The sequence below is a fragment of the Pseudomonas sp. BF-RE-22 genome, from assembly GCF_019956155.1.
Lineage (GTDB): Bacteria > Pseudomonadota > Gammaproteobacteria > Pseudomonadales > Pseudomonadaceae > Aquipseudomonas > Aquipseudomonas migulae.
The window spans coordinates 57,487-100,827 of record NZ_JAHBDD010000012.1; the positions used below are offsets into that span (position 1 = coordinate 57,487).

Sequence of the window (43,341 nt, forward strand, 5' to 3'; positions counted from 1 at the left end):
CCAGTGCGGGGGCATCATTAATGCCGTCGCCGGCCATCGCCACGCGGTGTCCGGCTTGTTGCAGAGATGCCACCAGACGTTCTTTATCTTGCGGTTTGACCTCGCCGTGCACCTCCTCGATGCCCAACTGGCGAGCTACCGAGCGAGCAGTCGTAAGGCCGTCGCCAGTGGCCATGATGACCTTGACGCCATCCGCCTGCAGACGCTCGACGGCCAGCTTCGTGGTGGGTTTGATGGGGTCGGCAACAGCCAGCAAACCCGCAAGGGCGCCATTGACTGCCAGGTACATGATGCTCGTACCGTCACCGCGTAGCTTCTCGGCATGTGCTTGCAAGCTCTCTGTGGAAACGCCGGCCTCCTGCATCAACGCGGTATTGCCTAGCATCAGGCGGCGACCCTCGACCTGACCGCTTACACCAATACCTGAGGCTGACTCGAAGGTTTCAGGTGTCACCAGTTTTAGCCCTGCGGCACGAGCCTGCTCGACGATGGCGTGGGCCAATGGATGCTCACTGCCCTGATCGAGACTTGCGGCCAAGCGCAACACTTCATTCTGAGTAAATCCGTGTACGGCCTCGACGCTATGGAACGCTGGTCGACCTTCAGTGAGGGTGCCAGTTTTGTCGACTATCAAGATGTCTATCTTGCGCAGGTTTTCGATGGCGGCGGCATCGCGAAACAATACGCCGCTGCCAGCAGCCTTGCCGGTGGCAACCATGACTGACATCGGTGTCGCTAGGCCAAGGGCACAGGGACAGGCGATGATCATGACCGCGACAGCGTTGATTAGTCCGAACACCCAACTTGGCTCGGGCCCCCAAAGCCCCCAGCCGAGTAGAGTCAGCGCGGCGATAGCAATCACTACTATCACAAAGTAACTGGCAATCACGTCTGCCAGCCGTTGCATCGGCGCTTTTGAACGTTGTGCCTGCACAACCATCTGCACAATCTGTGCGAGCAGGGTCGCTGATCCTATCTTCTGCGCCTGCATCACCAGACTGCCGTGGATGTTGAGGGTGGCTCCGATCAGCGCGTCGCCGGCCCTCTTCATGATCGGTATTGGTTCGCCGGTGAGCATCGACTCATCTACAGCGCTTTCGCCTTGCAACACCTGACCGTCGACAGGCACTTTTTCGCCCGGTCGCACACGTAACGTGTCGCCGCTGTGTACGTGTGTCAGCGGGATGTCTTCTTCCGTGCCATCAGCATTGATCCGTCGGGCAGTTTTGGGTGCCAGTCCAAGCAACGACTTGATGGCAGCTGAGGTTTGCGAGCGAGCCTTGAGCTCAAGCATCTGGCCGAGAAGGGTCAGTGAAATGATCACAGCCGCCGCTTCGAAGTACACACCGATGCGGCCCTCCATCATGAAGTTGCTGGGGAATACATCGGGGGTCAGGGTGGCCACGACGCTGTAAAGGAAGGCCGCCGCCGTGCCGAGGCCGATTAGCGTCCACATGTTCGGACTTCGCTGAATCACCGAACGCACACCACGCACATAAAACGGCCAGCCAGCCCACAGCACGACGGGTGTAGCCAATCCCAGCTCGACCCAATTTTGCGTGGTGCCATGGAACAGCTCCAGAGCATGGCCACCCATAGCCAGCACGGTTACGATCACTGTCAGTGGCAATGTCCACCAGAAGCGCCGGGTGAAGTCCTTGAGTTCTAAGTTCTCTTCTTCCTCCAATTCGGGAATCACCGGCTCTAAGGTCATGCCGCACTTAGGGCAGACGCCGGGGCCGATCTGGCGAATTTCCGGATGCATGGGACATGTGTATTCAGCGGCGCCCGTTACCGGTTCTACTGTTCTCTGATGGACTGGTTCGATTTTCAGTTGAGATATTCGATAACGCTCGGGCTCGGCCCTGAAGGTCGTTTGGCATTTCTGGCTGCAGAACCGGTAGTTTTGCCCCTCATACTCCGTGCTGAACTGGCTGTCGTTACTGACGGTCATGCCACATACCGGATCATGGGTGCCGGTGGGTTGAGGTTCAGACTTCTGTATTAAGTCGTGCTCTTGACGAAGCTCAGGGGTGTGCATGAGCTAACTCCTGTTCGCATCCTTGGTTGAGGCTGAGGTGTCGTCGTGATGGCTGTGACCACCGTGGTGGTGCCCGAAAAAATGCATCAGCGGGCACAACAGCAAAATCATGTAAGGCAGTAAGCCCAGCATATGGCCGTAGTGTTCTCTTGCCAGATAGAACAGCACGATCACCAGCAGCATGCCCAGCGCTATGCCGGGTTTGCTCCTCCAAAATGTTGGAGAGGTGTTAGCGGAATGTGGTGAATTCATCATGGTTCTGTACTCCTGAGGGAGTGCTGTTTAGTGATACGTCGTAAAGGTGCAACGGGCGGCAGTTTTACCCTTGGCATATTGGCTAAAGTAAAACCGTCGCTGCATTGCCTACAGACTTGTGCGCGTCACTTGCTCATCGGCATGTTCATCATGCTCGATTGCTGATCCATCATTTTCATCATCATGTTCATCATTCCCATCTCCATGCCGTCTTTGTTGCCGTCCATGCCCATGCCCTTGCCATGACAGTTCTTATGCATCATGGCCATGCTGTCCTTCATCGTCTTCATGCTCTCCTGCATGGCGGCGTGTCGCTCGGCAGGGGTCTTGGCGGCGGCTGCCTTGTCGTGTGCAGCCTGCATTTTTTGCATTTGCTCGGTCATGACATTGTTTTGCATCGGCGTAGCTGCTTCGCTTGTCTTGGCGGGCGCGGTCTGCCCCTCCGGATGATGCTCATCGACTGCCGAGGCGATAAGTGGGCTGCTCACGAGCAGGGTGGCGAGGATAAATTTCAATGTGGCATGCATGGCAATCTCCAAAGGGTCAGGACAACTCAGGTAATACCGAGCCGCGCCAGGTTGGCGCAGTCAGACAGTGCGCCGAAGATCGGCGCGCAGAAGGTCGGTTTAATCGTTGAAACGGACGAAAATCAGGCGGGCAGGAGGTCTGGCCGGTACAGGGCGCAGTAATGCAAGAAAGGCAAAAGCGGAGGGATTGGCGGGATACAAAATTAGCAACGCTGGGATAAGGAGCAGAAACGTCCAACTGAACAGGTCAAATATTTGAAGATGGAGCGAAGGACTTACAGCTATTGCCGCATCGGCGCAGTGCTGAAGGCAACCGATGGCATGGGCGTCGTGGCTATCGTGATCTTGCGCGGTGATCAGCGAGACATGAGTTGTAGCCGGATTGTGGCTGGGCTGTGCCAGACATCCCTGGGTCGCTGCCAGACCAAACGCTAACACCCACAGCACGATGGCGAGGCGTATGAACGTTGGTTGACGATGGCGAAACCAGAACATGGAGAATCTCCGGTACTGATTAGCGGATTTTATTTTTTCAACATACGCCACATTGAAATGCCACGGTTGATCTACATCAATTTATGCAGCCGGCTGTCGGTTCTGTGGTGCGGTCAAATTTTATGACGCCCGTCGATCTTTCAGATGTTGAGTTTCTCCGTGTGCTGTCAAAAGTGTAATCACCGGCTAAGCGTGCTGACAGGTGCGTCCCCTCATCATCCTCATCGAGCTGACGCTCAAACTCTCTGGTTTCATCGAGAGTCAATTCCTTGAAGGAGATGCACTATGAAAGCAACCAACGTTGTGATTCTTACACTCAGTTTGGCTATATCGTCCCTGGCCTTTGCCGAAGGTGGCGGCGACCGTGCGGTTGAGCGCATGGAACGAGCTCGCGAGACGGCAATGACCACCACAAAACCCGTCCCACAATCGCAAGTGCAAGAGGATATTGCACAGGAAAAGCCCACGGCTGAAGAGCAGAAGCATCAATGCTGAGTCGCCCAGCTTACGGAAATGTAATCACCCCGTTTGCTGGCTTATGGCATCTTCCAATGTATCAAGCGCACTAGCTATCCAAAGCGTGAACCCTCGGGAACACGCTAACGTGCGTGCACCTGACATCCGACTGACGGGACATGAATCGGTATGCATTCCAAAACTTCTCGGCGCACCTTTGTGAAAGGTCTCACCGCAGGCGGGATTCTCGGTGGCTTAGGCCTCTGGCATACACCTATATGGGCGGCCCGTAGCTTGGGCGAGACTAATGTCCTGTCAGGTACAGAGTTCGACCTCTTTATCGGAGAAACACCGGTAAATATCACTGGGAATGCCCGGACTGCCATGACAATCAATGGCGGGATTCCGGGGCCTCAGCTGCGCTGGCGTGAGGGCGATACCGTGACCTTGCGGGTCAAGAACCGCCTTAAGGATATGACATCAATCCACTGGCACGGGATTATCCTCCCCGCGAATATGGACGGTGTGCCGGGCCTTAGCTTCCATGGGATCGAGCCTAACGGCACGTACGTCTATCAATTCAAGGTTAAGCAGAATGGAACGTATTGGTATCACAGTCACTCCGGCTTCCAAGAACAGGTAGGTGTATACGGCCCATTGGTAATCGACGCGAAAGAGCCCGAGCCATTTGAGTATGACCGTGACTACGTGGTGATGCTTACTGACTGGACGGATGAAGATCCTGCTTCGTTGATGAAAACATTGAAGAAGCAGTCTGACTACTACAACACCCACAAACGTACAGTCAGTGATTTCATACATGACGTAGCTGACAAAGGTTGGTCAGCTACCGTCGCTGACCGCAAGATGTGGGCAGAAATGAAGATGAATCCCACTGACATTGCAGACGTCAGTGGCGCGACATACACCTACTTGATGAACGGCCACGCGCCGAACTCCAACTGGACGGGCACCTTCAAACCTGGCGAAAAGCTTAGGTTGAGGTTCATCAATGGTTCGGCCATGAGCTACTTTGATGTCCGTATTCCGGGTTTGAAGATGACTGTCGTGGCTGCCGATGGCCAGTATGTTAAGCCCGTAAGCGTGGACGAGTTCAGGATCGCCACAGCTGAGACCTTCGATGTGATCGTCGAACCAACTCAGGACGCCTACACACTGTTTGCGCAGTCGATGGATCGGTCGGGGTACGCAAGAGGCACCTTGGCCGTCCGGTCTGGCTTGGCCGCTCCAGTACCTGAGCTAGACCCACGTCCTCTCGTCACCATGGCCGACATGGGTATGGCCGGTATGGATCATGGCGCGATGGCTGGTATGGGCGATATGGCTGGAATGGATCACAGCAAGATGGCCGGCATGGGGGACAGCTCAATGGAGGGCATGTCAGGCATGGACGGCGGTGCCATGAAAGGCATGAACCATGGCGCTACGCAAGACATGTCCGGCATGGACAGCATGGCTGGGATGGATCACAGCAAAATGTCCATGGGCGGCATGAGTGGTATGGGAGAAATGCAGTCGCACCCAGCCACAGAATCCAACAATCCTCTCGTCGACATGCAGGCAATGTCGACGTCGCCAAAGCTTGATGATCCTGGCATGGGCCTTCGCGAGAATGGTCGAAAGGTGCTGACGTATTCCGACCTAAAGAGCACGTTTGAGGATCCAGATGGCCGTGAGCCAAGTCGAACTATCGAACTGCACTTGACCGGGCATATGGAGAAATTTTCCTGGTCTTTCAATGGGGTGAAGTTTTCGGACGCCGAGCCTTTAAAACTGAAATACGGCGAGCGAGTCCGGATCGTTCTCGTCAACGACACCATGATGACTCATCCCATCCACTTGCATGGCATGTGGAGCGACCTTGAAGATGAAAACGGGCAATTCCTTGTCCGCAAACACACCATTGATATGCCGCCTGGATCAAAGCGCAGTTACCGAGTGACAGCCGATGCACTGGGACGCTGGGCCTATCACTGCCATCTCCTGTACCACATGGAAATGGGGATGTTCCGCGAAGTGCGTGTAGAGGAATAAGGAGTCGACTATGAGCAATTTTCTTTGCGGGACTCGCATGCACTCAGCTGTGTTTACGGTCGCTCTGACCGCTGGTTTTGTCTTCCCCGCAGCCGCTGAAACAAGCCAGGGTACCGAAGACGGGCAGATGCAGACTATGGATCACGGCCAGATGCAGGGTATGGATCACAGCCAGATGCAGGGTATGGATCACAGCAAAATGGAGGGTATGCAGCCCGCCAAGCAACAACCGCAGACCCAAAGCCGGACGCCGATACCGCAATTGACTGATGCCGACAGAGCCGCTGTCTATAAGTCCCCTGGTGGTCACGCGGTTCATGACACAGCCCTCAACTCATTTTTTATATTTGAGAAGTTGGAATGGCAGGATGCTGACGATGGAAGCGCACTGAATTGGGAAGCCCAAGGTTGGATAGGGGGAGATGTTGATCGTCTATGGTTGCGCTCCGAAGGCGAGCGTACCAATGGGAAGACTGAAGAAGCTGAGGTTCAAGCTTTATGGGGACACGCCATCAGCCCTTGGTGGGATCTAGTCGGCGGCGTTCGTCAAGACTTCAAACCAGGCGACCCTCAAACGTGGGCGGCTTTCGGTATCCAGGGCTTGGCGCTCTACAATTTCGAGGCCCAGGCTACTGCTTATTTGGGTGAAGGCGGCCAGACCGCAGCGCGGCTGGAAGGTGACTACGACATTCTCCTAACCAATAAGCTGATTTTGCAACCGACGGCAGAATTCAATTTCTATGGCAAAAACGATCCCAAACGTGGAGTTGGTTCAGGGCTGTCTGAGAGTGAAGTCGGTTTGCGGCTCCGATACGAAATCCGTCCAGAGTTCGCACCTTATGTAGGCGTGACTTGGAATCGGGCTTATGGAAAGACCGCTGACTATGCCAGCGAGGAAGGCGACGACAGTAACGAAGCACGCCTGGTGCTCGGCGTACGGGTGTGGTTCTAAACCACAGTTAGCGGCACCAAATAATTATATAACCTCATTACAACAGCTACGCGCTGTGAGGAGCCTTGCATGTCTGTATTTAAATCCTGTGTTGTGGCCGTCGCTCTTTCATCCAGCCTTCTGCTCAGTGCAGTTACCCAGGCTCACCCGAAACTGGTGTCTTCGACTCCGGCTGAAGGCGAGAGCGGCCCAGCTCCAGCAAAGATTGAGCTGCACTTTTCTGAAAACTTGGTTACCCAGTTTTCAGGAGCCAAGTTGATCATGACCGACATGCCTGGCATGTCACACTCGCCTATGGGTGTGAAAGCCAGCGTGGCCGGCAGTAACGATCCTAAAACCATGGTCTTGACCCCGGCCTCTCCTCTCACAGCTGGCACCTACAAAGTGGAATGGCGAGCGGTTTCCTCCGATACCCATCCGATTACCGGCAGCGTTACTTTCAAAGTGAAATAAGCATGAGCGACCCTTTGAATGTGGTACTGCGCCTCGCGCTTTACCTGGATCTTATGCTCCTGTTCGGTCTTGCCGTCTTTGGGCTATACAGCTTTCGGGGAAAAGAGCGTGTATCGGGGACGCTGTTGCATTTTGGGTCGCTACTACCTGGCACCGCTGTTATAGGTATGCTTTTGTCCATAGCAGCTTTTGTAGTTATGACAAAAAATATGAGCGGCGCATCCGACTGGGCGGAGCTGCGACCTCACATGGAAATGATGCTGTACGAGACTGAGGTCGGCTACAGCTGGGTGACACGCATGATCTCGCTAGCAGTGGTGATTTTTGCTGGAAGCCAGAACAGGCGATGGCCGACGGGCAGTCTCTGGGTCGCTACCATTGCGGGCAGCATTGCCTTAGCGACAATCCCATGGACAGGTCACGGGGCGATGGATGAAGGCGCCCTGCGATTCTGGCACTTTGCCGCTGATATTCTGCACCTACTTGCCGCTGGCGGATGGATCGGAGCTCTCGCGGCGTTTGGTCTGATGTTGAGTATTAGGGGGGCTAATTCGGAGCAATTGGTAAGAGTGCTATCGCGAGCGCTCAGGGGATTCGAAACAGCGGGCGCATTCATTGTTGGTACGATCATAGTTACTGGCGTCGCTAATTATCTCTTCATCGTCGGGCCGACAGTAATCGAAGTCGTAACCAGCACCTATGGCGCTCTCCTACTCGTGAAGATCCTACTTTTCGTGGGCATGATCGGGCTGGCTACCCTCAATCGTTTCTACCTGAGCCCTTCACTAGAGCGGTCTGTGGTGGCCGGTGATTTTTCTCTAGCAGCAACTGCTTTGAGAAAAAGTGTGGTGATCGAATCGACCTGTGCTGTCGTCATCGTTTGCTTGGTGGCTTGGCTAGGAACATTGAGCCCCTCAATCGAGATGGCTCAAGGGTGATCCAGGAGCTAGATCCGAGCGGCCCCAAGGGCGCTCAGATCTGAGCAACGACTATCGGCTGATGGGGTAGTCAGCGACCACTTCTTGCGCACCTGCCTTGGTGAGCCCCAGGACTTGGTAAGGTTGATGATTCTGGCCGTAGTCCATACCAGGAGAACCTGCGGGCATGCCTGGCACTGCAATTCCTGCGAGGTCTGAACGACCATTCAGCTTCTTGATTTCATCGGCTGGGACATGACCCTCTACGAATTTGCCGTCAATCACAGCCGTATGGCATGAAGCGAGTCCCTGTGGCACGCCCAGGTTCTGCTTGATAGCGCTCATGTTGGTTTCCACGTGGTCGACCACCTTGAATCCATTCGATTCGAGGTGCTTGACCCATTCCTTGCAGCACCCGCAGTTCGCGTCCCGATGTACATCGATTGTGAGTGGCTCAGCTGCCTGCACAACCCCACAAATCATCAATCCCATAGCAAGCGATAGCTTTCGTTTGAACATTCGATGCACCTCGTCACGTTTTAGTGTGTGGTTGCGCTCTATGCACTGGCCGTAGGCCAGGAGTCGTGCTTCCGCACTGGATGGAAGGCAGGTTAAGCGCAAAAAGCTCAGATTGCCGATTACGTTTTTGTAAGCTGCCGACTAGGAGCTATCCGTTTGCTGTTGGGGCAATTACATTTGCGTAAGCTTCCGCACAGTCGTCAGATTGGTAGCACACTAGAACACCGCAAAACCGGAGCCCCTGCATGAAAATCTTGGTTGCAGAAGACGAACCCAAAATTGGAATGTACCTACAGCAAGGCCTCTTGGAGGCCGGCTTCAGTGTCGACCGGGTTGTGACGGGAACAGAGGCGTTACACCAGGCGCTAAATGAGGCCTACGATCTTCTAATCCTGGACGTAATGATGCCGGGCCTGGATGGCTGGGAGATCATTCGATCTGTCCGCACAGCCGGGAACTCGGTTCCTGTGCTGTTTCTGACTGCCAGGGACGGAGTTGATGACCGAGTCAAAGGCTTGGAGTTAGGTGCGGACGATTATCTAGTCAAACCCTTCGCATTTTCTGAATTGCTTGCCCGCGTCAGAAGCTTGCTTCGCCGTGGCGCCGCCGTACCCAACCAGACATCTATTAAGATCGGGGATCTGGAGGTCGATCTTCTAAAGCGACGGGCCTCGCGCTCAGGTCGACGCATTGACCTTACCGCCAAGGAATTTTCGCTGCTAGAGCTGCTGATGCGCCGTCGGGGAGAAGTCTTGCCGAAATCACTGATCGCATCGCAGGTTTGGGACATGAACTTCGACAGTGACACTAACGTGATCGAAGTCGCGATTCGTCGGCTCCGGGCCAAAATCGATGACGATTTCGACACCAAGATGATTCAGACCGCGAGGGGAATGGGGTACATGCTAGATGCTCCGGATACTGAATGAAGCGCGCATCTCTTACCCTCCGTTTAAGCATGATGTTTGTCTGTGCCGTGGTCGCCGTGCTGGTAGTTGCAGGCTTTACTTTTGACGGATTCAGCCAACATCACTTCAAGGCCCTCGACCGTCAATCGATGACGGAAAAGCTCGAATCCATTCGGCAAATAATGGATGGCGAAGCTGGCTCTGCAGAACCTTCAGAAGTTGTGTTGCAACTGCAAGCTCTCCTAGGTGCTCACCAGGAACTCTCAGCCTCAATTATCGCGAAGGGAGGGAAGACGTTCTTCGCAACTTCAAATGCAGTTGGACATCCTCCTTCCTCCTCTGGTGATCCAAGGGAAGATATGTGGGAGTGGACAGCTGGAAGCCATATGTACAGAGGCATGAAAGCCCAAGTTCATTTGGCGAATGAAGCTGAGCCACTGACCGCGTGGTTGAGTCTAGACGTCACAAGCCATATGCATTTCGTTGAAACTCTGCGCTGGTGGTTGGTGATCGGGCTGGCAATTAGCGCCTTGGTCAGCGCAGGTTTAGGGTGGCTGGTGGCGCGGAGCGGGCTGAAGCCAGTTGCCCAAGTGACGCAAGTCGCGGCCTCGATGTCAGCCGGATCGCTGAAAGAGCGGATTCCCATGGACTCCGTGCCTCGCGAGCTAGAGCTCCTCGTCACTTCGTTCAACGCTATGCTTGCTCGCCTGGAAGAATCATTTGCTCGGTTGTCTAACTTTTCAGCCGATATCGCGCACGAGCTACGTACTCCTATCAGCAATCTGCGCACACACACCGAAGTCATCCTCACAAAGAAACGTGCACCAGAGGATTATGAAGAGAATCTTTATTCCAACCTGGAAGATCTGAACCGACTCTCCAGCATTATTGACGGCATGCTTTTCTTAGCAAAGTCGGACAACGGTCTGGTTCTACCTGCCAAAGAGAAAGTCGAGTTGCGTTCGGTCGTCGAAAAATTGTTCGAGTATTACCAGCTTCTGGCAGACGACACAGGGGTAAAGCTGCAGGTAGTCGGGCACGGCGCGGTGAATGGTGACAGGACGATGCTGGATCGGACGATCTCAAATTTGCTGTCCAATGCGCTCAGGTATACCCCACCTGACTGTACGATCTCCGTGAAAATCGAGCCCCTTGGCGACATGATCAGCTTTTCAGTGAAAAACCCCGGCGAGGAGATAGCGGTAGAGCATCTGCCCCGGCTGTTTGACCGTTTTTACCGAGTCGATCCCGCACGGAGAGAGAGCGCTACGAACCATGCGGGGTTAGGGCTGGCAATCGTCAAATCACTGGTTGACGCCCATGACGGCACCGTTGGATGTGACTCCAGAGAAGGTTATACGACCTTTATGATCAGCCTACCCGCGTGGCCTGCTGACCACGAGTGAAAGCAAAGAGATCGCCCGGCCCTGTCCACAAACATGGCAAGAACAAACGTGAGTACCACCGTCATTGTGAGTGTTCTGCTGAACATGGCGTTCGGGCTTCAACTCGTCTTATCGGGTTTTGATACGTTTGACCTATCCCCCCAGGGGGGATAGGATGCCGGCGTAATTCATTGAGGCCCGAGGCTCAAGCCATGAGTGAGCAAGAACACCAACATAGCCATCCGCACACCCACCAAAGTCACGAGGCGATCATCAAGCGCCTCAAGCGGGCTGATGGCCATTTACGCGGCATCATCACCATGATCGAAGAGGGTCGTGAATGCGTGGACATTGCTCAGCAGTTGCACGCTGTCGAAAAAGCGGTCTGCCAGGCGAAGCGCACGCTCATCCAGGATCACATCGATCACTGCCTTGAGGACACCGTTTCGGCGTTAGGTAATGGCGAGCGCGCACCGCTGGAAGCCTTCAAGCAAATCACCAAGTACCTCTAGGTCTGACATGCCCAACTTCGCTGAACTGCTGCAACAAGGCGGGGCTCACGCCTGGCTGTATTTCCCGAGCGCTATTTTGCTCGGTGCCTTGCATGGCCTAGAACCGGGCCATTCAAAAACCATGATGGCGGCCTTTATCGTGGCCATCCGTGGCTCGGTAAAACAGGCTGTTTTGTTGGGTTTGGCCGCGACGCTGTCGCACACCGCTGTGGTGTGGTTGGTCGCCATCGGTGGTATGTACCTGGGCAAAGGTCTGGACGCTCAAACCACTGAGCCGTACTTCCAGCTCGCGTCTTCTGCACTGATTATCGTAATTGCCCTGTGGATGCTGTGGCGTACCTGGCGCGGTGAGCAGATGTTCAAGTTCGAGCAAGTTGATCATCACCACCACGGCGAGCATGAGCATGGTCATCATGATGAGACCCATCGAATCGATACCGGCCACGGGCGCATCGAACTGTCTGTCTTTGAAGAGGGTATGCCACCGCACTGGCGCTTGAAGGCGTTGACCGGGCATATCTGGCCTGCTTCAGACGTTCGTCTCACTACTACCCGTCCAGACGGCAGCACTCAAACGTTTTCATTCGTCGAGCGCGAAGGCTTCCTGGAATCGAAGGTCAATATTCCAGAGCCTCATGAATTCAGTGCTCGCTTGAGTCTCGGGCATGCGGGTCACTCCCATGATTACGACTTGGAGTACCAGGAGCATGACCATGGGCACGCACATTCCGAACTGGAAGGCCTGGAGTTGTCGATTGATGGCTACCAGGATGCGCATGAACGTGCGCATGCCAACGATATCCGTAAGCGCTTCACCAACCGAGAGGTCACCACGGGCCAGATCGTCATGTTCGGTCTGACTGGCGGTCTGATTCCTTGTCCTGCCGCCATTACCGTCCTGTTGCTGTGTCTTCAGGTTAAAGAGGTCGCGCTGGGAGGCATGCTCGTCCTGTGCTTCAGCATTGGCTTGGCGATCACGTTGGTGACTGTGGGTGCTGCTGCGGCCATTGGTGCTAAACAGGCTTCAAACCGCTGGCCATGGCTGGGCACCGTTGCTCGTCGCGCACCTTACCTTTCCAGCGTGTTAATCATCAGTGTTGGCCTCTATGTAGGGTTCCATGGCTGGATGGGACTGACCGCCTAACGAGGCACTGAGTGCTAGATAGAGGTTGCCATCGCGACCCCACAAGTGACGACTACCGCTGTCACTAATGCAAAAAGCCCAGCCAAGTCCTGGACTGGGCTTAAGTTCAAGCAGCCTCTTCACATTTGTGGAGGCCAGTTAGCGCAACCCACTGGCTCTTCTCTCCACAACCCTGAAACTTAGGTGCACGGACGTTCCCTGGTCTTCGTGGTGGGTCAGGCTGGCTTCTCCTCCAAAACTTTCCATGATCTGCTTCACCATGATCAACCCTATACCCAGCTTACCTTGCTTGGTGGTGTAGAAGGTCTTGAAAGCCATCATTTCCTGTTGCCGTGATATTCCATCCCCGGTGTCAGCGATGATGAGATGCAACCATTGATGGGTGTCATCCACACCCGCCTGGATGGTTAGCTTTCCGCCGCCCGGCATTGCCTCGACGGCATTGGCAATGACGCTATTCAGAATTTGGGAAAGTAAAAGCGGATTACTAATGATCCGTGGGGTGGGCTCATTGTTGAACTCGACCTGGATTCTTGATTGAGCTAGTTGTGCGCTGTAGCTGGCCAGTGTCGCCTGTACCACAATCATCGGCTCTACCAGTTCTGCCTCTCCACGGATCGGTCGTAAGCACATCAGCAATTCGTGTACCCACTGCGCCATTCGATCCACTTGGCTAACAATATCTTCGATGTTCTTCGTCGCGGGTTGGCCGTCCATTTCGCTTGCCAATTCTGCGCTGGAGCGGATGCAGGCCAGCGGGTTACGCAAACTATGAGCGACCGCCGTGGACATCTCGACCAAGCCCACATAGGTCTTGTTGGCGACGAGCTGGGCTTCCTGTGACGCTAATTGAATCGATGCCCGTCGAACAAGCCAATACAGCCCGAAATAAAGCAGCAGGCCGCCCACGGCGGTAGACAGCCAAATTATCCAGTGGCCACGATTGAGCCGTTCGCTTAGATCGGCCGGTTCCTTGTAAATCTCCACCACCGCCAGCGTATTGCCCAGATCATCTACCAAGGGGATGTAGCTCTCTATAAAGAACATTTTGGGAGCGAGCAAGAACTGCTGTTCGGGCCGGCGTTCATCCGCATTGCTGTATTTGGTGGAAACTCGGTCTTTCGAGCTGAATGCCGCTTCAAGTGCCTTATCGTTTAGAAAACGTTGTCCGATCAGTTGCGGATTGGTCGACCACATCACCGTCCGAAGCGGCGAGTAGATGCTGATTAGGAGTGAGTCCGGGAGGTGCGAAAGGTGGTCGAGGAACTCAGAGCGGGCCCGGTGCCTGTTCAGCGCCATTTCTTCTGAGAGCATCCCATATTGGGTGGCGGCCAAAACGTCACCCATCCGCATCCCGTCCAACCCGTGGTGACGTAATTCACCTTTGGCAATGGTTTGGATAAATTGCGCTGACAACAGCGCGTCGCGCTCCAGGCTTTCGATGACCAGAAAGCGCGTCGACACAAAACCCAGCCCAATGGCTATGGCGCTGATCAGGATGAAGCTGATGATCGAAAACCAACGCAAGAGGTTGGGCGGTTTGGTCGGCGCAATTGAGTCGGCTGCTTCCCAAGGCTGACGTCTGAAAAAAACCGATAATGGCTGCATGGGAGTGTCCTGTTCGCACTGCTTAGCCAGTTGTATCCGCTTGAATCACTCAACGAATCGTAGAGGAAGACCTAGCATTCTCTATGCCAGCAACTCAGGGCTTAGCCAGGTTAGCAATCCAACCGATGTTCGACTGTTTCAATGCTTGAAACGGGGCAAATTGAATGTCTTGGCAATAACGTCAGCACGAAAGGTAAATGCGGGAAGTGGGGAAATACAGCCAATGTTGGGGCCATCACCCCCTACGAAAGGATATGTGAATAGTGAGTGACTATTTTGGATTGAGCGCTGCGTTGGGCAGTACCCACATGTGACTATGCGGCCGATCACGACATGCTATTGATGACCCAATCGATTCATCACCCAAGACGCTACGCTCGCAGACACGCTCCTTCAGGTAACGGCAATTACGACATGAAACGCATACTGGATCGTCTACGTTGCTGGGCTAGAACGCTAAAGCGGCAAACCATGGTGCTTTGGTTTTGTTATCAACATCCACAAACACCCTGGTTACCCAAATGGATTTCGGTTTTTGTTGTGGCGTATGCGTTGAGTCCTATCGACCTCATTCCCGATTTCATTCCTGTGTTGGGGTATTTGGACGACGTGATCATTCTGCCGCTTGGCATACTTCTCGCTATCCGGCTGATGCCTGCGCAGGTGCTAAAGGAGTGTCTGGTCAAAACGATCAAGTGGGAGGAAAGCCGTGAGAAGCGGCCAGTGAGCAGATTTGCTGCGGTGGTCATTGTATTAGTCTGGCTTATTGCTGCTGTGGGTGTTTGGTGGGCTTACGTTCTCTGAATTAAACCGTTTTTTTACTGGGTGGTTGAATCCACAACCGTCAATTGTCGGTGGTGAAGGTAGGCAATCGGCTCCGTGAACGCATTAAATTTTTACGCATTCTTTACGGTTGCTGCTTTCGTTCGCAACGATACTGGCCGCGATTTTATATCGACCATGTGCCCGAGCCTCCAACGGCTCTGGCAAAACGTATTGCCCAAGGATGGCATGCAGTTCCTTCCCGCCGTTTGAGAGAAACGCCCCTTGAGTAAAACAGTGACCAGTGCGAATGACGGCTCCGAAACCAAAACGTCAGGAGTGGCCTTGCTTGTTGCCGCTGTCGGAGTGGTTTATGGGGACATTGGCACCAGCCCCCTCTATACGCTCAAAGAAGTGTTTTCCGGTCACTACGGCGTTCAGTTAAATCACGACGGCGTACTGGGCATTCTGTCGTTGATCTTCTGGTCACTGATCTGGGTTGTCTCCATCAAGTACGTGCTGTTCATCCTGCGCGCCAACAATCAGGGTGAAGGCGGCATTATGGCGTTGACGGCTTTGGCCCGCCGCGCGGCGGCACCTTACCCCTACATGAGCAAAGTCCTGGTTCTGCTGGGACTGTTCGGTGCTGCATTGTTTTACGGGGACAGCATGATCACCCCAGCCATTTCGGTGCTGTCAGCGGTTGAAGGGCTTGAGTTGGCGTTTGACGGCATAGAGCACTGGGTTGTGCCACTGTCAGTGGTGGTGTTGGTAGCGTTGTTCCTGATCCAGAAACACGGCACAGCCCGGATCGGCATCCTGTTTGGCCCGGTCATGGTGTTGTGGTTTGTGGTGCTGGGGGCTCTAGGGATCTACGGTATTTTGCAGCAGCCCGAAGTGTTGCAAGCGCTCAATCCCGTTTGGGCGGTGCGTTTCTTCGTTGTTCATCCGGGCATTGGTGTGGCGATTCTGGGCGCTGTCGTCCTGTCACTGACCGGTGCTGAAGCCTTGTATGCCGACATGGGCCACTTTGGTCGCAAACCGATTTCACGTGCCTGGTTTATTCTCGTTTTGCCCGGTCTGGCACTCAATTATTTTGGCCAGGGCGCATTGATCCTGGGAAACCCGGAAGCGGTGCGCAATCCGTTCTATTTACTGGCACCTGACTGGGCGCTGTTGCCGATGGTGGCTCTGTCTACGCTGGCGACGATCATCGCGTCTCAAGCCGTAATCTCCGGCGCGTTCTCGCTGACTCGCCAGGCCATTCAGCTGGGTTACGTACCTCGCATGTTTATCCAGCACACCTCCAGCCAGGAGCAGGGGCAGATATACATTGGCACCGTCAACTGGGCGTTGATGGTGGGTGTTGTGCTGCTGGTGATCGGTTTCGAGTCATCTAGCGCCTTGGCTGCGGCTTATGGGGTTGCGGTGACGGGAACCATGCTGATCACCACCATTTTGTCCTCGGCGGTCGTCCTGCTCCTGTGGAAAACGCCGCGCTGGTTGGCCATCCCGATGTTGCTTGGCTTTCTGCTGGTGGACAGTCTGTATTTCGCAGCCAATGCGCCGAAGATTTTTCAGGGCGGTGCGTTCCCGGTGATTGCCGGTATCGGCCTGTTCATCTTGATGACAACCTGGAAGCGGGGACGCAAGATCATCGTCGAGCGGCTGGATGAAACCTCACTTCCTTTACCGATATTCATCAGCAGTCTTCGTACGCAACCACCCCATCGTGTGCAAGGTACGGCAGTGTTCCTGACAGCCAGGGCCGATGCTGTTCCCCATGCGCTGCTGCACAACCTGCTGCATAACCAGGTCTTGCATGAGCAGGTGGTGTTGTTGACTGTGGTCTCCGAAGACAGCCCGCGAGTGCCTGTCGACCGTCGATTCGAAGTTGAATCCTTTGGCGAAGGTTTCTTTCGGGTCAGTCTGCACTTTGGTTTTACCGAAGAGCCCGATGTCCCCCAAGCGTTGCGTGCCTGCCATTTGCCCGAACTTGATTTCAGTCCTATGCGCACGACCTATTTCCTGAGCCGTGAGACGGTTATCCCGACCAAGCGCATTGGTATGGCAAAGTGGCGCGAGTATTTGTTTGCGTTTTTGCTCAAGAACGCCAACAGCAACCTGAAGTACTTCAAGTTGCCATTGAACAGGGTCATCGAGTTGGGCACACAGGTCGAAATGTAGTGATGGATCAGCGGAGATCGCGTTAAGCGTTATGGGTATACGACACTCAGGTGATGACGCGCGAACGCGAACACATGCCTACGGGGCTGCCACGTAGTGCCAGTTCCGGCTCAACGGCTAGTTTTTTCGCGTAATACTGGCTTAATTCTTGATAGGCTTTATTGCTTGCTTTGGAGATTGACGATAGCTTTTTGTTGATCCGTGTCCAATTGTAAGAGCCATTTGCAGCGACTACACTCCAGCCCATGAAACGCTATCTGCGGTTTTGCATCATCTTCATGATCAGCTTGGCGCTTCCCCTCAGCGGGATGGCGGGCGTTCAGGCACCGACAGAACCGTGCCCTATGAAGACGATGGGCATGGCGATGATGGACGATATGGGGATGGACTGCTGCAACGACATGAAAAGCCCTTCCGAGCACGGCAAACCTTGTAAGCCGGGCCAGGAATGCAAGACGGGCGGCATGTTGCAAGTCTCGATCCTAAAGCCTCCTGTAACCGTATTCAGCCCCGTAGTGCTTTCATTTTTCAGCGATTCCCTACCTGTAAAGACCTCGTCCGGGGTTTGGCGACCGCCTCGCGTTTGATTCCTGTCCCACATTGAGCCTCATTCCGCATTAGCGGGATGGCATATCTGCGTGCATGTCTTATGAAGCGCGCAGTGGATCATCACAGGAATCGTGAACATGAACCCCAAGTGCTATTGCACAGGTTGGCTCCTCGTGGCCAGTCTGGCGGCAAGCGTACTGGCATTGCCGAGCTTCGCTGCCGCATTGACACTCGATGAAGCGTTGCGGCTGGCCGAAAACAATGCGCCGTCGCTGACCGCACAAGACGCGAAAATTCAGGCTGCCAGCAGTGCAGCCATCCCCGCTGGTGAATTACCCGATCCCAAGTTATTGGTGGGTGTGCAGAACTACCCCATTGGAGGCCCGGATCGCTGGAGCATCGACCGGGACTTCATGACCATGCAAATGGTCGGGGTCAGTCAGGACATGCCCAACAGCGACAAGCGCAAAGCCCGCATCGAGGTCGCCGATGCGGCCGTTGATCGCGCTGCTGCGGAGCGTAGAGTCGAACGTCTGAAGGTACGCCAGGCCACGGCATTGGCCTGGATAAGTAGCTACGCGGTTGAGCGCAAAGATGCGCTGTTCCAGGACTTCTACAAAGAAAACCGATTATTGACCGATACCGTCCGGGCCCAGATTGCCGGGGGCCGCGCTCAACCCGCCGATGCGGTGACGCCCAAGCAAGAAGCGGCTCAATTGGCGGAGCAGCAGGACGATTTGATTCGCCAGCGCGTACAGGCCCGAGCTGCCCTCAAACGCTGGATTGGCTCCACCGCCGATGACAAGCCTGTGGGCAGCTTGCCTGTATGGCCCGTCGATACCTCAAGCTACGCCCATAAACTGCAACACCATCCCGAGTTGGCAGCGTTTGCACCGATGACCCGCGAAGCGCAAGCCAAGGTTCGTGAAGCCGTGTCGGAGAAACAGTCAGACTGGAGCTGGGAACTGGATTACCAGCGCCGTGGCCGTGAGTTCGGCGATATGGTCAGCGTGCAATTTTCCTGGGATCTGCCGCTGTTTCCTGACTCTCGCCAAAACCCCAAAATCGCAGCCAAACAGGCGGAACTCAGTCAGCTTGAGGCCGAGCGCGAAGCCCTGTTACGCGAGCATACCCAGCAACTGGAAAACGAACTGGCTGACTATGAGCGCCTGAATCGTGCGGTACGCCGTAACCAGGAAAGCCTGTTGCCGCTGGCCAAGGAAAAGGTCGAACTCAGCATGGCCAGTTACCGTGCCGGCAAAGGCGATTTAAACGCTGTTGTTGCTGCTCGACGTGAACTCATCGAGGCCCGCCTCAAGCAGATCGACGTGGAAGAGCAGCGAGCGCTGACCAGTGCGCGTCTGTATTTTGCTTATGGGGAGGCCAGTCAATGAACCTTAAATGGAATGGGGCATTGATGGTTGGCATCTCGCTGGCATTCGGTATTGCCGGTGGTTACTGGTTCGCTCAACAGCGCATGAATGGGGTATCCAGTTCTGCCCAGGAGCAGAGCCTCGATTCACCTAACGAACGCAAGGCTCTGTATTGGTATGACCCCATGTACCCGCAGCAAAAGTTCGATAAGCCGGGTAAGTCCCCCTTCATGGACATGCAACTGATTCCTCAGTACGCCGGTGGCGCAGGGGATCGAGCGACCGTCAGTATCGATCCGAGTCTGACCCAGAATCTCGGTCTGCGTTTTGCAACAGTCACCCGTGGAATCTTTGACTCCAGCCTCGATGTGACGGGTGTCTTGGGATTCAACGAACGTGATGTCGCTGTGATTCAGGCACGCACCACAGGCTTTGTGGAGCGGGTATATGCCCACGCTCCCGGTGATGTGCTCAAAGCCAACGCGGCATTGGCGGATATCCTGGTGCCGGAATGGGCGGCTGCCCAGACAGAGTTTCTTGCATTGAAGCGCAGCGGGGATGCTGATTTGTTGGCTGCGGCCCGCCAGCGACTGCAGCTCACAGGGATGCCGGCAGCACTGATTACTCAGGTAGAGCGTGGCGGTAAGGTTCAGCCCTACCTGACTCTCACCAGCCCAATTGGTGGTGTGCTGCAAGAATTGAATGTACGTGCGGGTATGACTGTGGCTACTGGCGATACTCTGGCACGCGTCAATGGCTTGAGCAGTGTCTGGCTAGCCGTGGCCGTTCCAGAATCGGATGCCGGATCGATCACCGTGGGGCAGGCGGTCGAAGCGCGTCTGCCAGCCTTCCCAGGGACAATGCTCAGCGGCAAAGTCAGCGCGATTTTGCCCGAGACCAACCCGGACAGCCGTACTCTTCGCGTGCGGGTAGAACTCCCCAATCCCGACGGGCGCCTCAGACCGGGTTTGACGGCGCAGGTACGCCTGAATCGCTCGACCGGGCAAAGTGTGTTGTGGGTGCCGAGCGAGGCTGTCATTCGCACTGGCCGACGTGCCTTGGTGATGCTCGCCGAAGACGCGGGCCGCTACCGTCCAGTGGAAGTGCACCTCGGGCAGGAAAGCGATGGCAAGACGGCGATAGTGAAAGGTCTGGAAGAAGGCCAGAAGGTGGTTACGTCTGGCCAGTTCCTGCTCGACTCGGAGGCCAGTCTCAAGGGCATCGTTGCAAGCTCGGAGGAAGAGTCACCGCCCAGCGCAGCAACCTCCAGTTTTCATGAGGCGGATGGGCAGATCGTTGAGATCAACGACAAAGAAGTCACGCTCGCCCATGGCCCCTTCAAGACGCTGGGCATGCCTGGCATGACGATGACTTTCCCACTCGCCAACCCGGCCCTGATGCAGGGCCTCAAAACGGGTGACAAGGTTCGGGTCGCGGTGAGCCAGACTGACGATGGCTTGCGTGTTGAGCGCCTGGATAAATCGGGGGGCCAGCCATGATTGCTGCCCTCATTCGTTGGTCGGTGGCCAACCGATTCCTGGTACTACTGGCGACACTGTTCGTCACGGCTTGGGGCATTTGGTCGGTGCAGAGCACGCCCATCGATGCGCTGCCGGATCTCTCCGATGTGCAGGTGATCATCCGTACACCTTACGCAGGCCAGGCGCCGCAGATTGTCGAAAACCAGGTGACCTATCCGTTGGCGACCACCATGCTCTCGGTGCCAGGCGCAAAGACGGTGCGCGGTTATTCCTTCTTCGGTGACAGCTTCGTCTACGTGCTGTTCGAGGACGGTACTGACCTGTACTGGGCCCGCTCACGGGTGTTGGAGTATCTAAGTCAGATACAAAGTCGGTTGCCAGCCAGCGCCAAGCCAGCGTTGGGGCCGGATGCAACGGGAGTGGGTTGGATCTATCAGTACGCACTGGTAGATCGCAGTGGCGGACACGACCTGGCACAGCTTCGTGCACTTCAGGACTGGTTTCTAAAGTTCGAACTCAAGACCCTGCCGAACGTTGCGGAGGTGGCCACTGTGGGGGGTATGGTCAAGCAGTACCAGGTGCAGCTTGATCCGCTCAAACTGGCCAGCCTCGGTATCACTCAAGCTGAGGTAACCGAGGCTATCGGCAAGGCCAATCAGGAAACCGGTGGTGCCGTGCTGGAGATGGCAGAGACTGAGTTCATTGTACGGGCCTCAGGCTACCTAAAAACGCTTAATGACTTTCGTGCTATCCCGTTGAAGCTCGGTGCTGGAGGTGTACCGGTGAGTCTTGGCGATGTCGCCACGATCCAGTTGGGGCCGGAAATGCGGCGTGGCATTACTGAACTCGACGGCGAAGGCGAGACCGTCGGCGGCGTGGTGATTTTGCGCAGCGGCAAGAATGCTCGCGAGACCATTGCGGCGGTCAAGACGAAGCTCGACGAACTGAAAAGCAGTTTGCCGGCTGGAGTAGAAATCGTCACAACGTATGACCGCAGCAAACTGATCGACCGTGCTGTGGAAAATCTCAGTCACAAGCTCATCGAAGAGTTCATCGTTGTCGCATTGGTCTGTGGGATCTTCCTGTGGCACTTGCGCTCATCGCTGGTGGCGATCATCTCCCTGCCGGTGGGTGTGTTGATTGCCTTCATCGTAATGCGTTACCAAGGGATCAACGCCAACATCATGTCCTTGGGTGGGATTGCCATCGCCATCGGCGCCATGGTCGATGCCGCCGTGGTGATGATCGAGAACGCCCATAAAAAGATCGAGGCCTGGCATGCGGCCAATCCTGGGGAGGAACTGAAGGGAGAGCGTCATTGGCATGTGATGACTGAAGCGGCAGCGGAGGTAGGCCCAGCACTGTTCTTCTGTTTGTTAATCATCACCCTGTCGTTCATTCCAGTTTTTACCCTGGAAGCACAGGAAGGGCGATTGTTCGGCCCATTAGCTTTCACCAAGACCTACGCCATGGCCGCAGCGGCAGGATTGTCAGTGACCTTGGTGCCAGTGCTGATGGGCTACTGGATTCGGGGTCGAATCCCCACTGAGCAACATAACCCGCTAAACCGTTGGCTGATCCGGATCTACCAGCCCGCTCTGGACGCGGTCTTGCGTCGACCAAAGATCACGCTGCTGGTGGCGCTATTGGTTTTTGTCAGTGCGCTATGGCCAATGTCGCGCTTGGGCGGCGAGTTTCTCCCCCCGTTGGACGAGGGCGATCTGCTCTATATGCCTTCAGCCCTGCCGGGATTGTCGGCGCAGAAAGCGGCGCAATTGCTGCAACAAACCGACCGCCTGATTAAGACTGTTCCAGAGGTCGAACACGTCTTTGGTAAAGCAGGTCGCGCCGAAACCGCTACCGATCCGGCACCGCTGGAAATGTTCGAAACCACGATTCAATTCAAACCTCATCAGCAATGGCGCCCAGGCATGACCCAGGAAAAGTTGGTGGAAGAACTGGATCGAGTGGTACGAGTTCCTGGGTTAACCAATATCTGGATACCACCGATTCGAAACCGCATCGACATGCTGGCCACTGGGATCAAGAGTCCCATCGGAGTGAAAGTTGCTGGCACCAACCTGACGGAGATCGATGCCGCTACTCAGGCGGTCGAGCGGGTGGCCAAGGGTGTACCCGGTGTCAGTTCGGCTCTGGCCGAGCGACTGACCGGTGGCCGCTATATCGACGTGGATATCGACCGCAAGGCCGCCGCCCGCTACGGACTAAATATCGCTGATGTGCAGTCCATCGTTGCCGGCGCTATCGGCGGCGAAAACGTCGGGGAGACCATTGAAGGCCTCGCACGCTTTCCGATTAACGTGCGTTACCCACGTGAATGGCGTGACTCGGTCGGCAGCCTGGAGCGATTACCGATTTACACTCCGTTAGGCAGCCAGATCACCCTCGGCACTGTGGCGAAGGTCAAGGTCAGCGACGGGCCGCCAATGCTCAAGAGCGAGAACGCACGGCCTTCAGGCTGGGTGTATATCGATGTGCGTGGCCGGGACATTGCTTCTGTGGTCGCCGATCTACGCCAGGTCGTCAATGAACAGGTCAAGTTGCAGCCCGGCATGAGCCTGAGCTACTCAGGGCAGTTCGAATTTCTGGAACGGGCTAACGCACGCCTCAAACTGGTGGTGCCAGCCACGCTGTTGATCATCTTCGTGCTGCTCTACCTGACGTTTGCGCGCTTCGATGAGGCGTTGTTGATCATGGCCACGCTGCCATTCGCACTGACGGGCGGGGCATGGTTCCTCTATCTGTTGGGATTCAATCTGTCGGTCGCCACCGGAGTCGGCTTTATCGCCCTGGCCGGGGTGTCTGCCGAGTTCGGCGTAATCATGCTGCTTTACCTGAAGAACGCCTGGGCCGAGCGTGAAGACCTCGGCGACAACACTGAGCGCGGGCTGGTTGCGGCCATTCGCGAAGGCGCTGTGCAGCGCGTTCGACCCAAGGCCATGACCGTTGCCGTGATCATTGCCGGCCTTTTACCCATTTTGTTGGGCAGCGGTACTGGTAGCGAAGTGATGAGCCGCATCGCCGCGCCTATGGTCGGCGGCATGATCACGGCCCCCTTGCTTTCCCTGTTTGTCATTCCGGCAGCCTATCGCCTGATGCGTCGCCGGCACCTCATAGTTGAACCCATCAACCCTCAAGGAAAAGTCGTATGAAACTGACCATGATTGCAGTTGCAAGCACCGTATTTGCGCTTTCACTTTCTGTCCAAGCGGAGGATATGCCGGGCATGAAAATGGACGGTATGGAGGGCATGCAGATGGAACAAGATTCAAAACAGGCTCAAGTTGCCAATGCCGAGGGAACGATCAAGGCTATAGATACTACGAAGAATACGGTGACCATCTCCCACGGAGCGGTTCCAGCCGTACAGTGGCCTCCAATGACCATGGCCTTTTCAGTGACGGAAGATCAGCTGACAGGTCTGAAGGTCGGAGACCATGTATCGTTTTCCTTTAAGGTAAAGGATGGCAAAGCCGCAATCGTTTCCATTAAAAAATAAGGATGTAACGAGCAAGAATCGGGAGCGGTGGATCCAGCCAAGGGCAAATTCAGCTAGGCTTCGCGCATCGGTTACTCACGGACGATACCCATGCTAAATAACTCTGACGCCAACATAGCCACAGCGGACGCCCTCACACTGCTCCTGCACAATCAGCATGCCTTAGCTGCGGCCATAGAAGAAGTTACCAAGTGGCTTTCAGAGAATGGAGTGGGGAGTGTCGCCGACAACGCGGTTGCTGCCATGGAAACGCTGGACACAAATGCCCGTGGCATCACGGACGCCATCATGCGACTACGCCAGTTGTAGGCATCCTCACCCACTATGATGGAGGCACAAGAGCTCAGAGCCGGAGGCCAGCGATGGAGTGTACTTTCACCCTGAAATATCTATTACCAGCGGGCGACATGGATGTGGATGCGGTATTGGATCGCTTGGCGGAAGAAGGCTGCGATGATGCATTGGTCGGAGTCCGACAGCGAGGTCGCTTGGCGTTGGAATTCGTCCGTGAAGCCCCCTCTGCAAATCACGCAATTGAGAGCACCGTGGAGGATGTGCGTAGGGCCGTGCCTAACGCACGCCTGATCAATCCAGCCCTTACTTCGTGGACGATTGAAGTCGCTCATTTCTAAGCGCGTTAATGAGGCGCATCGCGCCTGTAACGCCCCAACTATCCGGTGCGAGATGATTCGGCTAGGCACGACCTCACTTAATGTCCCTTAAAAGGGACACTAACCTAGCTTTTGCCATTTAATGACCCATTTTGGGGTCATTAACGGATGTCTGTTTTGCGGTCAAAAAAATAGCGAAACAATCGAAAGCACCTGGGGTGATTGCCGCTAGCACTCCTTCATAAGGCCAAATCGTATCTTCGACTCAGGTGCAGGTCGCTCTCGGCATACAACGGGTGGGTATTAAAGCGGGATCAACTCTTGTGAATCCGACGACATACCATCTCTGCCGCCATGGGGGCTCAAAAAACCATGACTTACCAGCCCGCGTAATGAGTAACCAAGTAACCCCAGGCCGAGAGCGCCGACCCATTACTGCGGAGGATGTCCATTGCCTCGGCGGCAGGAATTTTCGTCGGACAGCCCCCCGTCAGATACGCCTTGTCTTTACCCTGGCTGTACAAGTGCATAATCGTTAAAACCATGACCTGTTGCAGCGGCGACATTGCGCGATAGCTTTTGCGCATTGCTTTCAAGGATTCGGGCATTGGCTCTTCTCCGCCAGCCCAATTGAAGCCGCGAGGCCGCAAGTTGTAATGCCTGCCTGGACTTCCATAGGGGCGTTCGACGTGCTCAAAACAACCATCAAGCAAGTAAGCCTCTACGATTCCCCACAGAGCTTGCCCAAAAATATGTCCGCGCTCTGATGCACAGGGGAGTGTAGGGATGGATGCTCCGCAAACCATCGCCAGCGCCGTAAGCTCACCACCGTCCATGCAAGGCACTTTATCGACCATATCAACCAACGCCCATCCTGGAAAACGGCCAGCAGCGAACGTGGGGTTAACTGCCGCGTAGGCAGCAAGGGCGACTGGTTGTAGTGAGTGGTGGATGTAGGCTTGGTTGGCAGTGTGAACATCCGTGAATGCCCATACACCTTCCGAAAGCTGATGGATGCCAATAGCAGACAAAAGGCCTTTGGCCTTATCTACGTAGTCGTCGTTCATGCCGTGCTCCTAGCCTCGCAGTGTGGTCGAACAATTACAAATTGTTCACATATGACGAAGCAGTTCTTCTACCTGTCGATGCTCGTCCGGGGATAAAAGCCCGACCGAATCAAATGCATCTTTTGAGCTGAACTCATATCGTCTATCGTCAGGGGAAACGCCGTTGTCGCAGTAATCCAGATCGCCACAGTCAATGAAGAATGTGATCTGCCAGCCATCGACCTCTATGGTCATCAATCCGCAGGTTGGCGTCATTCCACTGCAGAGCGCTGTACACGACGTAGTGGAGGTTATCGCCGAGCGATACAGGAGCGCTTTCAGGATGAAACACGGATAAAAAGGGCATGACTGCATCTCTCCTAGGTGGTACCTAGAATGAAGACCATGAGATAGGGTTGGTCAAGGAGACAAGGCAAATATATTTTTTCTTTCCCTTTTTAAATCAGTATCTTACGAGCATACCCTTAGCTGGAAAGGGCCTAGATCATCATGTAGACGGCGGCTTCGTTCAGACAGCCGATTGGAAATGGCCCCGGTTATCCTGCAAGCGGAGCGCGCAGACCCCAAGGGTCGTAAGGCATGAGGATGGAAGCCCGCAGGGCCGAGACCCGTCGATAGACGGGGCTTGGTTTACGACAGCCGTCCCCAAAGGGGCATGAACCGTAACGCCATCACTCCTATTTGGACTCATCTTTTCTGTACAGCAACCGACTATCGAAATGCTTTTCGAAAAGCCCCTCAAACGACTCAGGGTCACCATCCCAGTCCCCCTTCCAATGAAGACCAAGCAACGAGTCGAACCGAGCTACCCACTTTTTCTTACCCAGCCTGCTGGCAAGTGCGAGAGCTTCAGGCAGGACGTGGCTGAAGACATCACCTTCCCTTCCCACACCATGCACGTAAGCATCCTGATAGCATTTCATGGCTTCTTCTTCCTGTCCGGACAGAACTAGAAAGCGTCCACGAAGCCATTTCGTGATGTGGCATGTCTCCTCAGCAATGGGTTCCCACGTCTTTTCAAGACGGCCAAGCATGTCCTCAACGGCATCCGCATCTCTAGGTATAGCCGGGTCGTAGAGTGCTTCTCGAAGTGCTGAATACGGTCGATCTGGGCCGATATTTAGAGCTTTTCCCCGCTCCATTGATAGCTCTCGCTTGCGCCAGAAGAAAGCCTCTTCGATGGTTCCGGAACCCTCGGGAAGATTCAGGTGATTTAAGATCGACTCACGATACTTCAAGGGGGTACGGCCTAGGAGCCTGGAGGCCACCATCCACAGCTTGGGAGCGAACTGATCGCTGAGACCCAGCGCCTGCAGTATTTCTTCAGCTCTATCCAGATTAGGAACTGCCGAGCCTTTGAGCCATGCATCGAGAGTATCTCGGCAATTGTCGAGGTCGATTGCATTCACCTCTGCCCGAAACTCACAAATCTGGACGTAGTCCTGAACCCCCCTGGTGCAGAAAGCCTTAATGAGACAACCGAGCGGTGCTGGGTCAGACAACAATTTATCCAAAGATACGACTGGCAGAATGTGATGAGTCATCCTCAACACTAAGCTGCCGCCAAACGCGAAAATTGTCGGCCACAACAGGTACATCATTTCTCGCCGGTTGAGTAAGCCTGCATCGTGTCGGGGGATAAGGGACGCGTAATATTCGAGCCAGCGACGCCATGCTACAAAAATTGCGTTAGCAAACACCTCATCCCCAATGAAGACGGCCAATCGTTTTTCAAGCTTGCACAGAATGGTGGTTGGAATTTCAATCGGATCGAGACCAGGGCGCTTGCGCTCGTCCTTGAATGCCTTTAAATCATCGTAGAAGCCAGTGTTATCAGTTGAAAGAACAAGGCCGCTACGGGTGCCAACCTCGTAAACGATTTCGCCTATAGAGGGATAGGGTGAGACTGGAAGTTTCATACAATCACCTGACCCAAGGAGGAAATCCCCCTTGGGCACTGATCCTTCATTTTTTTGTTTTGTCTGCCGCACTCGCTGCTCGGGAAGCAAAGCTATTCGGAGGGATAATGCCGTCATTCTCTCGAGCCGTCGCGGAGTAGATGCGGGATTTGGCGTCTTGAGTCATAGGCTGCGATTTTGCGCCTGAAGCTTTCTTGGTCATGTCATTTTCCTTTAAGGTCGGATTGAACGCCTAAGCGTTGTGGTCGACTTTACGTAGGCTCCCGATTGCAGTCAGGGGGGCAAACTCGGAAAAAATCTGAAAACTGCATCACAACCTGCGAATTCCAAGACTGCGGTCGCCATTTCGGGCCCAAAGGCCCGGCTGAAAGATAGTCCATGTGCGATAGCATGAACGCAGTGTCATCGTTAGCTGCTCCATGTTGCCTCCCGGTATTATCTGCGACCGAAGCACACTTGACCTTATGCTGGACGCAGACATTGTCTTGACGAAGAGCGCCACGCTACTTCGGGCAGAAGGAATGCCTGAGTCGGAATGGCTATCGACCGCAGTGCGCCGATTTCGCGCAATTCTTGCAGGTCACGACGTACACGCGGACGACGATTGAATAGATAATTTCGGCGAAAGTACGCAGCCTATTTGATGCTGCTGTCCATTGAAGAGCACAACCCCGGTGCGGATTCCCTTGCAGGGATCTGTTCAGACCTAGGATTACCTAGAACCGGGGCTTTGCGCTTCATGAGCGCATTCGAGTGCTGGCGTAGTTCACAAGGCGGTAGTCGAGCACGATCCAATGCTGTCCAACCGTCGCTCCTTCGAGCCGACGGCTCGGCTCATTCCGCCAGCAAGACCGCAGATGGTCATCGCACGAATCGTTTGAGTGATCGTCGACTCGCTATCACTTGCTCTCGTATCTCGTCTGGATTTATCGACATGCCGCCGTCAGGTGTCACGCGGAGCGACTGCAGCTTATTGAGGGCAGCAATGAAGGCGCGATCTCTCGCTTGCTCTGAGCCAGATCTTTTGTCACGCCAAACGAATTCGATGCATCGCCATAAAAAAATCATACCGCTCTCCATTGCTGTCGAAACATGGAACGCATTTTCATTGGGGGGGGATATGGTGACTGATGCATCTCAGGGTTCTCCCTTAGCAAGGTCTCCCAGCTTGGAGAGACCTCTTATTTTCCAGCAAGCGACTACGGCTTTTCTTTGAGGCAAGCGGAGCGCGCAGACTTAAGGATGGAAGCCCGGCAGGGCCGGGACAACGGCGAGCATCGCCGGGCCTGGTTCACGACAGCCGGCCCGGTAGGGCACGCAAAAGACAGACCTAAATGCGAGCTCAGCATCCTAGATTTCAAACTGCATCTCTCCGAGGTTGTGGTGTGAAATGAAACCTACGGGGCTGCAGGGGTCAAGGAAGAAAGGTGGGTTTTCCGAGATTTCCGACGAAAAATCAGTATGTTATGAGCATACCCTTAAGCGGAGGCTACCTTTGTTAGGAGGGATCTGATCACTATAAAGGCCGTCTTCCCCCTGCGTGGCTAATGCTGCTGATAGGGAGTGACTCACGTTGCCAGGCAAGCGGAGCGCGCAGACCTGGAAGGTCGGAGGGCATGAGGATGGAAGCCCGCAGGGCCAAGACCTGTCGTAGACATGGCTTGGTTAACGACAGCCGTCCCTGCAAGGGCATGCCACCACTACCGCAGCGTTGATGATTACCGAAAGGTGCGATGATCAAATGATCGGGACACAACTCCCTGTGCGAAAAGATCATACGTTTTGCGCAACGCTACCTCGTCGCCAGAAGACAACCTCGGGTGCAGCATCTTGAGGTGCATCGTGTCGCGTGCCCTGTTAGTTAAGCTCAGGCCTGCAGATAGTGATCGTTGAGCTTAAGAAAGGCAGGGTGAAAGAGGGTGATTCAGCGATGCGGATGAGGATCGTTTCGCACCACATACCCGAGGTTGTAGGAGTTTCAGGTGGTAGTTCCGTAAGTCCGGATCTGAGGGGGGGCAGGTAAATGCCATCCCCACAGCGACCGATATTCGGATTTTTTTGATTTCCATTAGTGGAGACTTCGTCAGATGCGAGATTTATCTATGCGGGTGGACGAAACCATTTCAACCACGTTTCGTTCTTTCACCTTAGCCTTGAGCGTCTGATTCTCGTCCAGCAGTACCTCATTGATGGATGCGATGGTCGCGAGCTTGGCCCGAAGCTCCTCAATCTCATGACGGTAGCCCGCAGACTTCTGACGCTCGGCAATAAGATCTTGATGTTTGACATCTCGCATGGCACGACTGGATCGTCCCTGGAGCTCTCGTATAGCCTCTGCGATTGCTGGATAGTAATTATGGATGAGCGCCGTCGATACTCCGGCCTCACGAGCCACAGCGGCGATGGTCACCTTAGTTTCCCCGCTACGAGATCGACCATTTTGGATACAATAGATGGCTAGCTTCAGATCCTTCGCTCGATCCACGGCAGGCTTGTAATTGGCTGATTTGTCCTTGCTCTTCATGCGCTTAGAGCCTCTGGAGGCACGCCCAGCTGTACCAAAACCTCTCGGCAGCGGTTCAGGTCGCGCTCAACGCGTTGGCGACCTCCTTCACCAATGTCTTTGCAGTTCAGCAGTTCTTTAAGGTCATCGTAGAGTCGCTGGTAGATGGGCCCATGAGTACTCCCGATCACGGAGTGGTCGCAACCACTGCAACGGGTACGCTCAAGGGTGTTGCCGACACAACCGTCGTTGTCTGCCGTACACCAGGCATGGCCATTGCTGCGGATCGCTGTGCTCTCAGAGATGGACTTCAGCATGGAGGTACGATCTTTGAAGATCAGCAGGTTTTCCGGTTCTCGTTGCCAGCCCTTGATGGCGCGCCCGTAGCCTCCGGCCAAGGGTTCATCACCAATCCATCCGTCGACGATGCCGAGCTTGATGTCTTCCATCTCACCTTGAATTTCAACGTACAAATCAAGATCCAGATGTTGTCCCCAGCTTTCGTCCATGGCATATCCCAAGGTCATGTCCAGCGACCAGTGAGCATAATGCTCCTTGAGGTAGCGCAGGTCGCCAAAGCGGCTGTGGGCGGCGTAGTTAGCGAATTTGCGTCTGAATTGGTGGCTGGCGAGCTTCCATTTCAATCCGCAGTCCTTGGCAAATGCCTTTAAAAGGCCGTCCCAACCCGCGTTAGAAAGTGTACGAACTCGATTACCTTCTTTGGGGTATAAGCCTAGAAACACAGAGTTACGATGCGCACGGGCTTCAGTGATCTCTGGATCTTGCGCGTTTGTTAGACGTCGCTGAATGATTTCGTCGGAAATCATCGCTTGGTATGGCGTAGCCCAGCGCTCGATGACGCGGAGGGCCCGAACCCCTGCCTCTGGGATCATCCAGTCATGGATTCCTTCATCAGTCTTCTCCGATTTAGATCGCATCCAATGGTAAATCGTCGCGTCATCATCCTCGGTGCGCCGATGCGCCCCCGATTGCAGGTTAGCCAATTCGTGATTACGGCAACCCGAGGTGCTCGCCAGAACGATGTAGCAGGCTGTGCGTAGGTCTAATAGCGATTTGTTGAACTTCCTAAGGCCACCCTCCCAACCCACCTCACTCAAGTGCTGGTTTTTAGCTCGGATTACGTCGAATCTTTTCTGAAACCCTGCTTTCGAGGCGATATTATCCAAGTCATCGCGCAGATCTAGCAGTAGCTTACCTCGCTCCACCTGCTGATGAGCTTCCTCGAATAAAGTACAGAACACATCATCGGGAATCAGTGGTGTCTTCCCCCCATTGGGCGTACCGAGTATCCCCGCCATTGCTCTTGCAGAAGTCTCAGGCCAAGGATGCTGTGGAAACTTGTCATCGGTGTATTGACTCAACTCATACAACGCCTCTACAGCCTTGAATCGAGCGTGCAAGCCGTCTGCTGATAACGGCTTACCGTTGCGAGGTTGTAAATGAGCCTTACAGGCCTTGACATACGTGGCGGCGAGCACAGGTGTCACACTGCCAAGCTGGCTAAGTTTCAGAGCGTCCAAGTGCCGTAGGAAGGGTGACAGCCCAGTGAAGAGACCGGTAATTGTCGCGCCTCTAGGCCGATTACCTGCCTCCCGACCTCGTCTCAGATAACGATAAAACACTGCCTTCACAACCTGACGAAACACTGGGGGCACCGTATCGAAAGCAATCCGTCTATCACTGATCGCAACGTTTTTAGGGAAGCCATTGAGATACCAAACGTCATCACTATATCTGCTGATAATCACCCAATGCCCATCAACTTGATTGGCACTGATGATCAGCCTATCTTGCTCTGAATCGGACAGGCCGCGCACATCTCCAGGTTGAGCGGTGATGGTCGCAAAAGGTAGATCTTCTGAGATGTCTTCAATCATGAGAAGACCTCCAAGCTGCCAATAAGCTCAACAGACCAGAACGGGTGAGGTTGAGTACGAGCGTGCTGCTTCGCGGCCTCCACTGCAGCAGGCTTGAAGGTGCCACGGCGAAGTCCCTCAGCAATGATGTAGTCGTCGATGAGGCGAGGGATGTGGGCAAGCTCACGTGCCCACCGACGCTTGTCCATACGGGAGCGTTCAGCCAGAACGCGGAAGTAGAAGCTGAACAGTTTGTAGAGGTCTTCGGCGGTCACTGCGTAGTGCTTACAGCGCACGCAGTTCATAAAATTCATGCAGGTTGCGCCTTCGCGTTTCGGGGCGAACTGGCCGTTTACAGGATCTGCACAGCGGCCTAAGGGGTTTTCCTTGTAGGTTGCACCGATAGTCGCAGTCAGAAGCTCCTCCACCAACAACTCTCCCATGAACCGCCAGTTTCGCCGAGCATCCTCGTTGGGAGCTAAATAGTTCTGATCGGTGATCCGTGGGGTGTTGCCGAGAGCAGATGCGGTGGTTGCGAGGTCTCCATCAGTTAGCTCAAAGATGCGGTTTGCAAAAGTCTTACGTAGGCGAGCGATGTTGATACGAAGCGGTTTTCCGTCGGTGTCCTTCAACCCATACTCAGCTACCAGGCTGGCCGTGCCTGCCTCCAACATTCCTCCGGATAGTGACGTGACCTCACTCGTTGAATTTCTTTGCCGATTGCGGTACAGCCACACGCGACCCTTGAGGTCGTCCGGAGCTTCTGAATCCAGGGGTTCAGTCAACTTCATCACGCGACGGATCAGGCGTTCCACGTTGACCCTGACGCTGGGCATTGCCTCCAGCACGCGCTCGGCCTTCGACTCAGTTCGAATAGCTACTTTGCTGGTGTTGTAGCCACGGCGCTTCCATAGCACTAGGAAGACGGTGTCGTCTTTGGGATGGGGACGTAAGCAATTGCGGCCCATCTCTAGCAATGGAGTGGCATTACGTCCGGTATGCAGAGCCACGACCAGCAAGCTGTAGGCCAATAGTTCACTGGTTGGCGGCGCGTCATTGATAAAAATGGGTTTTATGGCCTGCCGCAATGCCGCTGCGAACTCTTGTCGTTCACGCTTGGATAGGGGCGTCTCGCCCTTGGACTTGCGATTGGAGTTCGGAAATGGGTTGCGCGGAAAGGTGGCATCATCGCCAGACGTGACCAGCGGGAAAATGCCCCGCGTCCCAAGGGCATGAAGCACCGCCTTGGCACGCGCGTAATAGGTTTTCTGTCCAGGGGTGGATAATGCCTGTCCAGCGAGATGGCCTAGATAGCTGTCGATAAGGCTCCGACTCACATCATTCAGCGTCAACTCACGCGCTAAGGCCATCGCCTGGAGCACGCAAAAATCTAGGAATTTCACTAATCCACTGTTGCAATAACTCACCACTGTAGCAACCGAGAGGATGCCCTCTTGCCCTGCTAGGAAGCGCTCGATTTGTCGCTGGCAGACGTAGGTGATGGGATCAATACCTGAACCGTACCACCGAGCAAAATCGAATGCTCTGGCGTTGGATGAGTTGCGCCCAAATGAGACCACTGTGTTTGCTGGAGGGATAGCCTCAGGCAAGATGATCACATTACCTGCCGCGTCCACGCTGTGTTCGACCTGTGGGACGCTGAGGTCAGTCTTGGTAAATACCTTACGCTTACCCATCAAGCCGCTCCCGCCATCTCATTCAATTCGTCGTCATAGGCAAACACGGCCTCATCGGCCATTTCGTTGACCAAGTGCAGATAGATCATGGTGGTCTGAACCGAGCTGTGGCCAAGTTGACCCTGCAGGAACACCAAGGGATCGAGCCCGTTCTGTGGGTTGCGCTGAAGGTTGACCAAGGTGTGGGTTGCGTAGGTGTGACGCAGCATGTGGGCATTGACGTCAATTCCAGCGAGCTTCCCGGTCTCGCTAACGATCCGGTTCAGGCTCTTGCCGGCGCTGCCGTAGGGCTCTCCGAGATGGTTGAGGAACAGTGGCTTTTGGTTCTTGCTCAGAGACGCCCGCTCGCCACGTACCTTGGACACGTAGCGGTGGAGTTCGGACATGAACTTGCGACTGACCCAGATATCTCGCTCCTTACTACCCTTGGTCTCCATGCCGCTGCCGTCGAAAGGATCCAGTCGGATGCGAAGATTGCGCTCGGTTCGTCCGGCCTTGTCTGGGTCGAAAACATACGTCAGTGGGAAAGTCGCCAATTCGTTACGACGCAGACCTGTGCGCAGGGCCAGCTGAATCATGATTCGGTGATGTGGATTATCCGCTACGGACATAAGTGACTTGGTCTGGGACATGCTCAGAAACTTGGGCAGAGGCTTGTGACGACGCGGCATCACATCGTTTACCAAGGCTTTGCCACCACTGGCATTAACATGCTCAAGGAAGCTGGATTCGCGCTTTACAGTTCGCTCCTCGTGACCGAACGGCAGGCGCTTAACCCAACCTTTCTCCAGGGCGAACTCGTAGAACTTGCAGATGTACGTCAGTCGCTGGCGGGTAGTGTTGAGGGCCAGTTCGCAAGTCACCAGGCAGTAGTCCCTGTAGGCAGCTACAAGGCTCTTGGCCTCACCACGATCTACGTCCCGCCAATCGAGGTCATGGGCTTGCAGGAAGCTGAAGAAGTCGTACAGCGCTCTTCCTGTACTGGGCCAGGATTGCTTCGAGCCGATCTCCCCACGAAGGAGGTAACGACGGAAGAATAGATTGGCCTGAGTGCAGCTCTCCATCGAGTCCCATAGCAGAATCGGAAACCCTTGGTAAGGTTGCCCTGCGATTACGAAATCCTCGGTGCCCCACACTAGCTCCATCTTTCACCCTGTCGTCGGCCAATCGTTCTGTGACTCTGTCTGCTTGGTCTGTGTAAAGGCTAACCATGCGACCCTTCACTCCCCATGAACAGAGCTATGATTTTAATATCATATAGATCTAACGACAGCAACGCTCCAGATCATAAGGCGTTCCTCAAGGTTTGCAGGTGGGCGACCTGACGGCTGAATTCAACGCTGGACAGCCGTTGCTTCGGTCGCGGGCTCATGGCCTGGCTGATAGCGCGTGTGGGATGGCCGGTCAGGCGTGCGAGCACCAGCCATTGTTCGGCGACGCCGAGTTGATCAAAACCGGGATGACGGCGCCGTACCCGGCGCAAGATGTCTTGTTGCAAGGCTTGCAGCAGACTGTCCTGACCGCTGCGGCGCAAGATGAAATCGGCGCTGGCACGCAGGTGTTCCTGAAGTTGTCGACGGGCTCTCGGCGCTGGTTCAATCAATGGACCGTGGCGCACACCGACATGCCAGAGGCCAAGGCCGATCAGGGCGATGAGCGCGACCAATGCCTGAGGGAAATAGCGCAGCAACAAGGTCAGCAGGCTGTCGTGATCGGTGTTGAACAGCAGCGTCACCTGGGTGTCCGCGGTCAGGTACCAGAGCAGCCAGGCATTGTCGTACTGGTCGATGGCCGGGGTTTTCCACAGGTCGGCGTCGGTGACCACAATGATCGAGCCCAGCCCTTGGTTGAGTTGCATCATGTGCGTGGCCTTGCCGCTGTTGGCCCAGGCTTGCGCGAGATTGTTCGGGTCTTCGAGATGGAACGCGGTATCGAAGGTGGCGTAGGCCGGGGCGTCTTCATCCTCAAGATACAGTTTGGTCAGGTTGGGGTAAGGATCCTCACCGGTAGCGGGTGGCGGGTCCTTGAGGTCTTTGCTCAGTGACTGGTGCACCTGCACCCGGTCGAGCAGCAAGTCATTGCTTTGGCCAAGTTTTTCATCCCACAGTGATTCGGCGATGAACAACAGACGCCCACCGGCGCGGGTCCAGTTCATCACTTGGTCAATCTGCCGTGGCGTCATGTTGTGCCGGTCGCCGAGCAACAACAGGCTGTGCTGGCGCGGGTCCAGCGTCGGCAGCACGTCGAGGCTGTTGGCATGGCCGACAGTCAGGCCCTGTTTGCGCAGGAAGTGTTCGGCGGCCAGATAAGGGTTGGCCTGCGCTTCGGGCGAAGGGCCGTGATCGATGTCTGCCTGATAGGGCGTTGCCTTGAAGAACAGATAAACACTCAGCGCAGCCAACAGCACAGCGATGAACACGCCGACCGCCAGCCAGAGACGCCGGTTCAATGCGCCGCTCCCGGGCCGAACAGCGCCCGCCAGCCATCACAGAGTTCCTGTTGCACCTGCGCGGGGGGCAGGCGATGCCCGTAGGCCATGTTCTGCCAGTGCCCCGTCAGTTTTTTGCTGAAAGTCAGCAGCGCCGGTTGCTGCAGGTGTTCAACGCGCTCGAGCACTTCACCTTCGGTGTCGGCCGGTTTCAGTGCCATGTTGTAGTCGTGCAGCAAGTGACTGAGCAGGGCGCGATAAAGCAATCCGAGAGCTTCACGCGGGTTGGTTTGCCAGAGGCTTTCCGCACTGGCGGCGATGTCGGCAGGCAGGGTTTCACGGTTGAGATCCAGGCCGAATGCTTGCTGTGGCAGCGGCCGTGCAACTTTGCGCGGCAACCTCGGTCGGCGACTGACGAACGCCTGCAACCAGTCGCGGTAACGCCAGATCAACAAACTGATGACCCCGATCAGCGTACCCCACAGCAGCACTTCAATCAGGGTGGCCAATGCACCGAAACGCTGGTTATCCAGCAACTTGAGCAGCGCCTTCAGCCACTCGGGGGCCTTGCCATCGTCCGGTGTTTCGGCGGCCGGTTTGTCTTCGCCGCCAAAACGATAGCGGGTGACCGTTTCCTTGTTCTTGAATGGCGGCTGATCGAGGATCGCCTTGATGCTGTCCCGGGACGCCTGGCTGGTCAGAGGCTGGTCCAGCAGACGCGGGCTGTCCGGTGAGATTGCGGGCTCGGCGGCCCACACGGTTTGCGCCGCTGGCATCAGCAAAAATGCCGCCAGCAGCAGGGCGACGGCGGTACTGCTCAGACGTTGACGCAGACGACGGAACACCAACTCGATATCCCAGGCCTCCAGCACCGTGCGCCGGTTCAGATAAAGGCTGAAGCCGCAGGCCACGTAAACCGGTTCCCACACCACGAGCACCAACACGTAAAACACGTTGGTCAGGTGTTCCAGCCAGCGCCAGTCTTGTGTGGCGGCGGACAGCAGCGTTTGCCAGCTCCAGTCCAATTCAACCTGTTGCGGCAGGAACAGATAAAACAGCACCATCAGGCCGACCCACAGTGCACTTTCCAGATGCACGCCGATGATCGTCAGCCATCGCGCCGCGCCGCCGTCGCGTTGCAACAGCACCTGCAAGCGCTGTTGCCGCGCTTGCCCACTCAGGCCTTCGAGTTGCACCACCGGCATCAGGAAACTGCGACTCAGACTCAAGCGTCGCCAGGTGAGGCTGGCGAGCAATTGTGGCTTGAGCAATCTCGGCCATTGGCGCAGCGCCTGTTTCAAAGTGGGCGTTTCACCAAACATGGCTTTGGACAGGATGTACAGTGGCAGGCGTTCGAACGCCGGTTTCAGCCACCAGAAAATGAAGGCGGCGAGGGACGGTGAATCCCACAACAACAAGGTGAGCAAGGCGAAAACCGGCAAGGTCACGATGGCCCAACTGGTCATCAACAGGCGTCGGTGCCGCTGGCTCAGCAGGACGCCGAGGTCCATGGCTTCCCAGGTTGCTCGAGGGCGGATCACCACGGTCGCGTCACTCAGGCGCATGACGAGTCCGTCCGGCAAACAGCAGATACATTGCTACCAAAAACCACAGCGTCGCGCCGACCAGATACTTGGTCATCGGCGCCGGCCCGGTCATGGATGACCAGTAGGCTTCGATGAATGCAGCGATCAACAGAAACAGCATGACCCCGCAAATCAGTAATACGCTTTTGCGCGCCGCGACTCGCAAGGCTTCGGCGCGTGGCAGGCGCCCCGGTGCGATCAATGCCCAGCCCAGTTGCAGGCCGGCGGCACCCGCCAGGGCAATGGCGCTGAGTTCGAAAGCACCGTGGCCGATCACGAACGACCAGAAGGTTTGCCCGTAGCCGATCTGTGTCAGGTGCCCGGCCACCGCGCCGATCATCAAGCCATTGAAGAACAGGAAAAACGCGCTGCCCAGGCCAAACAGCAAACCGCTGGCGAACGTCTGAAAAGCGATGCCGATGTTGTGCATGATGTAGAAGCCGAACATCACCCAGTCTTCACTGGCCGCCCGTTCCGCGGAGCGACCCAGGTGTCCGGAGCTGGGGTCGTACATGCTTTGCATGTCGCTGACCTGTTGCGCCGGGATCAGGTTGTAGACCAGGTCCGGGAACAGATACACCAACAGTGCGAAGCCGATCAGGCTGCCGAAAAACATCAGGCTGGCGGCCAGCACGAAGCGCCACTGTTCGCGCACCAGCCGCGGAAAATCCGCGAGGATGAAGCCGAGCACATTGGCACCCAGGCGGCTGCGATGTCGATAAAGTTGTTGATGCCCGCGCAGGACCTGTTGCTGCAACGAGTCGATCAGGAAACTGCTGTATCCACGCTCCTGAGCCAGCGCCAGGTGCTGGCAGAGCCGGCGATAGTCTTTCGCAAAACTGGCGACACGTGAGGTGTCTTTATTGCGCTCCAGACTGTCGAGCATGAGGGAAAACTGCGCCCATTCAGCCTTGTGGCGATTCTCGAAAAGACTTTGCTTCATGCGGGGCCCAACAAGCCGCGGGCGATGCCGTTGAGTTCCGCCACCGCCCGTGGCGCTGGGACGTTCAACGGTTGGGCGAGGATAGAAGCGAGTTCATTGACCCGCGCTTCGGAGAGTTCACCCTGGCGTTCGGCAAACCCTAGGATGGCGCGTTGCTCGGTCAGCGTCATGGCGAAGGCCGGACGTCGCGGTTCGGCGTCGGGTACTTGCGGTCGGGTGAGCGGCTGTTCGCGGTAAATGACCAGCGTGCCGGCGGCCAGGTCGCCGAGGCGTTTGAAGCTGGGGTGTTGCAGGCAACTGATGGCGCCGAGGAAATAGCCGAACGGCAACAGGTCGACAAATCGCAGCAGGTTGCGCAACAGCGAAGCGGACCAGCCGATCGGCGTGCCGTCATCCTGCACCACCCGCAGGCCCATCCATTGCTTGCCCGGCGAGCGTCCCTGATTGAGCACTTCGAACAACACCATGTACCACCAGCTCACTGCGAACAGCAGGATCGAGCCCAGCCCGGCGCCGAGTTTCCCCAGAAACGCGAGGACGATAAACAGCAGACCCAGAATCAGCCCGCGCAGCCCGAGGTCGATGGAGAACGCCAGCGCACGGACCATCAACCCGGCCGGGCGCAGTGGCAAGTCGATGCCTTCCGGCGTTTCAACCTGATACCGCGTATCCAGTGGCGGGGACAGCGTCGCTTTCCTTTGCAGTGCTGTGGTCTCGAGCATGGGCAACCTGGTGATGTGGCCTGATCGGGATTCTCTGTGTGTCCGATGCTAGCAGCCTCACGGGGGGAAACGACATAACTATGTATTGCACGGTGCGTGGTCAGAGGTGATTGAATGCAAGATTACTGGCCGGGGCGGGATGTGAACGCCTAGACTTCGCCGATCTTCAGTTCAGGAATAGCCCGTGACCTCGATCTTCTGGTACGACTATGAAACCACCGGCATCAACCCGCGTTGCGACCGTCCACTGCAAGTGGCGGGGCTGCGCACTGACTTTGATCTCAATGTCATAGACGAGCCGGTCAATCTTTATTGCCAGCCCAGTGAAGACATCCTGCCGCATCCGGCGGCCTGCGCGATCACTGGTATCACGCCGGGCCAACTGACCGAACACGGTTTGAGCGAAGCCGATTTCATGACTCGGGTACACGCGCAGCTGGCGGCACCGGGCACTTGTGGCGCGGGTTACAACACCTTGCGCTTCGACGATGAGATGACTCGTTACAGCCTGTACCGAAATTTCTTCGACCCCTATGCCCGCGAGTGGCAGGGCGGTAACAGTCGTTGGGACCTGATCGATGTGGTGCGTGCGGCGTATGCCTTGCGGCCCGATGGCCTGGTTTGGCCGACGGACGATGAAGGACGGGTGACGCTCAAGCTCGAACGCCTGACCGCTGCCAACGGCATCGATCACGGTAATGCTCACGAAGCGCTGTCGGACGTTCGCGCGACCATCGCGCTGGCACGGCTGATCCGGGAAAAACAGCCGAAGCTCTACGACTGGCTGTTTCAGTTGCGCAGCAAACAAAAGGTGATGGATCAGATTCGGCTGTTGCAGCCGATGGTGCACATTTCCGGGCGCTTTTCGGCGGCACGCAGTTATGTCGGCGTGGTGTTGCCGCTGGCCTGGCATCCGCGCAACAAGAACGCGTTGATTGTTTGTGACCTGCACCTGGATCCCCAAGGATTGCTCGACCTGGATGCCGAGACCTTGCGCCAGCGTTTGTATACCCGTCGCGATGAACTGGCCGAAGGCGAACTGCCGGTGCCGCTCAAACTCATCCACATCAACAAATGCCCGGTGGTGGCGCCGTTGTCGGTGCTTCGTCCCGATGATCAGCAACGACTGGGGCTGGATATGGCGCTTTATCAGGAACGCACGCTGCGACTAAGTGCCGCACAAACAATTTGGCGAGATAAAGTTCAGGCCATTTATGCCCGAGAGGATTTCGCCCAGAGCCAAGACCCTGAACAACAGTTATACGATGGTTTTATCGGTGATCGGGACCGGCGTCTTTGTGAGCAAGTCCGGGCGGCTGACCCGGCGCAATTAGCGCAAGAGCAATGGCCTTTCGATGATGAACGTTTGCCTGAATTATTGTTTCGATATCGCGCACGTAACTTTCCCGAAACGTTGAGTTTCGAAGAGCAAGAACGCTGGCGAGTATTCTGTCAGCAACGTTTGTCAGCGCCCGAGTGCGGGGCGCCCAATACCCTGGAAGCATTTGTAGAAGCTGCAGCCCAATTGAACATTACTGCGACGCCATTCCAGCAAGAGGTGCTCAATGAGTGGAACAATTATGTCCAGGCATTGCGCAAACGTTTGAATCTTTGAAAATGAAAATGCACGGGCCTGAATCTCGGGCATAAAAAAACGCCAGCGATTGCTGGCGTTCTTTTTTGTCGCGGATGGGTCTGCGACAAGCTTTGCGGCTTAGCCCAGCAGGGTAGCCCAGCCTTCAACCACGTCGCCGCCCCACTTGGCTTTCCACTCTTTCAGAGTTTTGTGGTTGCCACCTTTGGTTTCGATGACTTCGCCGTTGTGCGGGTTTTTGTATTGTTTAACTTTGCGAGCACGCTTGGTGCCAGTAGTTTTTACTGCGCCGCCGCGTGGTGCTTTGGTTTTGGATTCTGGATCCAACAGCGCAATGATGTCACGCAGGGACTTGGAGTATTCGCCCATCAGGGTGCGCAGTTTGCCTTCGAATTCCAGCTCGGTTTGCAGTTTGTCGTCTTGGGACAGGTTCTTCAAACGGGCTTGCAGCTCTTTGATAGCTTCTTCGGTGGCACGATATTCGTTGATCAAGGACATGGGGACTACCTTATGTTGTGCGCTGGATGGCAGGGGACAGTGCGGCAATAATAGTCAGGGTGTTTCATCAAGTAAACATTTAACCGGGGTTTATTTAAATTAGTTGCGATGAATAGGGCGCAAATTGGATGTACAGTTAAATAGTGTGACGCAGGTATCACAGATATTCACAATTGAATGCTTGAAGAATGCTGACAGGATCACCATCGCGCAGGTAACCGACAGCCCTCAACGCTTGTGCCAACGGCCTTCGTGCAACGCGAGGTGTCATCAATACTGCAGTTTTTTTGCGCAATCGCTAGAATGGCGGCCTTTGCGAAGTTCTGGAGTTTCCCCCTCATGCGCACTTTTCGGCTGGTGATTGCTTGCCCGGACCGCGTCGGCATCGTTGCTAAAGTCAGTAACTTTCTGGCGTCACATAACGGCTGGATCACTGAAGCGAGCCACCACTCGGACAATCTCAGTGGCTGGTTTTTCATGCGTCACGAAATTCGTGCCGACTCGCTGCCTTTCGGTATCGAGGCTTTCCGCGAGGCGTTCGCGCCGATTGCCGAAGAGTTCTCGATGAACTGGCGCATTACCGATACCGCGCAGAAGAAGCGCGTGGTGTTGATGGCAAGCCGTGAATCTCATTGCCTGGCCGACTTGCTGCACCGCTGGCACAGCGATGAACTGGATTGCGAAATCTCCTGCGTGATTTCCAACCATGATGATTTGCGCAGCATGGTCGAGTGGCACGGCATTCCTTACTACCACGTACCGGTCAATCCGCAGGATAAAGAGCCGGCGTTTGCCGAAGTCTCGCGTCTGGTCAAACAGCACGATGCCGAAGTGGTGGTACTTGCCCGCTACATGCAAATCCTGCCGCCCGAGTTGTGCAGCGAGTATGCGCACAAGGTCATCAACATTCACCACAGCTTCCTGCCGTCGTTCGTTGGCGCCAAGCCGTATCACCAGGCTTCCATGCGTGGGGTGAAGTTGATCGGTGCGACGTGTCACTACGTGACCGAAGAGCTGGACGCCGGCCCGATCATCGAGCAAGACGTTGTGCGCGTCAGCCACAGCGACAGCATCGAAGACATGGTGCGTTTCGGTCGTGATGTCGAGAAAATGGTGTTGGCCCGCGGTCTGCGTTATCACTTGGAAGATCGGGTGCTGGTGCACGGTAATAAGACTGTAGTGTTCTGACCGTCACACGACGCGGTTGAAATTCGAAGGGCCTGGGCGTTCAATCGTTCCAGGCCCTTCGCCGTTTCTGCACTGAGGACATGACCATGGCTGATCCACTGGACAAAGCTACTTCCAAGGCTCCCGCGACATTGGGGGAGGGGTGTTTGAGTCGTTATGATCCGGATGATTTGAGCGCCGAAGACGGCACGGAATTTCCCGGTGCGGTGGAGTTGTGGGAGCAGTTGAATCCTGAGCCTGACCTTGTAGGCGCTGGTTTGCCGGCGAAGCGGTCTTGAGGTCTGGCGTTCGGTCGTTTTGATTGTGTACATATCCGTTTCTTTGGTAACGGCGGCTATTGGTTTCGCCCTTACGGCGAGTCACTTGGAGAAGCGCCAAGTAACCAAGCGCTCTTGCCCCTTTCGTTCGGTGCCTCGCCTAGGCTCGGCATACCCTCGCTCCGGCCCTGCTCCGTGGGCCCGCCGCCATCGGCCATCCATGGCCGGGGGCGGCTAACCCGGCATCCATGCCGGGTTGCCCACTGCGCAGAACCTCCACTCGGCCTCTCGAGGGGGCGCTCAGATCAAAAGCGGAAGGCGAGCTAACGCTCGGCCTGATGAGTGGTGAAAA

At 55.5% G+C, this 43,341-nt stretch carries 39 protein-coding genes (1 of these 39 only partly in view); 21 read left to right on the top strand and 18 right to left on the bottom strand.

Annotated features, from left to right (window positions below; genetic code table 11):
- The 4 genes from KGA82_RS09205 to KGA82_RS09220 all read right to left on the bottom strand — a co-directional run.
- On the bottom strand, nucleotides 1-1,954 hold the 5' portion of the coding sequence (locus tag KGA82_RS09205; protein ID WP_223450204.1) for a heavy metal translocating P-type ATPase. Its footprint begins 317 nt before the window's first position; the window shows 1,954 of its 2,271 coding nt (coding positions 1-1,954); its start codon is at nucleotides 1,952-1,954; its stop codon lies beyond the left edge, outside the window.
- A gap of 90 nt (nucleotides 1,955-2,044) precedes the next feature.
- On the bottom strand, nucleotides 2,045-2,296 hold the full coding sequence (locus KGA82_RS09210; protein WP_223414714.1) for a DUF2933 domain-containing protein: 252 nt from the start codon (nucleotides 2,294-2,296) through the stop codon (nucleotides 2,045-2,047).
- A 125-nt stretch (nucleotides 2,297-2,421) separates the two neighbouring features.
- Nucleotides 2,422-2,823, bottom strand: a complete 402-nt coding sequence (locus KGA82_RS09215) for a hypothetical protein (RefSeq protein WP_150747173.1) — start codon at nucleotides 2,821-2,823, stop codon at nucleotides 2,422-2,424.
- A gap of 99 nt (nucleotides 2,824-2,922) precedes the next feature.
- Nucleotides 2,923-3,318, bottom strand: a complete 396-nt coding sequence (locus KGA82_RS09220; RefSeq protein WP_223450176.1) for a hypothetical protein — start codon at nucleotides 3,316-3,318, stop codon at nucleotides 2,923-2,925.
- 285 nt (nucleotides 3,319-3,603) lie between these two features.
- Between KGA82_RS09220 and KGA82_RS09225 the strand changes: the two genes are divergently transcribed.
- The 5 genes from KGA82_RS09225 to copD all read left to right on the top strand — a co-directional run bounded on the left by KGA82_RS09225 (nucleotide 3,604) and on the right by copD (nucleotide 8,172).
- Nucleotides 3,604-3,813 (top strand): co-regulatory protein PtrA N-terminal domain-containing protein, encoded by a 210-nt coding sequence (locus KGA82_RS09225; protein ID WP_223450177.1) that lies wholly within the window; start codon nucleotides 3,604-3,606, stop codon nucleotides 3,811-3,813.
- Between the two features lie 150 nt (nucleotides 3,814-3,963).
- The gene (locus KGA82_RS09230) at nucleotides 3,964-5,829 is read left to right on the top strand and encodes a copper resistance system multicopper oxidase (RefSeq protein WP_223414708.1); all 1,866 of its coding nucleotides are present in this window, start codon (nucleotides 3,964-3,966) and stop codon (nucleotides 5,827-5,829) included.
- A 10-nt stretch (nucleotides 5,830-5,839) separates the two neighbouring features.
- Nucleotides 5,840-6,781, top strand: a complete 942-nt coding sequence (locus tag KGA82_RS09235; protein WP_223450178.1) for a copper resistance protein B — start codon at nucleotides 5,840-5,842, stop codon at nucleotides 6,779-6,781.
- A 69-nt stretch (nucleotides 6,782-6,850) separates the two neighbouring features.
- On the top strand, nucleotides 6,851-7,234 hold the full coding sequence (gene copC / locus KGA82_RS09240; protein ID WP_223450179.1) for a copper homeostasis periplasmic binding protein CopC: 384 nt from the start codon (nucleotides 6,851-6,853) through the stop codon (nucleotides 7,232-7,234).
- Nucleotides 7,235-7,236: 2 nt separating this feature from the next.
- Nucleotides 7,237-8,172 (top strand): copper homeostasis membrane protein CopD, encoded by a 936-nt coding sequence (gene copD, locus KGA82_RS09245; protein WP_223450180.1) that lies wholly within the window; start codon nucleotides 7,237-7,239, stop codon nucleotides 8,170-8,172.
- Between the two features lie 51 nt (nucleotides 8,173-8,223).
- Here copD and KGA82_RS09250 read toward each other — a convergent pair whose 3' ends face one another.
- Nucleotides 8,224-8,670 (bottom strand): DUF411 domain-containing protein, encoded by a 447-nt coding sequence (locus KGA82_RS09250; protein WP_223450181.1) that lies wholly within the window; start codon nucleotides 8,668-8,670, stop codon nucleotides 8,224-8,226.
- A 245-nt stretch (nucleotides 8,671-8,915) separates the two neighbouring features.
- Between KGA82_RS09250 and KGA82_RS09255 the strand changes: the two genes are divergently transcribed.
- From KGA82_RS09255 to KGA82_RS09270, 4 genes are all read left to right on the top strand, one after another.
- Nucleotides 8,916-9,599 (top strand): heavy metal response regulator transcription factor, encoded by a 684-nt coding sequence (locus KGA82_RS09255; RefSeq protein ID WP_223450182.1) that lies wholly within the window; start codon nucleotides 8,916-8,918, stop codon nucleotides 9,597-9,599.
- Complete coding sequence (locus KGA82_RS09260) at nucleotides 9,596-10,984, top strand: heavy metal sensor histidine kinase (RefSeq protein ID WP_223450183.1); 1,389 nt, start codon at nucleotides 9,596-9,598, stop codon at nucleotides 10,982-10,984. Before KGA82_RS09255 ends, KGA82_RS09260 begins: the two co-directional genes overlap by 4 nt.
- A gap of 191 nt (nucleotides 10,985-11,175) precedes the next feature.
- Nucleotides 11,176-11,475, top strand: coding sequence for a metal-sensing transcriptional repressor (locus tag KGA82_RS09265; RefSeq protein WP_101209371.1), 300 nt, complete (start codon nucleotides 11,176-11,178; stop codon nucleotides 11,473-11,475).
- Between the two features lie 7 nt (nucleotides 11,476-11,482).
- Nucleotides 11,483-12,619 carry a nickel/cobalt efflux protein RcnA gene (locus KGA82_RS09270; RefSeq protein ID WP_223450184.1) on the top strand — a complete coding sequence of 379 codons (1,137 nt, stop codon included), beginning with the start codon at nucleotides 11,483-11,485 and terminating at the stop codon, nucleotides 12,617-12,619.
- Nucleotides 12,620-12,757: 138 nt separating this feature from the next.
- Here the strand turns inward: KGA82_RS09270 and KGA82_RS09275 are convergent, their stop codons facing one another.
- The gene (locus tag KGA82_RS09275; protein WP_223450185.1) at nucleotides 12,758-14,227 is read right to left on the bottom strand and encodes a sensor histidine kinase; all 1,470 of its coding nucleotides are present in this window, start codon (nucleotides 14,225-14,227) and stop codon (nucleotides 12,758-12,760) included.
- A 414-nt stretch (nucleotides 14,228-14,641) separates the two neighbouring features.
- Between KGA82_RS09275 and KGA82_RS09280 the strand changes: the two genes are divergently transcribed.
- From KGA82_RS09280 to KGA82_RS09320, 9 genes are all read left to right on the top strand, one after another.
- Entirely contained in the window at nucleotides 14,642-15,031 is a 390-nt protein-coding gene (locus KGA82_RS09280) for a YkvA family protein (protein ID WP_223450186.1), read from the top strand.
- Nucleotides 15,032-15,274: 243 nt separating this feature from the next.
- Nucleotides 15,275-17,176 (top strand): potassium transporter Kup, encoded by a 1,902-nt coding sequence (locus tag KGA82_RS09285; protein ID WP_223450187.1) that lies wholly within the window; start codon nucleotides 15,275-15,277, stop codon nucleotides 17,174-17,176.
- 245 nt (nucleotides 17,177-17,421) lie between these two features.
- Entirely contained in the window at nucleotides 17,422-17,763 is a 342-nt protein-coding gene (locus tag KGA82_RS09290; RefSeq protein WP_109631482.1) for a hypothetical protein, read from the top strand.
- A 99-nt stretch (nucleotides 17,764-17,862) separates the two neighbouring features.
- Nucleotides 17,863-19,119, top strand: coding sequence for a TolC family protein (locus tag KGA82_RS09295; protein WP_223450188.1), 1,257 nt, complete (start codon nucleotides 17,863-17,865; stop codon nucleotides 19,117-19,119).
- Nucleotides 19,116-20,597, top strand: coding sequence for an efflux RND transporter periplasmic adaptor subunit (locus KGA82_RS09300; RefSeq protein ID WP_223450189.1), 1,482 nt, complete (start codon nucleotides 19,116-19,118; stop codon nucleotides 20,595-20,597). Before KGA82_RS09295 ends, KGA82_RS09300 begins: the two co-directional genes overlap by 4 nt.
- Nucleotides 20,594-23,752 (top strand): efflux RND transporter permease subunit, encoded by a 3,159-nt coding sequence (locus tag KGA82_RS09305; RefSeq protein ID WP_223450190.1) that lies wholly within the window; start codon nucleotides 20,594-20,596, stop codon nucleotides 23,750-23,752. Before KGA82_RS09300 ends, KGA82_RS09305 begins: the two co-directional genes overlap by 4 nt.
- Nucleotides 23,749-24,099, top strand: coding sequence for a copper-binding protein (locus tag KGA82_RS09310; protein WP_223450191.1), 351 nt, complete (start codon nucleotides 23,749-23,751; stop codon nucleotides 24,097-24,099). Before KGA82_RS09305 ends, KGA82_RS09310 begins: the two co-directional genes overlap by 4 nt.
- Nucleotides 24,100-24,189: 90 nt before the next feature.
- Nucleotides 24,190-24,408: a hypothetical protein gene (locus tag KGA82_RS09315; RefSeq protein ID WP_223414687.1), complete on the top strand. Its 219-nt coding sequence runs from the start codon at nucleotides 24,190-24,192 to the stop codon at nucleotides 24,406-24,408.
- Between the two features lie 53 nt (nucleotides 24,409-24,461).
- Nucleotides 24,462-24,731 carry a hypothetical protein gene (locus tag KGA82_RS09320; RefSeq protein WP_223450192.1) on the top strand — a complete coding sequence of 90 codons (270 nt, stop codon included), beginning with the start codon at nucleotides 24,462-24,464 and terminating at the stop codon, nucleotides 24,729-24,731.
- Between the two features lie 356 nt (nucleotides 24,732-25,087).
- Here the strand turns inward: KGA82_RS09320 and KGA82_RS09325 are convergent, their stop codons facing one another.
- The 11 genes from KGA82_RS09325 to KGA82_RS09375 form a co-directional block, all read right to left on the bottom strand.
- Nucleotides 25,088-25,777, bottom strand: coding sequence for a hypothetical protein (locus KGA82_RS09325; protein WP_223450193.1), 690 nt, complete (start codon nucleotides 25,775-25,777; stop codon nucleotides 25,088-25,090).
- A 677-nt stretch (nucleotides 25,778-26,454) separates the two neighbouring features.
- On the bottom strand, nucleotides 26,455-27,696 hold the full coding sequence (locus KGA82_RS09330; RefSeq protein ID WP_223450194.1) for a hypothetical protein: 1,242 nt from the start codon (nucleotides 27,694-27,696) through the stop codon (nucleotides 26,455-26,457).
- 46 nt (nucleotides 27,697-27,742) lie between these two features.
- Nucleotides 27,743-27,898, bottom strand: coding sequence for a hypothetical protein (locus tag KGA82_RS09335; RefSeq protein ID WP_223450195.1), 156 nt, complete (start codon nucleotides 27,896-27,898; stop codon nucleotides 27,743-27,745).
- Nucleotides 27,899-29,779: 1,881 nt separating this feature from the next.
- Nucleotides 29,780-30,220, bottom strand: coding sequence for a TetR family transcriptional regulator (locus KGA82_RS09340; protein ID WP_223450196.1), 441 nt, complete (start codon nucleotides 30,218-30,220; stop codon nucleotides 29,780-29,782).
- Nucleotides 30,217-32,097: an integrase gene (locus KGA82_RS09345; RefSeq protein WP_223450197.1), complete on the bottom strand. Its 1,881-nt coding sequence runs from the start codon at nucleotides 32,095-32,097 to the stop codon at nucleotides 30,217-30,219. Before KGA82_RS09345 ends, KGA82_RS09340 begins: the two co-directional genes overlap by 4 nt.
- Entirely contained in the window at nucleotides 32,094-33,773 is a 1,680-nt protein-coding gene (locus tag KGA82_RS09350) for a hypothetical protein (protein ID WP_223450198.1), read from the bottom strand. The genes KGA82_RS09345 and KGA82_RS09350 overlap by 4 nt, the downstream gene beginning before the upstream one ends.
- The gene (locus KGA82_RS09355; RefSeq protein ID WP_223450199.1) at nucleotides 33,773-34,918 is read right to left on the bottom strand and encodes a tyrosine-type recombinase/integrase; all 1,146 of its coding nucleotides are present in this window, start codon (nucleotides 34,916-34,918) and stop codon (nucleotides 33,773-33,775) included. The genes KGA82_RS09350 and KGA82_RS09355 overlap by 1 nt, the downstream gene beginning before the upstream one ends.
- Before the next feature lie 140 nt (nucleotides 34,919-35,058).
- A complete protein-coding gene (locus KGA82_RS09360; protein WP_223450200.1) occupies nucleotides 35,059-36,222 on the bottom strand; it encodes a DUF4350 domain-containing protein in 1,164 nt (387 codons plus the stop codon).
- Entirely contained in the window at nucleotides 36,219-37,766 is a 1,548-nt protein-coding gene (locus tag KGA82_RS09365) for a DUF4129 domain-containing protein (RefSeq protein ID WP_223450201.1), read from the bottom strand. The genes KGA82_RS09360 and KGA82_RS09365 overlap by 4 nt, the downstream gene beginning before the upstream one ends.
- The gene (locus KGA82_RS09370) at nucleotides 37,753-38,730 is read right to left on the bottom strand and encodes a stage II sporulation protein M (protein ID WP_192228624.1); all 978 of its coding nucleotides are present in this window, start codon (nucleotides 38,728-38,730) and stop codon (nucleotides 37,753-37,755) included. The genes KGA82_RS09365 and KGA82_RS09370 overlap by 14 nt, the downstream gene beginning before the upstream one ends.
- On the bottom strand, nucleotides 38,727-39,452 hold the full coding sequence (locus KGA82_RS09375; RefSeq protein WP_223450202.1) for an RDD family protein: 726 nt from the start codon (nucleotides 39,450-39,452) through the stop codon (nucleotides 38,727-38,729). Before KGA82_RS09375 ends, KGA82_RS09370 begins: the two co-directional genes overlap by 4 nt.
- A 184-nt stretch (nucleotides 39,453-39,636) precedes the next feature.
- Between KGA82_RS09375 and sbcB the strand changes: the two genes are divergently transcribed.
- Complete coding sequence (gene sbcB / locus KGA82_RS09380) at nucleotides 39,637-41,067, top strand: exodeoxyribonuclease I (protein ID WP_008041932.1); 1,431 nt, start codon at nucleotides 39,637-39,639, stop codon at nucleotides 41,065-41,067.
- A 99-nt stretch (nucleotides 41,068-41,166) separates the two neighbouring features.
- Here the strand turns inward: sbcB and mvaT are convergent, their stop codons facing one another.
- A complete protein-coding gene (mvaT, locus tag KGA82_RS09385; RefSeq protein WP_007933316.1) occupies nucleotides 41,167-41,544 on the bottom strand; it encodes a histone-like nucleoid-structuring protein MvaT in 378 nt (125 codons plus the stop codon).
- Nucleotides 41,545-41,883: 339 nt separating this feature from the next.
- Between mvaT and purU the strand changes: the two genes are divergently transcribed.
- Entirely contained in the window at nucleotides 41,884-42,732 is an 849-nt protein-coding gene (gene purU / locus KGA82_RS09390) for a formyltetrahydrofolate deformylase (protein WP_008031689.1), read from the top strand.
- Nucleotides 42,733-42,818: 86 nt separating this feature from the next.
- Nucleotides 42,819-43,010 carry a hypothetical protein gene (locus tag KGA82_RS09395; protein ID WP_223450203.1) on the top strand — a complete coding sequence of 64 codons (192 nt, stop codon included), beginning with the start codon at nucleotides 42,819-42,821 and terminating at the stop codon, nucleotides 43,008-43,010.
- The last annotated feature ends 331 nt before the right edge of the window (nucleotides 43,011-43,341 follow it).

What these genes read in the sequence shown, in the direction of transcription:
- KGA82_RS09235 (WP_223450178.1), top strand. Translation starts at nt 5,840, where the DNA reads ATGAGCAATTTTCTTTGCGGGACTCGCATGCACTCAGCTGTGTTTACG.
- copD (WP_223450180.1), top strand. Translation starts at nt 7,237, where the DNA reads ATGAGCGACCCTTTGAATGTGGTACTGCGCCTCGCGCTTTACCTGGAT.
- KGA82_RS09215 (WP_150747173.1), bottom strand. Translation starts at nt 2,823, where the DNA reads ATGCATGCCACATTGAAATTTATCCTCGCCACCCTGCTCGTGAGCAGC.
- KGA82_RS09290 (WP_109631482.1), top strand. Translation starts at nt 17,422, where the DNA reads ATGAAACGCTATCTGCGGTTTTGCATCATCTTCATGATCAGCTTGGCG.
- KGA82_RS09325 (WP_223450193.1), bottom strand. Translation starts at nt 25,777, where the DNA reads ATGAACGACGACTACGTAGATAAGGCCAAAGGCCTTTTGTCTGCTATT.
- KGA82_RS09220 (WP_223450176.1), bottom strand. Translation starts at nt 3,318, where the DNA reads ATGTTCTGGTTTCGCCATCGTCAACCAACGTTCATACGCCTCGCCATC.
- KGA82_RS09375 (WP_223450202.1), bottom strand. Translation starts at nt 39,452, where the DNA reads ATGCTCGAGACCACAGCACTGCAAAGGAAAGCGACGCTGTCCCCGCCA.
- KGA82_RS09315 (WP_223414687.1), top strand. Translation starts at nt 24,190, where the DNA reads ATGCTAAATAACTCTGACGCCAACATAGCCACAGCGGACGCCCTCACA.
- KGA82_RS09210 (WP_223414714.1), bottom strand. Translation starts at nt 2,296, where the DNA reads ATGATGAATTCACCACATTCCGCTAACACCTCTCCAACATTTTGGAGG.
- KGA82_RS09260 (WP_223450183.1), top strand. Translation starts at nt 9,596, where the DNA reads ATGAAGCGCGCATCTCTTACCCTCCGTTTAAGCATGATGTTTGTCTGT.
- KGA82_RS09345 (WP_223450197.1), bottom strand. Translation starts at nt 32,097, where the DNA reads ATGATTGAAGACATCTCAGAAGATCTACCTTTTGCGACCATCACCGCT.
- KGA82_RS09355 (WP_223450199.1), bottom strand. Translation starts at nt 34,918, where the DNA reads ATGGAGCTAGTGTGGGGCACCGAGGATTTCGTAATCGCAGGGCAACCT.
- KGA82_RS09350 (WP_223450198.1), bottom strand. Translation starts at nt 33,773, where the DNA reads ATGGGTAAGCGTAAGGTATTTACCAAGACTGACCTCAGCGTCCCACAG.
- purU (WP_008031689.1), top strand. Translation starts at nt 41,884, where the DNA reads ATGCGCACTTTTCGGCTGGTGATTGCTTGCCCGGACCGCGTCGGCATC.
- KGA82_RS09335 (WP_223450195.1), bottom strand. Translation starts at nt 27,898, where the DNA reads ATGACCAAGAAAGCTTCAGGCGCAAAATCGCAGCCTATGACTCAAGAC.
- KGA82_RS09295 (WP_223450188.1), top strand. Translation starts at nt 17,863, where the DNA reads ATGAACCCCAAGTGCTATTGCACAGGTTGGCTCCTCGTGGCCAGTCTG.
- KGA82_RS09305 (WP_223450190.1), top strand. Translation starts at nt 20,594, where the DNA reads ATGATTGCTGCCCTCATTCGTTGGTCGGTGGCCAACCGATTCCTGGTA.
- KGA82_RS09275 (WP_223450185.1), bottom strand. Translation starts at nt 14,227, where the DNA reads ATGCAGCCATTATCGGTTTTTTTCAGACGTCAGCCTTGGGAAGCAGCC.
- KGA82_RS09230 (WP_223414708.1), top strand. Translation starts at nt 3,964, where the DNA reads ATGCATTCCAAAACTTCTCGGCGCACCTTTGTGAAAGGTCTCACCGCA.
- copC (WP_223450179.1), top strand. Translation starts at nt 6,851, where the DNA reads ATGTCTGTATTTAAATCCTGTGTTGTGGCCGTCGCTCTTTCATCCAGC.
- KGA82_RS09370 (WP_192228624.1), bottom strand. Translation starts at nt 38,730, where the DNA reads ATGAAGCAAAGTCTTTTCGAGAATCGCCACAAGGCTGAATGGGCGCAG.
- KGA82_RS09300 (WP_223450189.1), top strand. Translation starts at nt 19,116, where the DNA reads ATGAACCTTAAATGGAATGGGGCATTGATGGTTGGCATCTCGCTGGCA.
- KGA82_RS09225 (WP_223450177.1), top strand. Translation starts at nt 3,604, where the DNA reads ATGAAAGCAACCAACGTTGTGATTCTTACACTCAGTTTGGCTATATCG.
- KGA82_RS09280 (WP_223450186.1), top strand. Translation starts at nt 14,642, where the DNA reads ATGAAACGCATACTGGATCGTCTACGTTGCTGGGCTAGAACGCTAAAG.
- KGA82_RS09395 (WP_223450203.1), top strand. Translation starts at nt 42,819, where the DNA reads ATGGCTGATCCACTGGACAAAGCTACTTCCAAGGCTCCCGCGACATTG.
- KGA82_RS09270 (WP_223450184.1), top strand. Translation starts at nt 11,483, where the DNA reads ATGCCCAACTTCGCTGAACTGCTGCAACAAGGCGGGGCTCACGCCTGG.
- KGA82_RS09250 (WP_223450181.1), bottom strand. Translation starts at nt 8,670, where the DNA reads ATGTTCAAACGAAAGCTATCGCTTGCTATGGGATTGATGATTTGTGGG.
- KGA82_RS09330 (WP_223450194.1), bottom strand. Translation starts at nt 27,696, where the DNA reads ATGAAACTTCCAGTCTCACCCTATCCCTCTATAGGCGAAATCGTTTAC.
- KGA82_RS09340 (WP_223450196.1), bottom strand. Translation starts at nt 30,220, where the DNA reads ATGAAGAGCAAGGACAAATCAGCCAATTACAAGCCTGCCGTGGATCGA.
- KGA82_RS09265 (WP_101209371.1), top strand. Translation starts at nt 11,176, where the DNA reads ATGAGTGAGCAAGAACACCAACATAGCCATCCGCACACCCACCAAAGT.
- KGA82_RS09320 (WP_223450192.1), top strand. Translation starts at nt 24,462, where the DNA reads ATGGAGTGTACTTTCACCCTGAAATATCTATTACCAGCGGGCGACATG.
- KGA82_RS09310 (WP_223450191.1), top strand. Translation starts at nt 23,749, where the DNA reads ATGAAACTGACCATGATTGCAGTTGCAAGCACCGTATTTGCGCTTTCA.
- KGA82_RS09365 (WP_223450201.1), bottom strand. Translation starts at nt 37,766, where the DNA reads ATGCGCCTGAGTGACGCGACCGTGGTGATCCGCCCTCGAGCAACCTGG.
- mvaT (WP_007933316.1), bottom strand. Translation starts at nt 41,544, where the DNA reads ATGTCCTTGATCAACGAATATCGTGCCACCGAAGAAGCTATCAAAGAG.
- KGA82_RS09255 (WP_223450182.1), top strand. Translation starts at nt 8,916, where the DNA reads ATGAAAATCTTGGTTGCAGAAGACGAACCCAAAATTGGAATGTACCTA.